Source organism: Sulfitobacter albidus, from assembly GCF_018200035.1.
GTDB classification, from domain to species: domain Bacteria; phylum Pseudomonadota; class Alphaproteobacteria; order Rhodobacterales; family Rhodobacteraceae; genus Sulfitobacter; species Sulfitobacter albidus.
In genome coordinates this window covers 182501-239584 of sequence record NZ_CP073581.1, presented here as the reverse complement: position 1 = coordinate 239584, position 57084 = coordinate 182501, and the positions used below count along the sequence as shown (strand labels likewise).

Here is a 57084-nt window from a genome sequence, read left to right as displayed (position 1 = left end):
GTTACGGGCCCCCGGGTGCGGCCAAAACTTCGTATGGTGCGGGCAATCAGACCAGGACTGCGCAGACCCCAGCCATCGGCGAGTGCACGTGCGATCAACAAAGGCGGCATTTCGGGATCTTCCTTTGGCGGTCGGGCGAAATGCATCTCGATCGCGTCGATCTGCACGGCGGTCGCTTCGAGGATGATAACATGCACGCCCGACAGATCGCCCCGGGCGCGCCATTCCTGCCCGGCGTGGGACGCGGAAAAGGCATCCTCGAGCATGAGATCGGACAAGAGCCAAAGTGATCCCGGCGTCAACGTATCGAGCCGGGTATCGCGCAGATAGCGCAACAGCCGCCCACTGCTGAGCGTCGGCTGTGTCCGGTCCAGATCGCCCACCACTGCGGCAACCGGCAATACCCGGTCGCGCGCCAGCCGCAGAACCTCGGCGTTGGCCGCGCCGCATTGGCGCGCGAATACCGAAAGTACCGAAGAAATCGGCAGATGCCCCGCAAGCGCACCATTCCAATCGGTCACAAGCGCGAGCGCCTGGGCGATCCTTGCATGCAGATCGGTCGCGCCGTGAAACGGCATCACGTCCGTCAGGTCGTTCACCTGTGCCCTTGGCAACTCAAAAACCCTCGCCAAAAAAGTGCGGTCATAACGTTCTGATAAACTATAGCGCATAGTCTGCGTGCACCACCAAGGTCGGAGGTAGCGAGAGTAGAGAGATGTTGCGTGAATAATACATTGATATGTCAATGTTTTCCGCCTGCATCAGCGAAGCCGTTGATATTTTCTGGTGTCAAATCAGGCAGTCGCGCCCCGCAACCGCCCAGAAATGGCCCCAAAGGCTCATCCATGTGGATGATGTGGATGTGTCAAATACTCGGTAATTTCTATTCATCGGCGGCACCCAGAACGGGAGCCAATCACCACAAAGCGGGCAGTTGGCTCCGCGCTACACAACGAAGGAAACGACATGACAAACAACCTGAAAAACGCATTTGCCCGTCTGCGCCGCGATGAAGAGGGCGCAACCCTCGTCGAATACGGCATCGCACTGGGCCTTGCGGTCACACTCGGCGCCGGTGCGCTGCTGACACTCAGCGGCGACGTGGGCGAAACAATGGGCAAAGCCTCTGGCGCTCTGGAAAAAATCGAAGAGCCCGCCGACGAGCCCACTAGCTAAGCGCTGCGAAGCTTTCTCAATGGGACCCGCCGCGCCACACCGGTGTGGCGGGTCTTTTCTTTCCTGCTGTTCATAAGGTTTCGCATGTTTCGCACCCTGTTCACCACATTCCGGCGCAGCCAGGACGGCAGCATGTTGGCCCTTTGGGCCGTTTCGCTGGTGGTGTTTCTCGGGCTGCTGGGCATGATCTTTGATCTTGGACGCCTCGGCACCACACAGGCAGAACTGCAATCCTACGCCGACAACGTGGCCCTCGCCGCCGCGGCGGAGCTCGACGCGCGCCCCGACGCGCTGTCCCGCGCGCAGACGGCGGCAACCTCGCTGATCCGCGACCAGCAGACATTCGGCGAAGGTGCGACCGCACTCACCGGCGTCGATGACGTCACCCTCACGTTTTACCGCCCCGACACCGACGGCAGCTTCACCCGTAGCGCGGCCCTTGAAACGACCAGCCCGTTCAACGCGCGCTATGTCGATGTCGCGGTTGCCCCGCGCAATGTCCCGCTGGGCCTTGGTGCGATCCTGACCAGTTTCCGTGGCGCCGAGATCAATACGCAGACCTCCGCCAGCGCCGCCGCAACCTTCGAGCAGGAGGCCTGCAATGTCGCCCCCGTGGCCGTATGCCTGCCTGCGCTAAGCCTGAATGCAGACGCCGCCATCGGCTCGACCCTTGAGCTTGAGGCAAGCGTGAACCTTGGCCAATTGCTGCCCGGCAACATCGGCGCCGTGAACACGCTCACGAATGCGCTCGACGGTCTGTCGATCTGCGCGGGTCTGCTGGGCGACCAACTGACCGCCTGCCTGATCGCCGCGCGCGAGCCAGAGACCGCGTGCAGCGGGCGCGGCGGGCTCGAAATCTCGCTCGGCGTAAACGGCAATGAGCTGATGGAATCGATCAATACGCGGTTCGGCGAAACCCTTGGCGTCGCCTCGACCCTGATCGGCGATGATTTTGCGGGCGCACCGAATATCCTGCAAGGCGTCATGAGCGGCAACATCTGCGAGGCGCTTCCGGGCGGGGACGACGCCGCCTTTCCCGGGGATGATTGCCTGCGGTTCGGCAGCTGCGACACCGTCGGCAACGGGAGCTGGCAGGTCGGTCGCGACATCTACGTGGATACCTACTACGACGGCGAGGATCCGTTTCCCGAGGCCGGCACCCGCTTTGAATTCTACCAGGCTGAAATCGCGGCCTCAGGTCAGCTCGGCGGCGTGCCCGAAGAGACCGGCGGCGGTGGTTTGCTGGGGGGATTGCTCGGGGGTGTCGGCGACATCGTCGGCGGGCTCACCGGTCAGATGTGTGCCCCGCAGGAAATAATCGACCCCACACGCCGCCTGATGGTCGTGGCCGGGATCGATTGCCTGAACGTTGACGTGCAGGCAGGCGTCAGCGCCCCCGTTGTGCAATATTTTGAGGCGTTCGCGCTTGGCCCCGCCCGCGACGGGACGCTGAATGTCGAGATCACCGCCTGCCTTGGCAATAATTGCACCAGCGGCGACGGCCGGGGCAATCTGGATACCGAAATCCGCGATATCGTGCGGTTGGTTGAATGAAACGCCGCCCCCTCATGCGCTTTTGCCGCGATCAGGACGGCGCAGCCCTTGTCGAATTCGGGCTGCTGTTCCCGATCTTCATGCTGATGCTCGGCATGACGGTTGAAGGAGCCCGCACCTATCTGGCCTATCAGACGACCGTGTCGGGCGTGCGCGATGCCACCCGTTTTATCAGCCGGGTGGCGGATGTGGATACCTGCACCACCGGCGCTGGCCTGTCGGGTTGGAACGACCGGCTTGCCCTCATCGTGGCCGCCGACGCCGGTGGCCGATCCCTGATGCCCGTAGCCGTACAGGTTGAGGACGTCACCGCGACGCTGAGTTGCCCGGCAAACGGCCTGCGCGGGGGTGCTACACCGCTTGCGACGGTCACGGCGACCCTGCGGATCCAGTACCCGTTCAGCGGTTTGATGCGGCTCGCCGGTGTCCGGACCGACACGCTGACCACGACGGTCAGCGATCAGACACGGATCCTGGGCTCATGATGCGCGCTTCCCTCTCCCCCTTGCGGTTGCGCATCAACCGTGCGCTGCGCGACGAGGATGGCGCAACGCTTGTCGAATTCGCCCTCGTGACGGCCCTGTTTCTGCTGATCCTTTTCACCCTGATCGATTTTGCGCGGTTGGGCTTTACCAATGTGCTCGCCGAAAAGGCGACCGAGCGGGCGGTCCGCATGGCCGTTGTGCGGCCCGCCGTCTGCGACGGCCTCCCGTTGGGCAACGCGCGCGGGATCATCGGTACGCTGTCGATTGACATCCCCAATGGGACGCGCTGCACCGAACGCGCCGGGCTGTGCCACACACCGGCCACGCAAACCTGCACTGGCGATCTGTCGCATCCCACGGTTGCCGCGATCTGGGCGCAGGTTGCCCCGTTGATGCCGACCAACGCGGGCCCCGAAAACCTCGCGTTCAGCTACAGCTTTGATCCCGCGCTCAACCGCGTGGGCGCTACCTACAACCCGATCGTCACCGTTGAAATCACCGATCTGACGTTCGACTTCATCTCGCCCCTCGGCGCGCTTGCCGCCGCCGCGGGCGCCTCCGGGCAACGCGATCTGGGGGAAAGCTTTGCCTTTTCCTCGATGAGCGCGTCGCTCCCCGCTGAAACCATTCGCTAAGGACACCCACAGATGACCCTTGCACATCACGATATCGAAGACCGCGTCGCCAAAGCCATCGACACGCCCGCCCCGCGCACGCAAGTCCTGTTGCTGACCGTCAGCGACGGTCTCGCCGACGCGCTTTACGCCGAGATGTGTCAGGATACGACCGTCGAGGGCCGGATGGAACGAGCGGCGTTTGCCGACGCGGCTGGTGATGCCGACCGTGACTGGTCAGACGTGGATTTGCTGGTCTTTGAAGCAAGCGCCACACCCCACCGCGATGCCGACGCCCTGCGCGCGCTGCAGGCCCGGCTGGGTGCGCCAATGCCCTGCGTCGCGGTTGCCACCAGGTCGATTGACCCGACCCACGCCGAAGCGCTGCGCACTGCCGGTGTTGCAGAGATCTTGCCGCTGAAAATCGCCCTTGAGGAGGATGCAGAACCGGAGGAAGACAACCTCTTTGCCGAAGAATCCGCCACTCCCAAGACGCGCCGTGGATGGCTGCCCGCCGACGCCGAGCGGCAGCACGCGCCGCGCGAACTGGAAGCGCCCACGCAACAGGAAGCACCCGCTCAACAGCAGGCGCCCGACTGCACCCCGCCGGAACACGCCGCAGCCGCGATGACCGGAGCAGATGCAGAAACGCCTGCGCCCCACGCGGACGAAAGCGAAACGGCAGACGACGATTTCGACGTCCTGATCGAAGAGCCGGCCCCAGAGCCCGAGCCGAAACGCCGCCGCACGGTTACACAGGGACAGTTGAGCATCGTAATGCGCTCCCGGGGTGGGGCCGGCGCCACCACACTGGCGGTAAACCTTGCCGTCGCCAGAGCGCAGTCGGCGCCCGATAGTACGGTCGCGCTGGTCGATCTGGACATTCAGAACGGCGCGATTGCCGTCGCGATGGATCTGCCCGACAGCGCCGCCGCAAGCGCCTGGATGCGCGGCCAGAAACGCCCCGGTCGCGCGTTCCTGGAGGAAGCGATGACACGTCACAGCTCGGGCGTCGATGTCATGACTGCGCCGGACGTCTTTGCCCCGCTCAGCGCGCTTGACGCGGAGGGGGTGGCCCTGCTGCTCGACGCGCTCAAGGCGCGCTACGATCACATCGTCCTCGACCTGCCGCCCGCCATCGCCGAATGGATCGATCCGGTGCTCGAACGCGCGGAGCGGGTGCTGATCGTCACCGACACCAGCCTGCCCGCGATCAAGCGCACACGCCGCCTGATCGATCTGATCGGCGAAGAACATATGACCCTGCCCGTTCAGGTCGTGGTCAATCAGGAACGCCGCCCCGTCATCATGCCAGCCGTTCTCAAGGAATGTGAGGCCATGCTGGGCCGCCCGCTGGAGCATTGGGTGCCATGCGACCAACGCGCCGCCCGCCGCGCCACCGATCTCGGTGTGCCGCTTCAGATCAGCGCAAAGCGTTCGCGCATGGCTCGCGCAATCGCAGTGCTCGGCAACGCCGTCTTTGTCGCGCCTGCCGCGTCGGCTTCCACGACCAATTCCAGAGCGAAAGGATAGACCATGTTTCGCGCTTTCAAAGAGGTCAAATCTGCCCCCGACCAGGCGGCCAACGCAGCCCCCGCGCCACGTCCGGCTCCGGCGCCCGCAAAACCACCTGCCGACTTCGCTCACGCAGCGCCGTCCATGGCAGCTGCCCTGAGCACGGCACGCGCCCCTGCATCGCCTGAGCCAGACACCCCAGCGGAGCCCGTATCCCCGCAGGATCCGAACCGCGCCCTGAAAACCGTCCTGCACGAGCTGGTACTCGACAAGCTGAACCTGACCCTGCTCGATCAGGTCAGCCGCGAGGATCTGCGCCGCGAGATTGCAGGGCTTGCCGCAGGACACCTGAAATCCAAGGGGCAGCTCATGCAAAAGGGCGCTTTCAACGCGCTGGTCGATGAGTTGCTTGACGAGGTGCTGGGCCTCGGCCCGCTTGAGCCGTTGTTGGCAGATCCCAGCATCAGCGACATCCTCGTGAACGGCACCGAAAAAGTATTCGTCGAGCGCGGTGGCCTTCTGGAGCGTACGAATGTCTCGTTTCAGGACGAACGCCACCTTTTGCGCATCATCGACAAGATCGTCTCGACCGTGGGCCGCCGCATTGATGAAAGCCAGCCCTGGGTCGATGCGCGCCTCGAGGACGGCAGCCGCGTGAACGCGATCATCCGCCCCTGCGCCATCGACGGGCCGTCCCTGTCGATCCGCAAATTCTCGAAAACGCCGCTGCGCATGGACAAGCTGATCGAGCATGGTGCGCTCAGCAAACCCGCCGCGCTGTTTCTCGAAGCGGCCGTGAAGGGACGCATGAATGTGCTGATCTCGGGCGGGACAGGCTCGGGCAAGACGACGATGCTGAACGCGCTGTCATCCTACATCGATCCGCGTCAGCGCATGGTCACGATCGAGGACGCCGCCGAGCTGCAATTGCAGCAAGAGCACGTCGTGCGCCTTGAGACCCGGCCCGCCAACGCCGAGGGCAAAGGCGCCATCGCCCAGCGCGATCTGCTGGTCAACGCCCTGCGCATGCGTCCCGACCGCATCATGGTCGGCGAGGTGCGCGGCGCCGAAGCGTTCGATATGTTGCAGGCGATGAACACCGGCCATGACGGATCCATGACGACGATCCACGCCAATACAGCGCGCGATGCTGTCAGTCGGCTCGAACAGATGGTGACGATGATCGGCAATGATTTCCCGATGCAGGCCGTGCGCTACCAGATTGCCGCGGGCTTGCAGCTGGTCTTGCAGCTCAACCGCCTCTCGGACGGCTCTCGCCGGGTGATGAGCATCTCGGAAATCGTGGGCCTTGAGGGGGATACGATCATGATGCAGGACATCTTTGTGTTCAAGAAGATGGGCGTCGACGCAGAGGGTCGTGTGCAGGGCCGCATGATGGCCACCGGTGTGCGCCCCGCCTGTTTCGAGGCGCTGATGGCCTCCGGCGTGCCGCTGGCACATGATGCGTTCGCCCCCGGCGATCCGGCGGTGATCTGATGGAGATTTCCGGCACCCCGATGATCGTGCTCGCAACGCTTGGATGCGCCCTGCTCGCCGCGCTGGCGCTGCGCATGATCTTCGCCCCTGAGGCGCGCGAGGAAAAGACGCGCAGCGCGCGCATCCGGGCCATGCGCCCCGAACGCGCGAGCGACACCGCGCATGCGCTGGTGAAATCGTCTGCGGCACCGATGCTGGGGCTGACGCTGCCGGTCGTGGGAAATCTGCCACTGCTGCTGCGCCGGGCCGACATGGAGGGACGCGAGTTCTCTTTGGGGTTGATCGTGCTAGCTGCCGGAACCCTGACCGGCGCGGGCATGTCCTTTTTCCTGGTACCGATTATTGCCTTTCCCGCCGGTCTTGCCCTTGCCGCCTTTCTTGCGTTCAAGGTGCTGAGCGCGCGCCACGAAAAGCGGATGACTGCCCTGACTCAGCAATTGCCAGATGCGCTGGACCTGATGATGCGCGGCCTGCGGGTGGGTCACCCGATCAATGCGACCATCGCCAACGTGGGCCGTACCATGGCCGATCCGGTCGGCGCGGAATTCCGCCAGCTTGCCGAGCAGATCGCACACGGCGACTACCTAACCGACGCATTCCGCGACTTTGCCGAGAGGACCGGTCAGGAAGATGTCGAATACCTGTCGGTCTCGATCTCGATCCAGCACGGCACCGGCGGCAATCTGGCAGAAATGCTGGGCACGCTGAGCAAGGTCGTGCGCGACCGCATCATCATGCGCCGCCGGATCAAGGCGATCTCCTCCGAGGGGCGCATCTCGGCCTACCTTTTGTCGGCATTGCCCGTCGTGATCTATGTTGCCACGTCGCTTACCGCGCCGGATTACTACAGTGACGTCAGTGACGATCCACTGTTCAAACCTATCGCCGTGGCCATCGTGGTTCTGGTGGTGGCGAATTTCCTCACGCTGCGCAAGCTCGTGAATTTCAAGGTCTGATTCCATGCTTGCAGCCCAGAACAAAATGGCCGTGACCGGCCTCGCCACCCCGGAAAACCTGCTGCTGTACTGCGCGGCCTTCGCGGCCATGCTGCTGCTGTTCGGGCTTGTCGGCCTGTTTGCGATGCGTGATCGCACCGCTGGCCGGGTGCGCGCTATGAGCCAATCAATGAACAGGCCCGCGCAGCCCGGCTCCGCACATCCCCCAAGCCTGACCAAAGGCGAAGAGCGTGCGCCAAGCGGGTGGAAAAAAGCCCTTATCCCCGAGGATCCTTCCGAGCGGATGCAGATCCGCTTCCAGCTGGGCAAGCTTGGGTTCGAGCGGCCGGATGTGGTCGAACTGTTCTTTCTGCTGCGTTTGTTCTTGTCGCTGATTACCCCGATCTCCGTGTTCGGGGCCGTGGCGCTGACCCGCGCGGGACTGTTGCCCGAAGGGCTGAGCGAGACAATCAATGACACCGCCCCGCTGCGCCTGTTGCAGATCGCCATGGTTGGCACGGCGGTCGGGTTCTACGGCCCCGGTTATTGGCTGAAATCACGCATCAAGGCGCGACAGGAAAAGATCCGCAATGCGTTTCCCAACGCGCTCGATCTTGTCCAGATCTCGGTTGAGGCGGGGTTGGGTTTTGACGCGGCAATCAATCGGGTGGGCCACGAGCTTGGCCGCGTCGCACCCGAGGTAGCCTATGAATTCCTGCTGTTGCAAATCGAGATCCAGGCCGGGCGCGACCGCGAAGCCGCCTTGTTTGACATGGCCGACCGCATGGGCATCGACGAGGCGAAATCCTTTGCACTGGTGATCGTGCAATCGCTGCAATTCGGCACAAGCCTGACGCAGGCGCTCAAGACCTACGCGGTCGAGATGCGTGAGATGCGCGAGCTGAATGCACAGGAACGCGCCAACGCGCTGCCGGTAAAGATGTCGGGTGTGATGTCGATGATGATGCTGCCCGCGCTGTTTCTGATCACGCTGACGCCGATCATTATCCGCTATACGGCGATCTACTGATCCTGCCCCGCCGGATCGGCGATCAACCGCAGCTTTTTGCGTGCGCGCATCTTTGACGGGGTGGCGCCGTATTCATCGCGCATCGCGCGCGCCAGCGCCCCTTGCGAACCAAAGCCCGTCGCCACGGCCACATCGATAAGCGGCACCAGCGTATCCTCGACCATGGCGCGCGCCCGACGGACGCGAAGCCGTTTGTAGAACCGCGCCGGCGTCTCGTCGAAAACTTCACGGAACACCCGTTCCAGATGCCGGGTCGACAGTCCAACCTCCCGCGTCAGCTCCGTCATGCTTAGCGGCTCTTCGAGGTGGGTTTCCATCAGCCTGATCGCGCGGGTAACGCGAGCGTCGAACAGGCTTGCGTTGTCGGCAATGTCGCGCGGTTGCTCTGCGTCGCTGCGCCGGATCGCGGGCAGCAGCAGGCGATTGCCCAGCTCGGCCACTTCGACAGGTGTGAGATGGGCCGAGATCAGACCGATCACCAACTCGGGAGTCGCGCCACCGCCCGCGGCGGTCGTCACCCCGTTGGACCGCTCGGAAAGCCGTGTGGTCAGAGTGGGATGATAGCCCTGCTCGCGCAGCATCGCCACGTCCCGCCAGTGGGTTGTCACAGCCCCCGGGGGCTCTCGGTGTTGCGGACAAAGGCGGTGGCGGCCTGGCTTAACAGCACCACGGGACGCCGCAGCCGCTGCATTGCACGCATCCGCCGGGCCCAGGCGCCAAAGGAGACATGCCCCCGCCCAGCACCACCATCACATCGCCAAAACCATGGTCGTCGATCGCCGGCGCCGCCCTGACCAGCACGTCGCCGATTCCCTGCACAAGCCCCGGCATGTCGCTGATGATCCGCGTCGCGAACCTGGGCGCGCCGACAACGTCATTTGCAATGCTCAGGGTGTGCGTGATGCCCGACATCTCGACCGCGTTAAAGCGGCGCTGAACGAACAGCTCAAACATCAGCGGGGCAGCATCGGGCAAGGGGGTTTCTCCTGCGGTGCGCGGCGGGGCCGTGAAAATTTCGCCCCGAATTTCACGAGGCCCCCTGCGTATAGCAGATTTTTCCGCTAGCGCTAGATCGCGCGGCCAAGCAGCATCAACGACAGAACCGTTACGCCCGCGCCGACTGCGAGCTCCAGCACCGGCATGACCCAGACCCAACCGGCAGCAGTGCGCAAAAGACCGCCCCGCAATCCGCTCGCGGCCAAGCCCACGGCCACTGTCACCGACGCGGTGCCCAGCGCCATCGCAATCGTGGCAGCGATCCCCATCACCGGTATGCCCATCTGCCAAGTGATGATCAGCACAAAGAGGGCTCCGGTACAGGGGCGAATGGCAATGCCTGCGATCACGGCCGCCGCTTCGCGCAGCGACTGCACATCGCTCACCTCGTCCAGTGATGGTCCGTGGCGGTGGCCGCAGCTGTCGCAGACCTCACCCGGACCATGATGGTGATCGTGACCCTGCCCGTGGCCATGGCCATGGCCATGCGAGTGGTGATGTGCGTGATCGTGGGTGTGCGCGTGTACCGCCGCCTTCTGCCGCCGGATCCCACGCAGACCTCGCCACACCAGAATGATCCCAAGGCCCGCAATCATCGCGTAACTCAGCGGCGCCAACGTATCTTCAGCGGCGCCGACCATGCGCTCACGGCCCAAGTCCAGCAACCACAGCCCGCCGAATGCCAGAACGATCGCGGTCAGCGCCTGCCCCAGGCTCGCCAGAACGGCGATCACCGACAACCGCACCATCGGTACGGCCCGCGCGATACCGTAGCCGCCGACCACGATCTTGCCATGTCCCGGCCCGACCGCGTGGAAAAACCCGTAGGCAAAGGCACCTCCCAGCAGCGCAAGCAGCGCACCGGGCTCTCCGCCGCGCAGCGCGCGCAGGGTCAGGGCCATGCCATTTTGAAACGACCGCTGCTGCTCGGCCGCCCAGGCAGAAAGCGTGTCGAAACCGCCACTGAACCACAGCGCAAGCAAACCGCCCCCCACGGCGAGAAGAGCGATCGCTATTGCACCGCGCATGTCACCGTGACCTCCGTTGCGAACCGCGCGCCGATATCGCCATACCCCTGCTCTTCGGCAAGGTCAGGATCCTCCGGTATCGCGGAAAGCTCGGCCTGCGTAAGCGCAAGCGCGGCTTCAAAATCCGGCACGTCGCGGGTGATCTCGCAGCCCTCGCGTCCGCTCACCGAAATCGGCAGGTCGACCTCATAAGCGGTGTAGAATGTGCCATCGTAGGGGCGCAGGACCAGCGGCGCATCAAGGACAGGCGCCCCGACCACGCGGCGCAGATGGGTCGTGGTGATCTGGCCCTCGTCAAAGGCTGCAGTCGCCGCGGACGGCCTGGAGAACGCAAGCCCGACCCCGCCCAGTTCGCCAACCAGATCGCCGTTATATCCTTCGATCCAGTTCATGTCGAACCCGGTCAACGTGGCGATTTCCGCATCCGTCAGCGTGCCGTCGTAATCGTCATCAAGGCCCATGTCCTCGGTAATCAGCAGCGAAAAAAGCGCGTCGTAGGTCCATGTCACGCGCACATGGGTCAGGCGGTTCTGGTCATCAACGATGATTTCCAGCCCCGTGTTCACAAAAATATGCGGGTGTGCGCCGAGCGGTGCGGCGCAAAACGCAAGGAATAGACCAAGGAGGTGTTTCATCGGATTAACCTAAGGCCGCGCGCGCGCCGGTTCAATCGCTCACCGCTAGATGGCGGCAGCGATCAGCCGACCCAGACGGGTAATCCCTTCGGCGATGGTGTCTGCATCCGTGCGGCTGAAGCTCAGGCGCAGCGTATTCTGCCCCGACCCATCCGCGTAAAACGCGTGCCCCGGCACGAAAGCGACGCGCTCGGTTTCCAGCGAGCGTTCGAGCAGGGCAACCGTCGCCACATGCGCGGGCAGCGTCAGCCAGATGAACATGCCCCCCTCGGGCCGGGTCCAGCTGACTCCCTCGGGCATATGCGCGTCGAGCGCCGCCAGCATCGCGTCGCGGCGGCTGCAGTAGGCGCTGCGGATCTTTTCGACATGCGCGTCAAATTCCGCACCGGCCACCTCCGCGATAGCCATCTGGTTGAGCGTCGCGGAATGCAGATCCCCCGCCTGTTTGAGCAGCACAAGCCGGTCGATCACCTCTCGCGCGGCGCAGACCCAGCCAACGCGCAGCCCCGGTGCCAGTGTTTTCGAGAACGATCCGCAATAGATCGTGCGGCAGGCGTCGATTTCCCCCCGCCGGGCGATTTCGCGGGCGAGCACGGGGGCAAGCGCCTCCCCGTCGTAGCGCAGGGATTGATAGGCGGCATCCTCGATCACCGCGATGTCGAGCGCCTCCGCCGTGTCAAGCAACCGCTCGCGCGCGGCGGCATCCAGCGTGCGCCCGGTGGGATTGGCAAAATCAACCGACAGATAGGCGAATTTCACCCGCCCGGGTTCGGCGCCTTCGGCATAGCTTTCCGGCGGCCGGTTCGTGTCTGGGTCAAAGCGGACGTAGCGCGGCTCATAGGCGTTGAAAGCACCCAACGCACCGAGATAGGTGGGCCAACCGACCAATGCCGTATCGCCGGGGCTCAGCATCAGCTTGCCCAGATAGTCGAGCGCTTGCTGCGACCCTGAGGTGATCAGGATATTGTCGCGCACACAGGGCACGCCCAGCCGTCCCATCTCGCCCACGATCCAATCGCGAAGGGGTGCGTATCCTTCGGAGACGGAGTATTGCAGCGCCTCTCCCGCTTTGGGGCCCGACAGCGCGCCGCTCATCGCGTCGGAGAACGCCTGCGCTGGAAACAGGTCCGGGTCGGGGATCCCGCCCGCAAAGGAAATGATATCAGGCTGGTCGAGGAGTTTGAGCAACTCGCGGATTTCGCTCGCGCTCATGCGCTGCGTGCGCGTCGCCAGAATCTGTTGCCAATCCATGTCGCCCCTCCCGTTGGTCAGCGTATCTGACCTAACTCAGCGCCATGGGTCAACACCTATGTCCTAACGGGCAGCCGTCATCGTTCCAGATACCCCAGCAGGCGGTTCTCCACCGCCCGCAATCCCGAGCGTCCGGCGTCAAAGCCTTCGAGCGCGTCTGCCCCGGCCAGATCCACCACATCGGGGTGGATATAGCTGTTGCGCGCGATCGTGGCTGTGTTGCTCAGGCGCTCCGCCGCGGCCTCGGCCATGTCCTTGATCGTGGCGCCACCGCGTTCGGCCACGCCAAAGGCGGCAACGGTGCCGGTCCATGTGCGAAACGTCTTGGCCGTGATGGTGCTCTCCTCGCTCCCCGCAGCCTCCGCGATGTATGCGTTGAGCGCCTGCGCGCTCAGCGTATGCACCGCGCCGCCGTCTGACCAGGTCAACAGTTCGGCACCGGGCAGATCGCCCACGCGGTGCAAGACCTTTGCCAGCGTCCGGTCGCGCAGGCTACGGCGTACTTTCTTGCCACCCTTGGCGGTATAGCGCAGGCGAATGGTGTTCCCTTCCAGCGACACGTGACGACGCCGCAGGGTCAGGGCACCATAGCTGCCGTTCTCTCGGGTGTAATCGGGATCACCGACGCGGATGGCACTGCGGTCGATGAGGGTGACCGCGGCAGCGAGGGCAAATGCCTTCTCCCCCGGCTCTTCCTTCAGGTCGCGCGCCACACGGGCACGCAGCCGCGGCAGATGCATGCCAAAATCGCTCAACCCGTCGAATTTGGTGCGCGCCTGCGCCTCGGCCCATGCCTCGTGATAGCGATACTGCTTGCGCGACCGTGCGTCGCGCCCCGTCGCCTGGAGATGCCCGTTTTCGAGCGGCGACATCCAGACGTCCTCATAGGCTGGAGGCACCGCCAGTGCCTCCAGCCGCTTGCGCTCTGGTCCACGGGCGATGGTCGTCCCGTCGGGCGCCACATAGGTGAAACCGCGCCCGCGGCGGCGCCGGGCAATGCCGGGCCTGTCATCGCTGTAGTAGACCAGATCGACGTTCACGCCGCGCGCACCTCCGACGACAGCTTGAGCACCTCATCCCCGTCCTCCTGTTCGATGAACAATGCCGGATCGTCGTCGGATCCGTCGCGGGTCACTTCACTGCCCTTGATCTTACGGGTGATTTTTTGGGTGTAGGTCTTTTGCACCTCGCCTGTGCCGGTGCCGTTGCCCCAATCCCATTCCACCTTGTCGCCTACGTTGTAATCGGCCATGGCCATACTCCTTTTCGGTCCTGCCAAGCAAACCACCCCGAACCGCGTTCGGTTCCCCCCGTTGTGCGCGTGAGGTCAAGCAGGTACACCCCCAGCGACCGCGTTCAAATCACAGGTGCCCCATGTCCAGCCCGCTCCCGATCAAAATCGCCCCCTCCATCCTCGCCGCTGATTTTGCGAATTTCGGCGCCGAATGTGCCGCGGTCGAGGCACAGGGCGCCGATTGGATCCACGTCGATGTGATGGACGGGCATTTCGTGCCCAACATCACCTTCGGCGCCGCGACCTGTGCGGCGATCCGCCCGCATATCAAGGGCGTGATGGACGTGCATCTGATGATCTCGCCCGTCGATGCCTATATCGAGGATTTCGCAAAGGCCGGCGCCGATGTCATCACCGCCCATATCGAGGCCGGGCCGCATATCCACCGCACCCTGCAAGCGATTCGCGGGGCCGGCGCCAAGGCGGGCGTCGCGCTGAACCCCGGCACACCTGCGCAGGCGGTAGCCGAGCTGCTGGACCTGACCGATCTGATTTGCGTGATGACCGTGAACCCCGGCTTTGGCGGACAGAAATTCATCGACATGAGCGCAAAGATCCGCACCTTGCGTGACATGATCGGCGACCGCCCCATCCACATCGAAATCGACGGTGGTGTGGACCCGACCACCGCCCCCATCGTCGCCGAGGCAGGCGCCGATGTTCTGGTTGCGGGTTCTGCGGTTTTCCGGGGCGGAACGGTCAGCGATCCCGCGCCCTATGGCGCCAACATTCGCGCCATTCGCGCCGCCGCCGAGGGTGTGTGGACCTGAGCGACCCCAATCGCGGCTCAGGGCAGCTCGTCTGCGAAAGCCTCGATCATCTTGTGCTTGAGCAGCTTGCCGGTAGGCGCGGCAGGCAGGCTTGTGGCCAAAACGATATGCTTGGGTCTTTTGTAGGCCGCCAGCCGCTCTTTCACGAAGGCGCGCAGATCGTCCAGCTGCGGCGCGTCCCCCTCGGCGACTTGCACAAAGGCCAGCACCTCTTCGTCCCCGTCCTTGGTGCGCCCGACCACCGCAGACTGGATCACCTGCGGATGATCGTTCAGCGCCGCCTCCACTTCCGGTGGGTAGACGTTGAAACCGCCGTGGATAATCAACTCTTTTGACCGCCCGAGGATGTGCAGATTGCCATTCTCGTCGATCTTGCCCAGATCGCCCGTGCGCAGCCAGCCGTCGGCGCCCAGCGCCTTGGCGGTCTCGGCCTCGTTGCGGAAATAGCCCTTCATCACGTGGGGCCCGCGCACCAGCACCTCGCCCTCCGCCACGCCGTCGCCACCGGGGGCGGTGGCGTCGATGCTCAGCTCGGTGCCCGGCGTCGCAGGGCCGACCGAGATATCGGGCGAGCCGATGGGATTGCGCGTGGCCGACGCGCCACTCGTCGTCTCGGTCATGCCGAACCCATTTTGCAACGGCAGCTCGTAAAACCCTTCCGCCTTGCGCTTCCACGCCGGGTCCAGCGGCGCACCGCCCGATGAGACATAGCGCAGCGCGGGCGCGTTCAGCGTCGCAAGGCCCATTTCCTTGACGTACTGCATGACCAGCGCGTGCATCTGCGGCACCGCCGGGATCACCGTGACCCCACCCATCGCGGCATCGTAGAGTTTTTGCGCCGAGAAGCGCGCCTCCATCATCAGATGCGCCCCCGACAGGACACAGCCCGTCAGCACCGACACCAGTCCGAACACGTGACTGATCGGCAGCGCGCAATACACGATGTCCTCGGGCGATAATGCGCGCAATTCGCTGGACGCGGCACCGCCAAAGATCATGTTGGAATGGCGCAGCATCACCCCCTTGGGATCGCCGGTCGTGCCGGTTGTATAGAGCAGCACCGCCACGTCCTCCAGCCCGGCCTCGGGATCGGACGCGCGCTTATGCAGGGCAATCGTGCCGAACGCGCCGGTCACTTCCTTCCCGCCAAGTGCCGCGACGTGCCTTGCCGCATCGGGGGAGGCATCGACGGTGCCTACGACCACGGCGGGCGTGGCATGGCGGATCACGCGCGCCACCTCGCCCTCGGTCTGGCGGGCGTTGAAGGGGATGGCGACGGCCCCGATCTGCCACGCGCCAAACAGAACCGCCGCTGCGGTCGCGCAATTCTCGACCAGCACCAGCACGCGGTCGTTCTCAACAACGCCCGCGCCCGTCAGCACCTGCGCCATTTCATCGGCGGCCCGGTTCAGATCAGCGTAGCTCCACGCGGCGCCCGTGCTGTCGCTGATAGCGGGAGCGTCGGGGCTGCGCGCAACGGTCGCGGCAAGCATGTCTGGCAAACGATCGGTCATGGTATTTCCTTTTCAGCCGTAATTCGGCGGGCGTTTTTCGAGGAACGCGGCGATACCTTCGCCCGCTTCGGGCGCGCCGGTGGCAAAGCCCATCGCGTCGCGTTCGGTATCAAGCTGCTGTGCCTCGGTCTGGTCGTAGGCGGCGGCAACCATGCCGCGGATCATGCCCTGCGCCACGCGCGGCCCCGCCGCCAGCCGGTCGGCATAGCCGCGTGCGACGTCCATCGTGCCGCCCACATCCGTGAGCGCGTTCACCACGCCCAGATCGAACATCTTTTCGGCAAAGACGGTCTGGCCCAGCAGACACATCTCCATCGACAGCTGACGCGGCACGGCGCGCGCCAGATGGGCGGTCAGCCCGCCGTCGGGCACGAGGCCGGCCTTGACGTAGGCGGCGACAAATTTGGCGCCCTTGGCGGCCACGACGATGTCACAGGCCAGTGCAAAGCTGAGCCCGGCGCCCGCAGCCCCCCCTTCGACCGCGGCGATGATCGGCACCGGACAATTGCGCATTGCGCGCACGACGTCGTGGAGCTTTTCGATGCCGGCGCGGCGGTCTGCCTCTTCCATGCCCTGCCGCGCGATGAGAACGGTCAAATCTCCCCCGGCACAGAAAAACGGCCCCTCGGAGGTCAGGATGATCGCGCGGATGCGCGGATCAGAGGCGCGTTCACAGGCGTCGAGGATGGTCGCATACAGCTCCGGCGACAGCGCGCCACGCTTTTCGGTATTCCCGTTCCAGATAATCAGGCGATCACCCGCATCCTCAAGCCGTGCACTCATGTCAGTTTCTCCTGCGGGACGCGCTTGAACACGCCGGTTGATTTCGCGACGAGCGTTCCGTCCTCGTGGCGCAGTTCTGCGTCGATGAAAAGGATGCTGCGGCCGCCGCCGGTGATCGTTCCGGTGGCCGTCATACGCCCCGGACGGCCCGAGCCGACAAATTGCGTATTCATTGAAACGGTCAGGAACGGGGCGGTGCCGGTCGCATCCACGGTCAGCGATCCGGTGGTGCCGCTGGCATTGTCCAGCAGCGTCACCGCGATCCCGCCGTGCAGCGCGCCGTGGCGGTTGAGGTGCTGCGGACCCACGTCGAGCCAGCAGCGCCCGTGCGCCGGATCGGACACGTCAACGACGTATCCGACCAGCGTTTGCGTACCCGTCTCATCGCGGATGAGGTGGGCCTCGTCAGGCAGCGGAGAGCGCAATGAATCGCTCCAGATGATGATCGACATCGCCAAAACGGTGGTCGGCCATGACGATACGCTTGGCGATATGCGCAAGCTCGTATTCCTGCGTCATCGCGATACCACCGTGCAGCTGGATCGATTCCTCGCCCACCAGACGGCCCACGCGGCCGATCAGGTTCTTGGTGGCCGAGATGTTCAGCTCGCGTTCCTTGCGGTCCGCGTGCAGGTGCCCTGCGGCGAGGATCACGGCAGACCGGGCCTGCTCCATCTCGATCAACAGATCGGAGAAGCGATGCGCCAGCGCCTGAAAGGTCGCGATGGGACGGCCGAATTGCTTGCGTTGCAGCATGTAGTCCTTGGTCAGCGTGCAGGCGGTTTCCATCGCGCCCAGCGTCTCGGCGGTGGAGGCGACATTGGCGTAGGCCGTGCGCGTCTCGATCGCGTCGAACGCCTTGCCGGCCGCGCCCAGACGGGCGGAGGCGGGCACGGTCACGTCATCGAAGGTCACCTCAGCCGCGCGCCCCCCGGCCAGCAGGGCATAACCCTGAACGGTCAGCCCCTTGGCGTCCTTGGGCACGAGGAACAGCGAAATCCCCTCGGCGTCCCACTGATCGCCGCTTTCGCGGGCCGAGACGACCAGATGATCGGCATTCTCGGCGTTGACCACGACCGATTTGCGGCCCGAAATCACGATCTCATCGCCCTTTTCGGTGGCGGAGGTGTTCACGCGGGTCAGATCATAGCGGCTGTTGGCCTCGCCATGGGCGAAGGCCAGTTGCACCGTGCCGCCGATGATCTCTTCGATCAGGCCAAGTTGGTCATCGGTGCCCAGATCGGCCACCAGCCCTCCGGCCAGCACTGCCGTATCCAGGAACGGCTCAACCACGCCCGCGCGGCCCAGCTCTTCGAACACCACAGCGATGTCGAACCCCTTGCCGCCAAAGCCGCCCTGCTCTTCGGTAAAGAGCGCGCCAATGACGCCAAGCTCGGCCAGCTCGTTCCAGATGTCCGCACTCATGCCGGTATCGGAGGCGAGGATCTTGTTGCGGGTTTCGGTATCGTAGCGGTCGCGCAGGAAACGCCGCAGCGTATCCTGCAACATTTGCCGTTCTTCTGTCAGATCAAAATTCATGGATCAGCTTCCCATCGTTACTTTGGCAATGATGCCGCGCTGGATCTCGTTGGACCCCCCAAAGATCGACAGCTTGCGATTGTTGAAATACTTGGCAGCGACGGGCCCTGCGCCAAACGGATCGGGCAGCACTTCGTTCGTGCCCTCGACCGCCTCTGACGAAAACGGCATGGCGAACACCCCCGCCGCACGGCGCGCGAGATCGTTGATTTCCTGCCGGATGATCGTGCCCTTGACCTTGAGCATAGAGGATTCCACCCCCGGCGCGGTGCCTGCGGCGGCTTTGGAGACGATGCGCATGTTGGTCGTGCTCATCGCCATCAGGTCGATTTCCACCTGTGCGACACGCGCGGCGAAATGCGGGTTTTCGATCAGCGGTTTGCCGTTAGCCATCTCCTGACGCGCCAGACGCTTGACCGCCTTCAGCCCGGCCTGAGAAAAACCAACGCCCGCGATGTTGGTGCGCTCGTGCGTCAGCAGATATTTGGCGTAGGTCCAGCCCTTGTTCTCTTCACCAACAAGGTTTTCCACAGGCACTTCGCAATCGGTAAACCAAACCTCGTTCACCTCATGAGTGCCGTCGAGCAGGATGATCGGGCGCACTTCGACGCCGGGCGTTTCCATGTCGATCAGCAGGAAGGAGATGCCTTCCTGACTTTTTACGGTCTTGTCGGTGCGCACGAGGCAGAAGATCATGTTGGCGTGCTGGCCCAGCGTGGTCCATGTCTTTTGACCATTCACGACGTAATGCGTGCCCGCGTCATTCAGCACCGCCTCGCATTTGAGCGAGGCAAGGTCAGATCCCGCGCCCGGCTCTGAGTACCCCTGACACCACCAGTCGTCACCGTTGAGGATGCGCGGCAGCCAATAGTCCTGCTGCTCCTTGGAGCCGAATTTTTGCAACACGGGCGCCAGCATCCCCAGACCAAAGGGCACGATGCGCGGGGCCGAAGCCGCGGCGGCCTCTTCCTCAAAGATGTGCTTTTGCACGGCGTTCCATTCGGCCCCGCCGAATTTCTTGGGCCAGTTCGGCGCCAGCCAGCCCTTTTCGTTGAGCGTCGCGTGCCAGCCTTCCATATCCGCCTTGGTCAGCTCTCCATCGCCTTTGACCTTGGCCTTGAGGTCGGGGGTGACTTTCTCGGCCAGAAACGCGCGCACTTCGTCGCGGAAGGCTTTTTCTTCGTCGGAATAGCTCAGGTCCATTGGATGTTCCTTTCAGGTGCGCGCGGCTCAGCCTGCGCGGTTCAAATCATCAAAGCTGCGGCCCTCGGCCACCAGCTGTTTCAGTAAGGGCGCGGGCTGCCAGAACCACGCGTCCTCCTTGGCAAAGCGCTCGATATCGGCCAGCACGCTGTCCAGCCCGGCGATATCGGCCCATTTCATCGGCCCGCCCCAGTAGCGCGGGAAACCGTAGCCAAAGAGCAGCGTCATATCGACGTCCAGCGGACGTTTCGCGATACCCTCTTCGACCACGCGGGCGCCTTCGTTCACCATGGCACACATGTAGCGTCTGACAATCTCGGCATCGGTGAAATCACGCGGCGTAATTCCCAGATCGCGCTGTTCTGCCGCAACCAATTCCGCGATTTTCGGGTTCGGCGTGCCGCCGCGCTTGCCCGCCTCATAGATGTAGTAGCCCTCGCCGGTTTTCTGGCCGAAATGCCCCTGCTCGCACAGGCGGTCGATATAGGTCGGCACGCGCTCTTCGGGGTGACGGTCGGGCGCCTTGCGCTTGCGTGTGGCCCAGCCGATGTCGAGGCCCGCCAGATCGGCCACCGCAAACGGCCCCATGGCAAAGCCGAAATCGGTCAGAGCCTTGTCGATCTGGTAGGGCGATGCCCCATCCAGCACCATGTGGTCCGCCGCCGTGCGGTAAACCGCAAGGATACGGTTGCCGATGAACCCATCGCAGACCCCTGCACGGACCGAGATCTTGCCCAGCATCTTGCCAAGCGCAAAGCCGGTCGCGACCACGTCCGGCGCGGTGGCATCGGCCACAACCACTTCGAGCAGTTTCATCACATGCGCGGGGGAAAAGAAATGCAGCCCGATCACATCATCGGGGCGTTTGGTGCTTGCCGCGATTTCGTTGACGTCCAGATAAGAGGTGTTGGTCGCCAGCACGCAGCCCGGTTTGCACACCGCGTCAAGCTTGCCGAACACCTGTTTCTTGACGTCCATATCCTCGAACACCGCCTCGACCACCAGATCGACATCGCTGAGAGTGTCGTAGTTTGTGGCCACCGTCAGTGCCTGCGTGGTCAGCGCGTCGAACTGCGCCTGAGTGATCTTGCCGCGTTTCAACGCGCCTTGCAGGTTGCCGGTGATCCGGTCGCGCGCGGCCTCGACGGCCTCTTCGGTCATCTCGATCAGGGTGACGTTCAGCCGGGCCAACAGCGCGGCGGTGGCGATGCCCGCCCCCATGGTACCGCCGCCAATCACGCCGATGGATTGCAGCGCGCGCGGCTCAACGCCCTTAAGCTCGGGCAGGTTGCTCACCGCACGCTCGTTGAAGAACGCGTGGATCAGCCCCTTGCGCTGGTCGGTGCCCATCAGCTCCATGAACAGATCCCGCTCGCGGGTCATGCCGTCGTCGAACGAAAGCTCTGAGGCGGCCTGTACCGCGCGCACGGCTGTGGCCGGGCTGATTTGCCCACGACCCTTTTTCAGCACCGCGTCATAGGTTGCATCCCAATCGATCGCCTCGGCCGGGGGCATGGCGGAGACGGGGCGCGGGCCTGCGCCCTTGCTCAACAGATCCTGCGCGTAGGCGATGCCGATCTCCTGGCTGTCACCGTCCTCGATCCGGTCGATGATGCCCAGCTCCAGCGCCTCGGGCGCCTTGATGTGGCGGCCCGTCGTGATCGCCTCCACCGCCTTTTCGGCACCGGTCAGACGGGGCAGGCGTTGCGTGCCACCGGCACCGGGGATCAGACCCAGATGCACCTCGGGCAGGCCCACACGGGCGGAGGGCTGCGCCACGCGGTAGTGACAGCCCAGCGCCACCTCAAGCCCGCCACCCAGCGATACGCCGTGCATCGCGGCGACGACCAATTTTGGCGACGCCTCGATCCGAGTGCAAAGCTCTGGCAGATGCGGCTGCATCGGCGGCTTGCCGAATTCCGAGATGTCGGCGCCCGCGATAAACGCGCGCCCCCCGCCGCAGATGACGATGGCGGCCACGTCCGCGTCCGCTTCGGCCCGGTCCATGCCGTCAGACAGGCCCTGACGCACGGCCTGGCTCAGCGCGTTGACGGGCGGGTTATCGATGCGCAGGACAGCGATGGCGCCGTGGGTGGAGTAGGTAACGGGGGTGGTCATAAATGGTCTCCGATAAGTCTATCCGCGCCGGGCCAGCGCGGGGGCGCGGCCGGTGCGATGTTCAAGCGCCTGCACGAGCTTGTGCAAGGCAGGGCCGACCTCGTCAGCCATACGGCTGCGCGGCAGATCGGCGGGCAAGGCGCCACAGGTAAAGGCGACGCTTTCGCCGAATTCACTGGCGTAATAGGGCACACTCACGGCATTGACGGTCGAGGCATAGCGTGTCTCCTCTGGTGCGATGGCAAAGCCGCGCCCGACAAGCTGGCTGTAGCCCTCTTGGCGGAATGCGCGCATCGCGTCGCCAGGCTCCATCGCTTCGAACCGTTCCCCATCCAGCGCGGCCAGAAAGGCCATGCCGGAGGACGAACTGGCCAATGGGATGCGGTGCCCCGGCTCCAGCCAGATGGTCGTGGCCGTGGCCGGGCGCCACGTGCGCACCAGCATCATGCGCTCGCCGTCGCGTACAGCGATCAGCGCGAGCGTGCCGGTCTCGTCCGCCAGCTGCTGCATCGGCTCATCGACCATGTCGACAAAGCTGACCGCCTGATTGGCGACCGATCCCAGCACGATGGCGGCGGGCCCAAGGCGAAACCGATCATTACGCCCGCCGTGGCTGAGATAACCCAGCTCACACAGGGTATAAGTCAGGCGGCTGATCGTGGGTTTGGGCAGGCCCGTCCTCTCGGCAATCTGCGCGTGCGTGAGGCCGTTGTCACTGGCGCGAAAGGCGCGCAGCACGCCCAGCCCCCGCGCCAGCGTATTGGCGAATTTGCGGTCTGTGCTTTGGTCCGTCATCGCGCCGCCATCGGTATCAGCAATGAAATCGCCGGAAAGGCCATGATCAGCAGCAGCACGATCACATCGACCGACAGGAACCGCGTAATCCCCGCAAAGATCTTGTCGATGGGCGCCTCACGCCCGACCACATTGGCGATGACAAAGACGTTGAGGCCGACGGGCGGTGTAATCAGCCCGATCTCAAGCAGTTTGATGACCACCACACCGAACCAGATCAGGTTCAGATCGTAGCTTTCCACCAGCGGGATCATCAGTGGCAGCGTCAGCACCATGATCCCGATGGGATCGAGGAACATGCCCAGCAGCAGATAGATCACCGCGATGCAGAGCATCAGCAAAACGACGCTCAGCTGTGCGTCAGTCACGGCCTGCACGATCACCGGGGCCACGCCAGTCAGCGCGATAAAGGCCACGAAGATCTTGGCGCAGGCGGCGATGATGAAGATGGCCGAGGTCTGCACACAGGTTTCTTTGACCGCGTCCCACAGATCGGGCAACGTCAGCTTGCGCTGCGCAAAACCGATCAATGTGGCGGCGGTGACACAGACGGCGGCGGCTTCGGTCGCGGTAAAGATACCGCCGTAGATGCCGCCGATGATGACGACAAACAGCAACACGGCGGGCCAGCTTTCGTAGGCCGCACGCCAGCGTTCGGACGCGGAATAGGTGATGTCATTCACCGGGGCGACCTCGGGGCGTCGATTGACCCAGACGGCGATCACAAGGATGAAGCCCGCCAGCGTCAGCAGCCCCGGCAGAATCCCCGCGAGAAACAGCGAGGAAATCGAGGTTTCGGTAAAGATGCCGTAGATGATGAACAAAACCGACGGCGGAATCAGCGAGCCCAGCGTGCCACCCGCCGCCACCGATGCCGTGGCAAGGCGCGGATCATAGCCCATGCGCAGCATTTCGGGCGTGCAGATCTTGCCCATGGTCGAAGCACAGGCAATCGACGAGCCGGTGATCGCGGAGAACCCGCCACACCCCATGACAGAGGCCATCGCGACCCCGCCCGGCAGGCGCGTGAGCCAGACCTTGGCCGCGTGATAAATCTTGGTCGTAATCTCGGCCTTGTAGGCGATATGCCCCAGCGCCACAAAAAGCGGGATCATCGACAGCTCGTAGCTGTGCACAAGGTCGTAGGAATTCGAGAACACCATAGACGACGTCGGCTTGATCGCGCGCTCGGGCGCCCAATCGCCGGTGCGGGTGGCGTAGATGAAGAACGCGCCGGTCGTGGCGACCGAAGCAAGGGTAAAGGCGATGGGAATACGCATCGCCAGCATGAAGATGACGGTGCCAAAGGCAATCAGGCCAATTGTTGCGGGATCCATGTTATTGGCCCTCTTTCATCAGATCGCCGGCGTGTTGCTGTTCGTCCGAGACGATCCCGCCGCGGCTGACCACGATGAGGTCACGCACAAAAAGCTCCGCCAGACGCAACCACGCTGCGCCCAGGCCCAGCACGAAAAACAGATTGCCCGGCCATTTCGGCAGATCAAGATCACCGGCAAAGAACGATCCCCGCTCGATCACCTTGATCAGCTCAAGGCACCCTTTGTAGAACAATGGCGCCAGGGCCATCATACCCACGAGGCTGCCCAGAACGATCAGCCAACTGCGGGCGCGGTCGGGGAAGCGGTCCGTCAGGAACGCGACCGAGACATGCGCACGCTGCGCCGTGGCGGCCCCCAGCGGCAGCAGGATCGCGGCGACCATAAGCTCGCGCACCATGATGACGGCGTCGGGGATGAAGGTGTTGAACACCGCGCGGGCGATCACATTAGAGGTGATCAACACGCCAAGCAGGATCACGGCAATGGCGCCCAGCGCCAGCAGGATCTTTTCGAGGGGTACCAGCACGGTCCCGACCTCCTGAAAATGAGAAAGGGGGGCCCAGCGCGCAATCGGGGCGCAGGGCGGGTGTGCCCCCGGGATCACCCCGGAGGCATCGCGGCAAGGCCGCTTAGTTCGTCGCGGCTTCCCACGGGTAGCCGTTGGTGTCGCGCTCTTCGGTCCATTTGGCGATCAGACCGCGATACTCGTCCAGCAGCGCCTGACCTTCAAGGCCCGCACCATCGGCGGTCTCGACCCACTCGGCGAGGAATTTCTCCCCTGCGGAGACAAGCTTGGCGCGCTCTTCTTCGGGCAACTCGATGATCTCGACGCCCTGTTCCTTCATCTCGGCAATCGCCGCGTCGTTGGCGGCTGTGATCAGGCGACCGAATTCGTCGGCCATATCCATGCCCGTCTGATCAATCACTGCGCGCTGTTCATCGCTCAACCCTTCGTAGGCGTCGAGGTTCATGAAGATCCCCAGGCCGCCGACCTGACCCCAGTTGAGCAGCGTGTAGCTGTCCATCACCTCGGCCTGCTTCAGCGCCGCAACGGCATAGCTGTAACCCTGCGAGCAATCGATCAGCCCGGTGTCGAGGCCCTGATAGGCGTCATAAATCGACATGGAGACAAGGTTTGCGCCCTCTTCGCCCATGACCTTGCCGTAGGCGCCCACGCCACGCACCTTTTTGCCCGCGATGTCTGCGGCGGTACGGATCTCGGTGCCTTTGCAGCCGATGTTCACCTGGCTGGTGGTCCAGGTGCCAATGTACTTCAGATCCCGATCGGCGAGATTGTTCTGGATCGCCTCGGACGTGCGCATCAGCTCATCCGTGGCGCGCATGCCGACCCACGCATCGGGGTTGTTGAGCGGCAGATCGGCAATGCCGTAGGTGACCATGTCCTGCGGGTAGTAGACCGCAATAACGGAGCCCATGTCGGCCACGCCGTCGGCGATCGACTGCATCGCGGCCTTCGCCTTGAACAGCGCGCCGCCCCACTGGATGTCGATCTTGATATCGCCGCCAGAGCGTTCCGCGACCTGATCCGCGTACCACTGCAACGCCTCGGCGCGCGCGCCACGGTTCGGGCCTGCCTCACCGTGGATCAGAGTAGTTTCCGCGATGCCGGCGGATGCCATCACGGACATGGCCGCGGCGAGGGTGGTCATTTTCAGAAAATTCATGTGATCTCCTCCCGAGAGATGTTTTGCATAGTAAAACTTAGTTTCACCTGTTGATGCCGGAAGCTAGGTCGCTTTGCGAAACAACGCAAGCAAAAGTTGCGCGCGGCCGTTCGGCCAGAGGAGAAGCGCCGGGCAGACATTGCAAGCATCTGATCAGACGTAATATTAATGTTTCTGCTTCAAACGGCTGCGCAGCCCTACCGCCAGAGGTTGATCTGCCAACGATTCTTCCGGCGCGGCGGAGATATCGGAGACGGCGGGACGCTGCGCACTGGACGGCGCCGCGTGGATCGGGTTCACTCACGGCAGAATCCTGGGGACAACATGCCAATACTGGACGTCAAATCGCTGAGCATCGGCTTTGGCACTGCACCCGCTGTGGTGGACGGGGTGAGCTTCTCTGTCGATCGCGGACAGACACTTGCTCTGGTTGGCGAAAGCGGTTCGGGCAAGACCTTGTCGTGCCGGGCCGGGCTGCGCCTGCTGCCGGCGGCGGCCCGCATCCTAGGCGGAACGGTGCAGTACCAACACGACGGGCAGACAATCGACGTGCTGACGGCCCCCGAACGGCAGTTGCGCCACCTGCGCGGCAACCGCATGTCGATGATCTTTCAGGAACCGATGCGCGCGCTGTCGCCCCTGCACCGCCTTGGCGATCAGGTGTCCGAAGTTCTGCACCTGCATCAGGATATCTCGGCCGCGGAAGCCAAGAAACGCGTTCTGGCGCAGTTCGAGCGTGTTGGCTTTGTCGATCCTGAGCGCGCTTGGCGCAGCTACCCGTTCGAGATGTCGGGCGGGATGCGCCAGCGCGCGATGATCGCCATGGCCATGGTCAGCAATCCCGATCTGCTCATCGCGGATGAGCCGACGACGGCGCTGGACGTGACGACACAGGCGCAGGTGCTGGGGCTGATCAAGGATCTGCAGAAGGAAACCGGCATGGCCGTGATCCTCGTGACCCATGATCTGGGCGTGGTGGCGAATATGGCCGACACGGTCGTGGTGATGAACCGGGGCCGCGTGATGGAGGCAGGAGCCGCCCGCGACGTGCTCGGCGCCCCCGCACATGGCTACACCAAAAAGCTGTTCGCCGCCGCCCCGGTCATCCCCGAAGTGGCGGGCCCCGTCCCGCCCCCGCCCGGTGATGACATCATCCTCGACATTCGCGGCGTGACCAAGAGTTTCACGATGAAGGCCGGTGGCTGGCGGGCGCCCGTCACCATCACCGCCTGCCGCGACGTCGATCTGCGCCTGCCGCGTGGCAAAACGCTGGCCGTGGTCGGCGAGAGCGGCTCTGGCAAGACGACGTGCGCGCGCGTAGCCCTTGGCGCCACGCTGCCCGATCCCGGTGGCGAGGTTCTGTTTCGCCCTGCACCGGGCGCCGATCCCATCTGCGTGCACGACATGAGCGCGCGCGTGCGCCGCCGCTTCCAGCGCGAGGCGCAGATGGTGTTTCAGGATCCCTATTCATCGCTGAGCCCGCGGATGCGCGTGCAGGACGCGCTGACCGAACCGATGGAGATCCACGGCCTTGGCAATCGGCGCGCGCGGCGCGACAAGGCGGCCGAGATGATCCGCATGGTCGGCCTCAGCCCCGATATGTTGCCGCGCTATCCGCATGCGTTTTCGGGCGGGCAGCGCCAGCGCCTGTCGATTGCCCGCGCGCTGACGCTCGACCCCAAGCTGCTGGTCTGCGATGAGCCGACCAGCGCGCTGGATGTGTCCGTGCAGGATCAGATCCTCGGCCTGCTGGAAGAAATCCGCGACCGCGCGGGCCTAAGCTATCTCTTTATCAGCCACGATCTGGCGGTCGTCTCGCGCATCGCGGACGAAGTCGCGGTGATGCGCGCAGGCGTGATCGTCGAGCAGGCCCCGCCCGAGACACTGTTTCACAACCCGCAACACCCCTATACCCGCGCGCTGATCGCCGCCCAGCCAGAGCCGGACATCACCCGGCCCATCGATCTGGATCTGGTGGCCAAGGGCGCGGGAAAGCCGCAAAGCTGGCCGGAGATGTTCCGTTTCGAGGGCGACAGCGCCCCGGCCCTGCGCGAACTTGAACCCGGACACAAGGTACGCTGCCATGCTTGAACGTTTCACACTCGCGCTCGCCGCGCTGCTGCTGGGCGCGGCCACGCTCACCGCCCAGCCAGCGGTGCAGGAATCGTCCTTCTGGGCCGAGGAGGTCAACAACGGCGATCTGCCCCCCGCCGCCGAGCGGATCCCCGATGACCCCCTGATCGTCGATCTTGAGGCGAAGGGCCGTACACTGGGCGTTCAGGGCGGCACGATCCGCACGCTGGTCTCGCGCACCAAGGACATTCGCCAGATGGTCGTCTACGGCTACGCCCGCCTTGTCGGCTATGGAGAAGATTACGCCCTGCGCCCCGATATCCTGCGCGATGTCACCGTCGAGGACGAGCGCAAATTCACCCTGCACCTGCGTCGCGGACATCGCTGGTCTGACGGGGCGCCGTTCACCTCGGCGGATTTTGAATATTGGTGGAAAAACGTGGTCGGCAACGCCGAGCTGACGCCCTCGGGCCCGCCGGAGTGGATGATCGTTGACGGCAAACTGGGCACGGTGAGCTTTCCCGATGCGCACACGGTCGTGTTCGAATGGGAAAGCGCCAATCCCGGCTTCCTGCCGCTGCTGGCCCAGGCGCGCCCGCCGTTCATCTACCGACCCGCACATTACCTCAAACAATTCCACCTCGATTTCACGGACCCCGACGCGCTGGCGCCCCTGATCCTTGAGGCGCGCGTGAAAAGCTGGGCCGCGCTGCACAACAAGGTCGACAACATGTACAAGTTCGACAACCCGGACTTGCCCACACTGCAACCCTGGCTGAACGCCACGGGCGGCAATACCTCGCGCAATGTATTCGTACGCAACCCCTATTATCACCGCATGGATACGGCGGGCACGCATCTGCCCTATGTCGATGTCGTCGTGATGACGGTGGTGGGCAGCGGCCTGATCGCGGCGAAATCCAACGCGGGCGAGGTTGAGCTTCAGGCGCGCGGCCTTGATTTCCGCAACGTGGCGATCCTGAAGAAGGGCGAGAGCGAGGGCGGCAATTACCGCACGCTGCTTTGGGGCAATGGTACGGCCAGCCAGATCGCGATCTACCCCAATCTCAACTTTGCCGATCCGGTCTGGCGCGAGGTGATGCGCGACGTGCGTTTCCGCCGCGCGCTGAGCCTTGGCATCGACCGGCGCATGATCAACCGCGCGCTGTATTTCGGCCTCGCCAACGAAGGCGGGATGAGCGCACTGCCACAAAGCCCGCTGCATGATCCCAAGGATCTGCACGCCTGGAGCGATCTGAACCTCGACCGCGCCAACGCCCTGCTGGACGACATGGGCCTGACGGAGCGAAACTCGGCAGGCCTGCGCCTGCTGCCCGACGGACGTCCCATGGAATTTGTGGTCGAGACCGCGGGCGAGCGTCAGGAAGAAGAGAACGCGCTGGCGATCATCACCGACACATGGCGCGATCTGGGCATCCGGCTGGTGATGCGCCCGCTGGATCGCGACATCCTGCGCAACCGCGTGTACGCGGGCCTGTCGATGGCTGCGGTCTGGTACGGCTGGGACAACGGGCTGCCCCGCCCCGAAACGGATCCGCAATTCGCGGCCCCCACCCAGCAGGAGTTTTTCGCCTGGCCCAAGTGGGGACAGTATTACCAGACGATGGGTGATCTGGGCGAAGAGCCCGATGATCCGCACGCCCAGCGCCTGCTCAAGCTCAATTGGGAATGGTCGCACACCGACGATACCAGCAAACGCGCCAACATCTGGGAAGAGATCCTCGATATCCACGCCGATCAGCAATACGCCATCGGCGTGCTGAACGGCGCGCCGCAACCCGTCGTCGTCTCGCGCCGTCTGCGCAATGTCCCCGAGGAAGCGATCTGGGCCTACGATCCCGGCGCGCATTTCGGTGTGCACCGCCCCGACGAGTTCTACTTCGAAGATCCGCTGCAACAGGCCGCCGCCGAATGATGTTCCTGCGCTACGCCATCTCGCGCCTTGCGACGATGCTGCTGACGTTGTGGATCGTGTCGATCCTCGTGTTCGTCATCATCAACCTGCCACCCGGCGATTACCTGAGCAATCAGATCGCCGAATTGCGCGCGACCGGACAGGCCGAAGGCGTGGCCAAGGCGGAATTCCTGCGACGTGAATACGCGCTCGACCGTCCCATCTGGGAGCAATATCTGATCTGGGTGGGCTTCGCTCCCGGTCCACAGGGATTTTCGGGCCTCATTCAGGGCAATTTCGGCTGGTCGTTCGAATTCGACCGCCCCGTGGGCGAGATCGTGGGCGACGCACTGTGGCTGACGGTGTTGATCAACCTGGCTGCGGTCCTTTTTGTCTACATGGTGGCCTTGCCACTTGGGGTGCTCGCGGCGGCCAAATCGGAAACCTGGGTCGATTACACCTCCGGCTTCATTGGCTATCTGGGGCTGGCCACGCCAAATTTCCTGCTGGCGCTGATGCTGTTCTACTACGGGCAAAAGTATTTCGACCTGCCGATCGGCGGGCTGATGGCGCCCGAATTCGAGGGCCAGCCAATGAGCTGGGACAAGGTCAAATCTATCCTCATCCACATGATCGTGCCCACGTTTGTGATCGGCACCTCCGGGGCTGCGGCAATGATGCAGCGGCTGCGCGCCAACATGCTCGACGAGCTGAGCAAACCCTACGTAGAGACAGCCATCGCCAAGGGCATGAAGCCGTCGAAAATGCTGCGCAAATATCCGCTGCGTATGGCGTTCAATCCCTTTGTTGCCGATATCGGCAATCTGCTGCCCGCGATGGTGTCCGGCTCGGTTCTGGTGTCGGTGGTGCTGGGCTTGCAGACCATCGGGCCCTACCTGCTGACCGCGCTGAAATCGCAGGACCAGTTTCTGGCCGCCTTCGTGCTGATGTTCGTGGCCCTGCTGACGCTGATCGGCACGATGATCTCTGACATGCTGCTGGTCCTGCTCGATCCCCGCATCCGCATGGGGGGCAAGAAGGCATGAGCGTGCAGCCCGACAACCGCTTCGTCGATACCGCCCCTTGGGGCGAGGACGAAAACCTCTCCGCGCCCGAGCGGGCGGAATTCGACGCGCCCAGCTATATCCTGATCTGGCGCAAGTTCCGGCGTCACAAGCTGGGGCTGATCTCGGGGCTGTTCCTGCTGATCTGCTATCTGATCCTGCCGATTGCGGGCTTTATCTCCCCCTATACCCCAAACGAGCGCAGCGCGGATCACCTGTATCACCCTCCGCAGGAGATCAACCTTTGGCACGAGGGTAAATTCATCGGCCCCTACGTCTATGCCACCACGGCGGTGGCCGATCTGGAAAACTACCGCTGGCGCTATACCGAAGACCCCAGCACGCCGATGCCGCTGGAGTTCTTTTGCGAGGGAGAGACCTATCGCCTCTTTGGCCTGATCCCGTCTGACACGCATCTTTTCTGCGCACCGCAGGGCGCGACAGTGTTCCTCTGGGGATCCGACCGATTGGGCCGCGATGTCTTCAGCCGGATCCTCTACGGCGCGCAGCTGTCGATGACCGTGGGGCTGATCGGGATCACGGTCAGCTTTGTGCTGGGGATCTTCTTTGGCGCGGTCGCGGGCTATTTCGGCGGGCGCACGGATTGGACGATCAACCGCGCGATCGAGATCCTGCGCTCGCTGCCCGAATTGCCCCTGTGGTTGGCGCTGTCGGCGGCCGTGCCGTCGAACTGGGGGCCGGTGGCGGTGTTCTTCATCATCTCGATCATCCTCGGCATCCTCGACTGGCCGGGCCTCGCGCGCGCCGTGCGGGCCAAATTCCTCAGCCTGCGCGAAGAGGAATACGTGCGCGCCGCCGAGATGATGGGCGCCAAGCCCGGCCGCGTGATCCGTCGCCACCTGCTGCCGAACTTCATGAGCCATCTGATCGCGAGCGCCACGCTGTCGATCCCCGCCATGATCCTCGGTGAGACGGCGCTCAGCTTTCTCGGCCTTGGCCTGCGCGCGCCTGCGGTCAGTTGGGGGGTCATGCTGAACGACGCGCAGAACCTCGCCAGTATCGAGATCTATCCCTGGACGGCGATCCCGATGCTGCCGATCATCGTTGTGGTGCTGGCGTTCAACTTCCTGGGCGACGGGCTGCGCGCCTCGCTGGATCCCTACCGAAGCTGACCGCCCCGCTTCATTGTGCCGAAAATACGCCGGAGAGCGCGAGAGGCAGCGACTCTCGCACGTCCGTGCAGCGCACGGACGTCAGTGATCCCCGTCGTACCATTCGGCGATCTTGACCTCGGTATCCGTGCCCACCATCCGGGCAAAGCTTTCGGGATCCTGCGTGCCGCCGTCGCGCCCGCGGAAGTGGTAGGGGTAGACATAGGTCGGTTTGAACTCCGCCACGGCAGAAGCCGCCGCGCGCGCGTCCATGGTGAACGGCAGGTTCATGCAGACAAACGCCAGATCGATATTCTGCAACGCCCGCATCTCCGGCGTGTCCTCGGTATCACCGGAGATATACATGCGGAAGCCCTCAAAGCTCAGCACATAACCGTTGTCGCGGCCCTCAGGGTGAAAGTTCAGGCGCTCCTCAGTCGTGTTGTACGCCGGGATCGCCTCGATCGAGACATCGCCAAACCCGCCGGAATCGCCATTGGCCATCTCTGTCGCCTTCGCCTGCATCGCCTCAGGCAGCATCGCAAAGACCGCCGGGTTCGCGACGATCTGCGTCTGCTCGACCACGATCCCGTCGAGCGTGGGCTGATCGTAGTGATCGCCGTGCTCGTGGGTGATCAGCACCATATCCGGTGGGGGAAAGCCGCCGTATTTATCCGACCCGCCCACCGGATCGACATAGATCACCCCTGCGGGCGTCTGCGCCACGAACGACGCGTGGCTGACCGGCGCAATCGACAGCGCACCCGCAGGCGTATCAAAGCTGTCCAGCGCATGGCCATCGGCCAGTGCCGCATAGGGGAGGATCGTAACGGCACCTGCTGCGGCAGTTCCCCCCAGAATAAATCCTCGGCGGTTTGGTATGCGTAAATCCGACATCTCTCTCTCCTCCATGGGTTTCACCCCCAAGAGGTAGCTGCCAGCCGGTGGGTTTCAATCACAACGCCGCGCGGTCAGCGATCATCCGCGCTGTCATCGCCCCACCCCGGCGCCATATCATCCTCCTGGAGAGAGGCATGGGCGGCGGCGGCCACCTCGCGACGTTGTTCGGGCGTCAGATCGGATACCTTGCCGTCGGCGAGCCGTACGGTGACCTCGCGGTGGGCAAATTTGATGTCGTTTTCCTCGAAAAGCGTGCGGATCTCTTCGTAGACGCGTTTGCGTGCAATCCACTGGTCCCCAGGCTTGGTCATGAACTTCACCCGGATGATCATCGCGCTATCCTGCATTTCGATCACACCCTGTGATTTCAGCGGCTGAATGAAATCGTCCCCGATCACCGGATCGTCAAGCAGGCGCTGGCCGAGTTTCTTGATCAGCTTGCGCACCTTTTCCACGTCGGTGTCATAGGTTACGCGCAGCGGCAGCTTCATCATCACCCAGTCGCGGCTGTAATTGGTCATCACCTGAAGCTGACCAAAGGGGATCGTGTGCAGTGCGCCCAGATGGTGGCGTAGCTGCATCGAGCGGACCGAGATCTTTTCGACCGTGCCCTTTACACCGCCCACATCGAGATACTCCCCCTTGCGGAAGGCATCGTCGAACAGAAAAAACGCGCCCGCGAATATGTCCTGCACGAGCGCCTGACTGCCAAAACCGATGGCGATGCCGACGATGCCGGCGCCGGCGAACAGGGGGCCCACGTTGATGCCCATCTCCATCAGCGCGATCAGACCGATCGAGACGACGACAACGATCAGCACGACATTGCGGAACAGGGGCAGCAGCGTGGCAAGCCGTGTGGCGGAGCTGCCGCCACCCTCATCGCCCAGTTCACCTTCCTCCTCATCCCCGACTTCTTCGGCGATCTTGTTGTCGATCCAGATGCGAAATACGTGATAAACGATGTACCCGAGAAAGATGATCACAAGGATGTCGAGGAACCGGCCGGTCGTGCTTTCGACCATGCGCGCCCCTTCGGTATCCCAGATGTAGAAAAACGCGTAGGCCCCCGCGACAAAGGCCAGGATCCCCGCGACCCGACGCGCAAGCGCCTCGAAACTGTTGAGCTCATGCGCGTGGGTTTCGAGCAGCGCGTCATCCCCAAGATCAAGCGTTTGATCCGCGTCGCGCGCGGGCTCGATGCGCGCAGCCAACGGACCGGCGGGGCTGTCGGCCTCCAGCGCGCTGTCTTCCTCGGGCTCTGGTTCGTCCTGCTCCGCCCCTTGCAGGCGCAGGGCTTCGGCATGACGCTCTGCCTCCTCGGCGGCTTCGATTTCGGCCTGGCGGGCGCGGATGGCGCGCAGCAGGCGCGCCCGGGCAAACCCGCGTTCGATCACGTAGTTGACCAAACCGTAGACGACGATGATCGAGACAAGGATGATATAGGCGCCGGCGACCAGCGGGATCTCCTCCCCCTGCTCCAGCACAAGGCCAGCCGTCAGGTCGACCCAGGCGTACAGCAGATAGACAATCGCAAAAGGCGCCCAGGCACGGGTGACAAATCGCAACGGCCAGCCGGATTCTGCGGGCTCCTTGCCGCCGCGCAGGGCGGTGTTGATCGCCCGGCGATTGACAAGGATACCCACGATGTTCAGCAGAACGATGATCGCCGACAGCAACGACGACATGAAAGCGTAGACATCGTAATTGAGCCCCAGCTCACGGATCCAGACTGTGAACAGCGTCGCGCAAAACCCCAGGCTACCCACGACCCAGAACCAGCGGTGCAGCCGCTTTGCCTCACGGTCGGTGAGCGCGGGAATGCGGTATTGGGTGAGAAACGGCGAGAAAATCATCCGCCAAAGACCAGCAATGACACGCGACAGGAAATAGGCGAGATTTATAAGTGTAATCGTGAACTGTGCGGCGCTGTCCGTGATCGGATCAAAGATCAGCGCCCCCAGCAGATAGGCCACCGCCATCGACACGAGGATCCCAAACACTCCCATGACAAACCGGAATGCCAGAAACGGCATTTTTTCGGTATAGCCCTGTGGATTTTCCATGATCCGGCTGACGACAAGCCCACGCATCAGCCGCTTACCAAAGATCTGCCGCTCGACGATGACCCCCGCCCCGAACAGCAACAGCGAATAGCCCAATATCTCGGCGTAGAGCATCAAGGTGCCGTCGGGCGACGCCGCGCGCAGGATAAAGATCACCTCTTGGATGGAGGCGGGCAGATTGCGCAACCGCTCGAACAGCGCGTCGCGCACGGCATCGGCCTGCTCTTGCACCTTCATCAGGTTCGAGCCGCCCGCCACGGGGACAGCCGCCGGTTCCACCGTCGGTGCACCGGTCTCGACAAGGCGCCCGTCGCTGTCGATCACGACCACACTGAGCCCCGCCGCCGCCGCCGCACGCACCGCGGCGGCCAGATCGCTGTCGCTTTGTCCCTCCGCGGGCTCGCCCAGAACCGAACCGAGCCCCTGCGCCTGCCCGCCTGTAGCGGTGGCAAATGCCGCAAAAAGAGCGAACAGAATCCCCACGATCATCCGGCTGAAATTCATTGCTTTGGCCCTCCGACGGCGGCACGTATCACACGGTTGTGACGCTAGGGGCGCACGCGCGCCATTGCAATCATCCTGACCGTGATCATCTGCAAGGGCATAGCCGACACATGCAGCTTTTGCATGCGCGCAAAAGCTGTGCCATAGCGTCCCGCGGGTGTCGGCGCGCGCGCCCGGAAACACGGCCGATAGCCCGAAGGGATGACACGATGACCACAGCCGCCCCCCTGCCCCCCATTGCCGTGCTTGGCCAGGGCTACGTTGGCCTGCCGCTGACGCTGGCGTTGGCCCGCGCCGGTTTCGATGTCACCGGCTTTGATATCCACGCGCCCGTAATCGACGCGCTGCGCGCCGGGCACGATCCCAGTGGCGAAATTGCGGATGCCCGTGTCGTCGACACGCGCGCGCGGTTCAGCCACGACAGCGCGGACCTCGCGGCGGCAGAGGTCTACATCATCGCTGTCCCGACCCCGATCACCGATGCCAAAGCGCCCGATCTGGGTCCGATCCTGGGCGCTTGCGCGTCGATTGCGCCGCACCTCACGCCCGGCAATCTGGTGATCCTCGAAAGCACCGTCTACCCCGGCGTGACCGAAGACGTCTGCGGCCCCGCGCTGGCAGCGGGCAGCGGCCTGATACCGGGCCGCGAGATCAAGCTCGCCTACAGCCCCGAGCGGGTGAACCCCGGCGACGCCGAACATTCGCTGGAAAACGTGATCAAGATCATTGCCGCGCAGGACGACGAAACGCTTGCAAGGGTCAAGGCGATCTATGCGCCGGTGGTCAAGGCCGGGCTGCACAGCGCGCCCTCCATCGCCACGGCCGAGGCGGCCAAGGTGATCGAGAACACGCAGCGCGACCTCAACATCGCGCTGGTCAATGAATTCGCACTTATCTTTGACCGGCTGGGCCTCGATACGCTGGACGTGCTGGAGGCGGCGGGGACCAAATGGAACTTTCTGCCGTTCAAGCCGGGCCTCGTTGGCGGGCACTGCATCGGGGTTGATCCCTATTATCTGACGTATCGCGCGGCGCAGCTGGGCTATCACCCCGAGGTAATCCTCGCCGGGCGCCGCATCAACGATCATATGGGCGCGCATATCGCCCAAAAGCTGGTCAAGACGATGCTCGCGCGCGACACGCCCGTGCGCGGCGCGCGGGTGCTGATCCTGGGCTACACGTTCAAGGAAAACTGTGCAGATACGCGCAATACCCGCGTGGCCGACATCGTGGCGGAGCTGGCCGAATACGGCGTGACCCCCGTAGTGCACGACCCATGGGTCGGGGTCGAAACCCTGCGGGATACGCACGGGCTGACCGCGACCGAAACACTCGAACAGGACGCCTATGACGCCATCATCGTGGCCGTCGGCCATAGCGCGTTCACCGAACTTGGGCCGGAGGCGATCCGGGGCTTTGGCAAACCGGGCGCGTTGGTCTATGACATCAAGGGAATACTCGGCAAATCAGGCGGCGACCTGAGGCTGTAGAATGCGAAGCGAGTGACTATGCAAGACCAGCCCGGCACGCCGCGCCCCCCGCGCGTGATGTTCTACAGCCACGACACCTTTGGCCTGGGCCATCTGCGACGATCACGCGCGCTGGCCGCGGCCCTCACCGAAGGGACCGAGGGTGCGTCGGCGATCATCCTGACAGGCTCTCCCGTCGCGGGGCGTTTCACCTTTCCCGAACGGGTCGATCACATCCGCCTGCCCGGTGTGACCAAACTGCCCGATGGCTCCTACATCAGCTCGACCCTTGGCCTCGATATCGAGGAAACCACACGCTTGCGCGCCGGTCTGATCCAGTCGGCGGTCGAGCAGTATCAACCCAATCTGCTGATCGTCGATAAAGAACCCGCCGGATTTCGCGGAGAGCTTTTGCACACGCTCGAATGGCTGCAGGAGAATTCGCAGTGCCGCGTGGTGCTGGGCCTGCGCGATGTGCTTGACGATCCGGCCACGCTTGCTGTCGAATGGGAACGCAAGGGCGCCGTACGCGCGGCCGAAGCCTTCTACGATGAGTTCTGGGTCTACGGACTTGAGAATGTCTATGATCCAACCGAGGGGCTCGCCTTTTCCGCGCAGACCCGCGCGCGCATCCACTATACCGGCTATCTGCGCCGTGCGACCGTCACCGCCGACGACGTGCCCGAAACGCCGTATATCCTCATCACCCCCGGCGGCGGCGGCGACGGGGCCGCGATGGTCAGCCAGGTGCTCTCCGCCTACGAGGCCGATCCGGATCTCAAACCCGACGCCCTGCTTGTCTACGGTCCGTTTTTGTCGGGTGAGGTGCGTGAGGCTCTGGACGTGCGGGTGGCGGCCCTGAACGGGCGCGTCACCGCCACCGGGTTCGAAAGCCGTATCGAGGCGCTGTATGCCGGGGCGCAGGGGGTCGTGTGCATGGGCGGCTACAACACCTTCTGCGAAGTGCTCAGTTTCGACAAACGCGCGGTGATCGTGCCGCGCACCTCTCCGCGGCTTGAGCAATACATCCGCGCCAGCCGCGCGCAGGAGCTGGGTCTGGTGCGCATGTTGGCCCCCGGAGAGGTCGGCGACGAGACCGCCGCGATGATCGCCGCGATTCGGGGCCTACCCAACCAACGCCGCCCCTCCGAGGCTGGCGCCGACGGGCTGCTCGACGGGCTTGACGTGGTGCGCGCCCGTGCCGCCGCCCTGCTGTCAAAGGACACCGCATGAGCCATCCGCCCTTCGCCTTTCTCGTCAAGGGCTGGCCGCGCCTCAGCGAGACCTTCATCGCGCAGGAGCTTGTCGCCCTCGAAGAGGCCGGGATAGATTTCACCGTCTGGTCCTTGCGTCATCCAACCGACAAAAAGACGCATCCGCTGCACGACCGCCTGCGTGCCGAGGTGCGCTATCTGCCGGAATACCTGCGCGACGAGCCACGCCGCGTGCATACCGCAATGGGCGCCGCACTGGATCTGCCCGGATTTGATGCTGCCGCCGAAATCTACGCCCGCGATGTGGAGCGTGACGACACCCCCAACCGCCGCCGCCGTTGGGGGCAGGCGTGCGTGCTGGCCCATGAAGCGGGACCGGAGCTGGAAGCGCTCTACGCCCATTTCCTGCACACGCCTTCGTCGGTGGCCCGCTACGCGGCAATCCTGCGCGGACTACCGTGGTCGTTTTCGGCCCACGCGAAGGATATCTGGACCTCTCCCGGGTGGGAGCTGCGCGAAAAGCTGAGCGCCGACAGTTTCGGCGCGGGGTTCGGCGCGACCTGCACGGGCTTCGGCGCAGAGTATTTGCAAGGGCTGGCCGACCGGCGCGACCGGGTCGATCTGGTCTATCACGGGCTTGATCTCAGCCGCTTTCCCGACGCCCCCGATCGCGCGATGCGCGACGCCGGGTCGCCGCTGCGGATGATGTCTGTCGGGCGGTTGGTCGAGAAAAAGGGCTTTGACACGCTTATCGACGCGCTTGCATTGCTCCCCGCCGATCTGGCCTGGACGTGGGAGCATATCGGCGGTGGCCCACTGGATGGCTCGCTGCGCGCACGGGCCGAGACGGCGGGCGTCGCCGACCGCATCACCTGGCGCGGTGCCTGTGACCAGCCCGAAGTCATCGCCGCCATGCGCGCGGCGGACCTGTTTGTGCTGCCCTCACGGATCGCGGCGGACGGGGACCGCGACGGGCTGCCCAACGTATTGATGGAGGCGGCCAGCCAGCGCTTGCCGATCCTTGCCACACCGGTCTCTGCCATACCCGAGTTCATCACCGATGGCACCCACGGCCTGTTGGCCGAAGACAGCGCACGGGCGTTTGCCGACGCCATGACGCGCATCGCGCGCGATCCCGCGCTTGGCCCCCGGCTTGCGCAGGCCGCGCACGCCCGGCTGCACGCAGAGTTCACCATGGCGCCCGGCATCCGCCACCTTGCCAAGCGGTTGCGCGGGCTGACGGCAGCCTGATGCGGCTGGCCTTCTACGCCCCGATGAAGCCGCCGACCCATCCGGTCCCCTCGGGCGATCGCACGATGGCGCGGGCCCTCATGCGTGCGTTTGAGACTGCGGGAGCCACCGTGACCCTCGCCCATGATCTACGGGTGCGCGACGGGCGCGGCGACGATGCGGTGCAGCGTGATCTGATGGCGCGGGCCGAGGCGCTTGTGCCCGATCTCGTCAGCCGCGGGCGGCAAGCCGGTTGGCAGGCATGGATCACCTATCATTCGTATTACAAGGCGCCCGATCTGCCGGGGGCGGCCGTTGCCCGCGCGCTCGGCATTCCCTATTTGCTGATCGAGGCCACCCGCGCCCGCAAACGGCTTGGCGGCCCGTGGGACCGTTTCGCGCGCGCCGCCGAAGCAGCCTGCGATGCGGCAGACACTGTTTTCTACCTCACGCACCGGGACCGTGACGCCCTTGCCGCCTATGGTCCCGCAACGCAGCGCCTGATCCACCTTCCGCCGTTCCTGCCGCGCAGCGATCTGCCGCCGCTGGCCAAGGGCCAAAACCTGCTGGCCGTCGGCATGATGCGCGAGGCGGCCAAGCTTCCATCATACGAATTGATTGCCCGGACCCTGCAGAAGGTGCCCGACGCGCCCGATCTCGATATCGCGGGCGACGGTCCGGCACGCGACGCGGTCGCGCGGGCGATGGTCCCCTTGCACGGTCGCGTGCACTGGCTTGGCGGACTGGACAAGGATGCGCTGTCCCACACCTATGCCCGCGCCCGCGCCCTGATCTGGCCCGGCGTCGATGAGGCATTCGGCATGACCTATCTGGAGGCACAGGCCCACGGTCTGCCGGTGATTGCGCAGGACCGTCCGGGGGTGCGCGATGTGCTCTATCCCGGCGATTACCCGGCGCCGGAGGACGGGGCGGACGGCCTTGCTGCACATTTGCGCGCCACGCTGGCGCACCCGCCTGACCCGCACGCAATCCGCGCATGGATCACCAAGAACCACCTGCTCCCCGCCGCCAGCGCGACATTGGCGCAGGGGCTGTCCGATCTCGGGGTATCGCCATGATCCGCCTTGCCCTTCTGCGCCACGGCCATACCGCGTGGAACCGTGCGGGCCGCGTGCAGGGCCGCAGCGACATCCCGCTCGATGCGGTGGCGCGTGCGGATTTATCCAGGCTGCGGATACCCGCGCCCTGGACCGACACCGATCTTGTCTCAAGCCCGCTGTCGCGCGCGGTCGAAACCGCAATGCTTGTCGCGGGCCGCGCTCCGCGCCCGGTCGCCGCGCTGACAGAGATGAACTGGGGCGACTGGGAAGGGCGCGAGGCCGCTGCCCTGCGCGCGGATCCGGCCTGCGATCATCGCGATATCGAGGATTGGAGCTGGCACTACCGCCCGCCCGGCGGCGAAAGCCCCGCCGAGGTGCGCGCGCGGGTGCTCGCCTGGCGCGACGCGCTTACGCGCGATACACTTGCGGTGTGCCATATCGGCGTAATGCGTGTTCTGCTCGCTGACGGCACGGGCTGGGATTTCAGCGGCCCCGCCCCATTCGCCGTTAAACGCAACCGTCTGTTCGTGCTGGAACGGACCGCAGCGGGCTGGCGCCACCTGCCCGACACGCCCCGGCTGGAGGATCGGCCCGAATGAAGATCATGATTGTCGTCACCCATCTGCTTGGCACCGGCCATCTGGCGCGCGCGCTGAACCTTGGCCGCGCCTTTGCCGCTGCTGGCGACCGCGTTCAGGTTGTCAGCGGCGGTGGTCCGGTGCCGCATTTCGACACCAGCGGTTCAGAATTGATCCAGCTGCCACCAGTGCAATCCAACGGCACCGCCTTCACCCAATTGCTGACCCCGGATGGCCCCGCGGACACGGCCTATCTCGCGCAGCGGGCCGTAGCCCTGCGCGAAGCCTTTGACACATTCGCGCCAGATGTCCTGATGACCGAACTCTTTCCCTTCGGTCGCCGCATCCTGCGGCAGGAATACTTTGACCTGCTGCGCCACGCGCGCACGCTAAAGACGCCGCCGCTGATCCTCGGATCGATCCGCGATATCCTTGCACCGCCCAGCAAACCCTCCAAGGCCGCCTTCGCCGATGAGACGGTGCGCGACTATTACGATGCTGTGCTGGTGCATTCGGACCCGGCGCTCACGACCCTCGATCTCAGTTGGCCGGTCAGCGACACGCTCGCCCCCTTCCTGCGCTACACGGGCTTTGTCGCCCCGCCTGCGGCCACGCCGCATCCGATGGGTCTGGGGGCGGGCGAGGTGCTGGTGAGCGCGGGTGGCGGTGATCTGGGCGATGAGGTTTACGAAACCGCGCTGGCCGCAGCCGACGGTGATTCCCGCAACTGGCGCCTGCTGGTGGGGGCGGCACTGCGAATGCGGCCAAGATCACGAAATGGCAAAGGCGCGCGCCCGCCAATGTGACCGTCGAAACCGCCCGACCCGACTTTCGCGCCATGCTGCCCCACGCCGCCGCGTCGGTGTCGCTGTGCGGCTACAACACCGCCCTTGACGTGTTGCAGGCCGGGGTGCCTGCGGTGTTCATCCCCTATGACCGGGGGCCGAAGTCGAACAGGGGATCCGCGCGCATGCGCTCTCGGTGCGCGGTGGCATCACCACACTTGATTGGGACGCGCTGAGTGCCGACAGTCTGACGGCAGCGCTGGCGCAGGTCACGGCACTGCCCCGCCCGACCCCGGTGCGCGACACGATGCACGGCGCCACGCGCACGGCCGAGATCGTGCATGAGATGCGAGCCGCGCGGTGAGCGTCTGGTCCCCGCTGCGCGCCACCCTGCGCGAGATGCGCAGGCAAGGCTGCGCGCTGCCGATCTGGTGGCGCGACGATGATGCCGTTGCCGCAACGCCCGCGCTTGAGCGTCTGACCCGGCTGTCGGTGCGGCTCCGCGTGCCGGTCCATCTCGCGGTGATCCCCGGTGCGCTTGAGGGCTCACTTGCGCCATTCATTGCGGACACGCCCGCGCTGGTCCCGGTGGTGCACGGGTGGCGCCATGTCAATCACGCACCCGAGGGCGCGAAAAAAGCCGAGTTCGGTCACCCGCGTGCGGCAGCCCCGGAAGAACTGGAAGCGGGGCTTGCCACGTTGCGCGCAGCCTTCGGCACCCGCACGATGCCGATGTTTGTGCCCCCTTGGAACCGGCTCACCCCATCGTTGATGCCCGATATCGCAACGGCGGGATATGCAGCGGTCTCAACCTACGGCCCCCGCGAGACATCCCCGCCCGCGCCCGGGATCACACAGATCAACACCCACATCGATCCTATCGACTGGCGCGGCACCCGCGGTTTGGTGGATCAGACCACACTCGTCGCCCGGCTGACGGCCACGGTGCGCGCGCGCCTGACCAAACAGGCAGACGCCACCGAACCGCTTGGCCTGCTGACACATCATTTGGTGCACACACCGGAGGTTTGGGATTTTGCGGAACGGTGTCTTGCCGAACTCCTGGACGGCGGCGCGGAGGTGGCACGAGTCATCTGACGGAACCCTTGGCGCCATTGCGGGTTAGTCGGGTGAACAAAAGGAGATCATCCATGTCCGACCCAAAACAGAACCCCACGGATAACGCCATCAAGGACCCCGAAGACTGGGTTACCGGGGACGAGCCCATGACCGGTGCGCAAGCGAGCTACCTCAAGACGCTCTGCGAGCAAAAGGGGGAGGAGTATCAAGACGGGCTGACGAAGGCACAGGCAAGCGAGCGGATTGAGGCGTTGAAGGAGTAAGGGTAGCTTTTGCGGCTGCCCGCCAAACCGGTGGTTGCAGGGAGAGACCGTGGACCCGGCGGCCTCCCCGTGCGGAGCAGCGAAAACGTGTTCTCATGCTGCGCGAACACGCCGCAGACGGCGTGCCTGCGTTAATTGCCTCGCGCATCGTCGATACGCCGCAATTTTCGATTATTTCGCGATGGGTTTTCATATCGCCGCCGTAGTTGCGAATTCTGAATCGCGCCTTCAGTCGGCCAATACCACGCGCGCGCGCAAGCCCCCATGTGGAGGTCTTACCGCCCGCCCTTCAAACGTTTCAGGCTGAGCAGCACTCAGCCATCCATTTTCAGCGCCGAAATAAACGCTTCCTGCGGAATGTCCACTTTCCCAAACTGGCGCATCTTCTTTTTACCGGCCTTCTGCTTGTCCAGCAGCTTGCGTTTGCGCGTCGCATCCCCGCCGTAGCATTTGGCCGTCACATCCTTGCGCATCGCTGAAAGCGTCTCGCGCGCGATGACCTTACCGCCGATTGCCGCTTGGATCGGGATTTTGAACATGTGGCGGGGAATGAGATCCTTGAGCTTTTCGACCATTGCACGGCCCCGGCCCTCGGCGCGGTCCCGGTGCACCATTGTGCTCAGCGCATCGACGGGTTCATCGTTCACGAGGATGCTCATCTTGACCAGATTATCCGTGCGGTAGCCGATCATCTGGTAGTCAAACGACGCATAGCCTTTCGTCACCGATTTCAGCCGGTCGTAGAAATCAAACACCACTTCATTGAGCGGCAGATCGTATACCACCATTGCGCGGGAGCCCGCGTAGGTGAGGTCTTCCTGAATGCCGCGACGGTCCTGGCACAGCTTCAGCACGTCACCGAGGTAATCGTCGGGCACGAGGATTGTCGCCTTGATCCGCGGCTCTTCAAGGTGATCGACCAGCGTCAGGTCCGGCATGTCTGCGGGGTTGTGCAGCTCGATCATCTCACCGTCGCGCATGTGCACGTGATAAATCACCGAGGGCGCGGTGGTGATCAGATCAATGTCATACTCCCGCTCGATCCGGTCGCGGATCACTTCCAGGTGCAACAGACCCAGGAAACCACAGCGGAAGCCGAAGCCGAGCGCCGCTGACGTCTCCATCTCGTAGCTGAAGCTTGCGTCGTTGAGCGCGAGCTTTTCGATGGCATCGCGCAGATCCTCGAATTCGGCTGAATCGACGGGGAAGAGACCACAGAAAACCACCGGCTGCGACGGTTTGAAGCCCGGCAGCGCGTCCTCGGTGCCCTTTTTTTCGGTCGTGATCGTATCACCGACGCGGGTGTCGCGCACCTGCTTGATGGACGCGGTGAGAAACCCGATTTCGCCGGGGCCAAGAACGTCGATCTCGGTCATTGCGGGGCGGAAGACACCGATACGGTCGACGTGATGTGTCGATCCGTTTGACAGCATCTTGATCCGGTCACCCTTTTTCAGCTGACCATCCATGATCCGCACCAGAACGATAACACCAAGGTAGCTGTCGTACCAGCTGTCCACCAGCATTGCCTTCAGCGGCGCATCCTGCGTGCCCTTGGGTGCGGGCAGGTTGTGCACGATACTCTCCAGCGTCTCCACGATGCCTTGGCCAGTCTTGGCCGACACCCGAATGGCCCCGGAGGCGTCGATGCCGATCACATCCTCGATCTGCTCCGCCACGCGGTCACAGTCGGAGGCAGGCAGGTCGATCTTGTTCAGGACCGGCACGATCTCATGGTCGGCGTCGATGGCGTGATACACGTTGGCCAGCGTCTGCGCCTCGACGCCCTGGGTGCTGTCCACCACCAGCAAAGAGCCTTCGACCGCGCGCATCGAGCGGGAGACCTCATAGGCGAAATCGACGTGGCCGGGGGTGTCGATCAGGTTGAGGACGTAATCCTCACCGTTCTTGGCGGTGTAATTGATCCGAACGGTCTGCGCCTTGATCGTGATGCCGCGCTCGCGCTCGATATCCATACTGTCGAGCATTTGCTCTTTCATCTCGCGCAGGCTGACCGTGTTCGTCTCTTGGATGAGACGATCGGCAAGGGTGGATTTCCCGTGGTCGATGTGGGCCACGATCGAGAAATTGCGGATGTGTGAAAGCGGTGTCATGGCCCTGATATGATGGGCTTTGCGGGGGCGGTCAATGGGGATGATGCCGCAGGCGACAGGGGCAGGATTGTGTGGCGAACGCCGCTCGGGTCCCGCTGGCCCGGAAGGGGGTCCCGTGCGGGTCGTCCTCCCACCCTGCGGCACGATGTCCCCGTTTTCAACATTTGCCGATGGCACTGGATTCGGGCATACTGGAAGCAGAGCAGAAACGCGCCGCACAAATGGGGCCAACCCCAATCGCGGACAGATCGAGGGCAGATTGATGAAAACGATGGCATATGCGCTGGTCGCGGTGACCACACTGGCCGCCTGCGGCGGCGGAAACGCAAGCTTGTCAACGCGGGGGACCCTGGCGCCGACACAGCTGTACGCGACGGGCCCGATCCAGCGCGCCTGCCTCGCCGAGGGGCGCCGGGCCGCAACCAACGCGCGTTGTGGCTGCATTCAGGCGGTCGCGGATCGTGAGCTGTCGAGTGCGGAGCAACGGCGCGGGGTCAAAGCCTTCAAGGATCCGCACAAACTGCAGGTCTGGCGGCAGTCCGACCGCGCGTCTGACAATGCGTTCTGGTCCACGTGGAAAGCCTTTGGGCAGAGCGCCGCCGCAATTTGCAGCAACGGCTAGAGCGCGCGGATCCAGAATTGTAGCGGCTTGGCGCTTTCTTGCGCCTCTTCGTGATCCTTCCACGCAAATTTCGCGATGACACCCGGCAGGGGCGCATAGCCGCGGGCGCGCCAGAACGGATCGAGCGCGCGGGCGTCCGCAGGGCGGGCCGGATGATCCTGCGCGCGGATCACCGCACAGAACGCGCAATAGGCAAACCCGGCCGCCCGCGCGTGGGCTTCGCGCAGATCAAAGAAACGGTGCCCCACGCCCTGACCCCGGTACGCGGGCAACAGCACACTTTCCGCACAATAGAATACCTCATCCAACGCAAACTCGGTGTCGTTGAACGCGCGGGCAAAGTCATCGGCGTGCTGTGTCAGCGGGCTGCCGGTGCTGGCGCCGACCAGACGCTTTCCATCGAAGGCGCCCACCACGATCGCATCGCGCGCATGCCGGTAGGTCTCAAGATACCGCGCCTCATAGGCAAGATCCCCGTCGTAGAGATACGGCCAATCGGCAAAGACCTCGATCCGCAGCCGCGCCACATCCTGCAACGCCGAGGCCAGCGCGTCGCCGTGCAAGACCCGCACCGCAAGCGTCACGCGGAGACCTGCGCGGTCCAGTCCCCGAGGTTGTAGTAGGTCGTCACGCGCGTGATCTTGCCGCCCGCAAGGGAGAAGAATGATCCGGCAGGCAGGCAGTATGTCTGGCCCCGCGCCTCCGGCAGACCGTCATCGGTTGCGAGATATGTACCGTTGATGGTGTATTCCGCCGCCGCCCGCGTGCCGCCCTCCGCCTCAAAGATCACCAGATCGGTCAGCTCCTCCCGGTAGCAGCGCGTCATGTGGGCACAGAAGGCGGCAAAGGCCTCCTTTCCCACGCGCACCTGTCCTTCGTTCACGTGGTGCGCCACGTCGGGGGCAAGGCAATCGAGCATGGCCTGCGTATCGCCCCGGTTGAAAGCCTCAAAATAACGTATGATTTCATCGATCATGGGCTGCTCTCAAATCTGCGGCTGGGTCGGGGCGCCAAAGCGGTCGGTAATGCGCCCGATGATCTGGTCGCGGGCCGCACGGAACTGCGTCAGCTTGGCATCGCGCGTCTCCCCCAGCCCTGTGGGATCAAGGATCGGCCAATATTCCACGTCGAGATGAAACACCCGCGTCAATTCCAGCGCGCGGCGTTGCGAGGCGGGGGAAAGTGCGATCACCAGATCAAAGGAGCTCAGATCATCGCCCCATTGCTCCATCTCGTCAAAACTGCGTGAGCGGTGGCGCGACAGCTCCACGTCCATTTCCTGGCACACGGCGATGGAGAAGCCGTCGATTTCAAGGTCATTCTTCACGCCGACGGATTGCACGTATGTATCCATCCCGTAGAGCTTTTTCATGATGCCCTCGGCCATCGGAGAGCGCACGGCGTTGTGATCGCAACAAAACAGAACCGATCCGGGCAGGTCCTGCGTCACCCCTCAGCCCCCGAAATGCAAAACGCAGATAAGAGTGAAAAGGCGCCGCGCGGTGTCGATGTCGATCTCTGCCTTGCCTTCAAGCCGCTCCTGCAACACCCGGCTGCCTTCCATGTGGATGCCACGACGGGCCATGTCGATCGTCTCGATCTGCGCGGGGGGGAGTTTCTTGACCGCGTCGAAATACGACTCGCAGATCTGGAAATAATCCTTCACCACCTGCCGGAAGGGGCCGAGCGACAGGTGGAACTCCGCCGCCTTCTGCGCATCTTCGGTGGCGACGTCGAACACCAGCCGCTTGTCGCGGATCGACAGGCCCAGATGATAGGGGCCGGGCGGTGCGCTGCGCTCCTCGCGGGTGGGCAGCACAAATGTGTTGTCCTCCAGCAGGTCGAACATGGCGACGCGGCGCTCCTGCTCGATCTCGGGCGTGGGCGGCGGCAGATTGGCATCATCGAGCACGATGTTGGTAATGCGGGTCATGGTGTCGGCTCCGGGCCGGGGTGGATTTCATGACCTGTCTACCGCATGCCGCAGCGCGGCGCTAGTCGTTGAGGGTGCGCAGACGCGCCGTCACGGACAGGCCATGCGCCTCAAGGCTTTCGGACTGGGCCAGCGTTTCGGCGGCGGGCCCGATGGCGCGCAGGGCGGCGGGGGTCATGCGTGCAAGCGTTGTGCGTTTCATGAAATCCAGCGTCGACAGCCCCGAGGAGAACCGCGCCGATCGCGCCGTCGGCAGCACGTGGTTCGGTCCACCGACGTAATCGCCGATGGCTTCCGGCGTCCACTGTCCGAGAAAGATCGCCCCGGCATGGGTGATGCGCGCGCTCAGCGCGTCTGGGTCGGCCACGCACAGCTCCAGATGCTCGGGCGCAATCCGGTCGCTCAGTGCGGCGGCGGTGGTCAGATCCGGCACCGTGATGATCGCGCCAAAATCGCGCCAGCTTGCGCCCGCAATGGCGCGCCGTTGCAGCGTTTCGAGACGTTTATCCACTGCCTGCGCCACGGCCTTGCCGAATGCTGCATCGGTGGTGATCAGGATCGACTGCGCGCTCTCGTCGTGTTCGGCCTGGCTCAGCAGGTCCAGCGCGATCCAATCGGGATCGTTCTCGGCGTCGGCAATCACGAGGATCTCGGAGGGGCCCGCGATCATGTCGATGCCGACCTTGCCGAACACCCGCCGTTTGGCTGCCGCGACATAGGCGTTGCCGGGGCCCGTGATCTTGTCGACCGGCGCGATGCTCTCAGTCCCGTAGGCAAGTGCTGCGACTGCCTGCGCCCCACCGATACGGTAGATTTCATCCACACCGGAGATTTGCGCGGCCAGCAATACCAGCGGGTTGAGCACACCATCCGGCGTCGGCACCACCATCGCAAGCCGCCCCACGCCCGCCACCTTGGCCGGGATTGCGTTCATCAGCACCGAGGAAGGATAGCTTGCCAACCCACCGGGCACGTAGAGCCCGGCGGCAGAAACAGCCGTCCACCGCCACCCCAGCGTTGCGCCCTCCGCGTCGGTCCATTCGGCGTCTTCGGGCAGCTGGCGTTCGTGATAGGCGCGGATACGCGCCGCCGCCTGCTCGAGCGCCGCGCGCTCCGCCGCCGGTACCGCCGCGACCGCCGCGGCGATCTCCTCGGATGAAATCGCCAGCGTTTCGGGTGTGATCCTGTCGAACCGCGCGGTGTAGTCGATTACCGCAGCATCCCCGCGCGCGCGCACATCCGCGATGATCGCGGCAACGGTATCGTCCACATCGGGGCTGTCCTCACGCTTGGCGCCCAGTAGCGTGGTGAACCCCTGCTCGAACTCAGGGTCGGTGGCATCGAGGAAAACGGGCATGTCGGCTCCTTCAGGGATTGCGTCAGGAGGTAGCGGGGTTTGCGCGCAGGCTCAAGCCATCGCAGCTGCGTCGAGGGGGCGCAGCATGAACAGATCATCCTGATAGCTGTCTACCAGCCGCACCGAACGGGGCAGACGCCCCCATACCGTGAACCCTTCGCGTTCGTAAAAGCGGATCGCGCGGGTGTTGTCAGCGGCCACGCACAGCTCAAGCTGAACGAAGCCCTGCGCGCTGGCTACCTGTATCACATGGGCCAACAGCGCGCGCGCCCCCGGTCCGCCGTGAAACGCAGGCCGCACGTAGAATGCATTGAGTGTCACGCGGTGTGCGGTGGCAGGGGCCGGTTCGGGATCCAGCGCGGCCGTTCCCGCCGCTGCCCCTTCGAGGAAAAGCCCGAAAACCTGCCGCGCCTCCAGCATCCGGACACGGTCGGCATCGCTGCGTTTCTCTTCCTCCGCAAGTGTCGTCAGGAAATTCGCGGGAAAAATTCGCAGCGCCTCGAGGCGCAGATCCCGCCACAGGGCTACATCCGCGCCGGTGAGGCGGCGGATCTCACACGTCATGCCGGGGTCGTTTGCCCGAAGGAGCCACGTAGGGCTTGGTCACGTCGCGCAGGTTCACCTCCAACGCCTCGACGCTCAGGCGGATCGCGCCGTCCCCGGCAAGTGTCAGCGTAACATGGCCCGAAGGCGCGTCGGTTTCGCTGAATGCGACCGCGAGCAGCGACAGGATCGTGTCGGCATCCCCCTTTGGGACCCCTTGCGACGCGACCCCCTGCACGTTTTCGATCGTCAGCACGGATTGCACCCGCTCCGGCGCATGGCGGTCCGTTCCTGCATCTTCCCAGCGCATCCGGTTGACCAGCAGCGCAAAGCGCCGCTCACCCGGCAGCCACCGCATTTCGGATGCCGGAAACACGGCGTCCTGTGCCAGCGACGACAGGATTTGCAGATCCTCGGCGTCCAGTGCGCCAAGGTTCAGCGGCGCCTCTGCCCCGTCTTCAAACCGTGCGTCATCACTCATGCGCCCTTGATCCTCTCGATGTTGGCGCCCACGCCGCGCAGCTTGGCCACGACGTGCTCATACCCACGATCCAGATGGTACACGCGCGAGACCTTTGTCTCTCCCCGCGCGGCCATGCCCGCCAGGATCAACGACACCGAGGCGCGCAGATCCGTCGCCATCACCGGCGCGCCCTTGAGCTGATCAACACCGGTCACCACGGCCCGGCCACCTTGCACGTCGATGTCGGCGCCCATTCGGATCAACTCGGGCGCGTGCATGAAACGATTCTCGAAAATCTTTTCTTCAAGCGTCGAGGTGCCCGTCGCCGTGCACATCAACGCCATCATCTGCGCCTGCAAATCGGTGGGAAACCCGGGGAAGGGTTCAGTCGTCACATCCACCGCGCGCACGCGATCCTCGCGGCGGCGTACCTTCAGGCCCTTTTCCGTTTCGGTCACGTCGATTCCCGCCGCATCCAGCTTTTCGCAGAAGGCCCCCACCAGCTCGATCCGGCCGCCGAGGCATTCCACCTCTCCGCCACAGATGGCGGGCGCCAGCATATAGGTGCCCAATTCGATCCTGTCCGTCACGACGGGATGGGTCGCGGCACCCAGCCGGTCAACCCCCTGGATGGTGATGGACGACGTGCCATCACCCTCGATCTGGGCACCCATGGCGCGCAGGCAGCGCGCCAGATCCACGATCTCCGGCTCGCGCGCGGCGTTGTTGATGATGGTCGTCCCCTTGGCCAGCGTCGCTGCCATCATGATGTTTTCGGTCGCCCCGACGGAGGCAAAGGGGAAGTCGATCACCGCCCCCTTGAGCCGCCCGCCCGCCGCCTTGGCGTAAAGATACCCGTCGCGCAGATCAATCTCGGCCCCCATCAGGGTCAGACCATCGGTATGGATGTCCATCGGCCGTGCGCCAATCGCACAGCCCCCGGGCAGCGAAACCTCGGCATAACCCTCACGCGCCAGAAGTGGCCCCAACACCAGATTGGAGGCGCGCATCTTGCGCACGATGTCATACTCTGCACGGGTATTGATCGCGCCATGGGTCGACATGGCCAGCACGCGCCCCTCCTGCAGCGAGGTCACCTCGGCGCCCAGCGACTGCAAAAGCTGCGTCATCGTACGGATGTCCGACAGGCGCGGCGCGTTGGTCAGGGTCAGCGGCTCTTCACTCAAAAGAGTGGCGGGCATCAGTGTCAAACATGCGTTCTTTGCGCCCGCGATCGGAATTTGCCCGCTCAGCGAGCCGCCACCGCGTACCAGAATTTCGTCCATGCTCAGTCTTCCTTTTTGGGTGCCTGCTGCACCGTACCTGTATCGCCCTGCGCCTCGCGCGCCCGCGCCTGTGCCTTGCGTCGTCCCATATTGGCCTTGAGCGCCTGTTTCAACCGCGCCTCCCGCTCGGCAGCGGCCGATTGCTTGGACCTTGTGTTTGCGGATTCACCGGTGTCTTTCTGCGTCATGGGACGTGTCTACCGCAGCGCCGATACCGGGTCCAGTTTGCTTCGGAAAATAGGCTTGCGCGACGGGATCAGAGGGGCTAATCACCCCGCACGGCGCTGCTGTAGCTCAGAGGTAGAGCACTCCCTTGGTAAGGGAGAGGTCGAGAGTTCGATTCTCTCCAGCAGCACCAGATTTCCCCGCAATCATGTGCCCGTGGTGCCCCTGACAGGTGCGATTGGTTTTCTTGCTGACTCTGATCGGGGAAACGATTGGGGGCGGGCGTGCTGTTCTTGTCCCTGCGAATTCGTGTAGCACGTCAAACGTTCCGCCAAGCAGGCTCTGCCCGAAACCGACCCAGCAGACGGAAACAGGGGTCGGCGCTAGCTGCTTGTCAAACACACTCGGGCAGCGTCAATTTCGCACCGATATTCTTCCGTTCGCAAGTGTCAGAGAGGTGGTTCGGTTTGTTTGAACAGTTTGGAGCCACTCCGTAGGTGGATTTCCCGCTCGATTATGCCGCCCCCGGGATTGGTGCCGACGGGTTGAGATATGCCTTATCGGGTGTTTTCCCGTCCAGCGATGAATGCGGTCTCCACGTGTTGTAGAACTTCAGATATCGGCGCAGGCTTTCCCGAGCCTTCGACACGCTGTCATAGGCGCGCAGATAGACCTCCTCATATTTGATCGTTCGCCACAGACGTTCGACGAAGACGTTGTCCCGCCATGCGCCCTTGCCATCCATGCTGATCTGGATGTCCGCCTCTTTCAGCGTCTTGATAAAGTCGATGGATGTGAACTGGCTGCCCTGATCCGTGTTCATGATCTCGGGCTTGCCATGGTGGCGCATCGCCTCTTTCAGAGCTTCTATGCACGGGCCGGTTTCCAGCGTTGTCGATAGTCGCCAGGCCAGGACTTTTCGGCTGAACCAGTCCAGCACGGCAACCAGATAGACGAATCCGCGCGCCATTGGGATGTAGGTGATATCCATGGCCCAAACCTGGTTCAGGCGGGTCACAGCCAGCTTTCTCAGCAGATAGGGATATACCTTGTGACCCGGTGCCGGTTTCGACGTGTTTGGCCTGCGATAGAGCGCCTGAATGCCCATGCGCTTCATGCAGGTGGCCACATGCAATCGTCCGGCGGTGAAGCCTTCCTGGCGCAAGAAACCCTTCATCATGCGGCTGCCCGCGAACGGATACTCCATGTGCAACTCGTCGATCCGACGCATCAGCTTCAGATCGCCCGCGCCGACCGGGCGCGGCTCATAGTATAAGCTCCCCCGGCTGATCCCGAGCAGATCGGCCTGGCGGGCCAGGCTCAGCTTGTGGTCGCGATCCGTCATTTCTTTGCGCTCGGCAACAGACCGGCCTTGTCGAGCGCTCCTTCCAAAAAATATTCTCCAGCGTCAACTGGCCAATCTTCGCGTGCAACGATTTCACATCGATCTCAGGTTCTTTTGACGCCTTCGGCTTGTCATCAAAGACATCTGTCACGCCGTCGAGAAGCTGATCCTTCCACTGCTTGATCTGGTTGGGATGCACATCGAACTGCGTTGCCAATTCGCTCATCGTCTTATCGCCCTTCAACGCCGCTAACGCGACTCTCGCCTTGAATGCAGGGCTGTGGTTCCGTCTTGGGCGTCTTGCCATCTTCGCTCTTTCGTCCCGGCACGCTGCCGGATCAGGAGCGGAAAATCCACCTAGCTCAACTGTTCAGATTTCTCGGGCCACCTCTGAAAGCCCGCTTCCGGCGTTTGTCGCTCACCTTCAGAACGATGCGTTTTGCATAAGTTTTTCGATCTGCAAAAGCGTTCTGAACGAACTCGATGGCTTGAAAAATCGCCCCAAAGACCTGGTTCGGATGTGTCAATGCGCATATTCCCAGCAAAAAGGACAGATCCTCGGGTCAAGTGCCGGTTTCGACGTATTCGGCCAAGACACCCTCCCGCTTCATGCAAGTCGCCCTATGCGGCCATTCGCCGATGAAGCCTTCGTGCCGCAAGAGACTCTCCAACATCCGGCTACCCTAAAGGGTTACGCGCGACAGCATCCCGAGAGGGGTGAGGTGCCCCTAGTTTCCTATCCACACGCGCTCCAATTAATGGTATCCAACACCCCAGCTCGGCCTTCCGGGCTGAAGGCATTGAACACACACCGTATACGGTGCCTGCTCCCGGCTTCAGCCGCAGCCGACATGAAGTCGAGCGATCATCTCTGGCATAGGCCTTGGTGGGTGCCCTTAGCAAATCGTTCCCGACCGCCATGTTTGCGGACGGTTCACACTGCTTCTCGGGGGCGCCGGTACAGCTTCTTCCAGTTCCCCTACGACCACTCACGCTTTAGCGGGTCACCGACGCCGATAGCCGGTTTAAGCTCAAGGGCTTTGCCGTAAGACCACGTTATCAGCGTATTTTCAAAATGAGCGTACCCACGCGGTTCGTTCTGTTTGAGCTGATGTTATCGTATAGAGAGATACTGTGGGATCTTATTAGGTTTGGCGATGACCTACTCTCCCACGTCTTAAGACGCAGTACCATTGGCGCAGTAGCACTTAACTGCCGGGTTCGGGATGGGACCGGGTGTTTTGCTTACGCTATGATCACCAAACCAAATAAAATCCCCCATGTGCTGTTTGAGGTCCCTGTTTTGGGGTTTCAAACAGCGTGTGTTGTCCAAGCCGAGTACGGCTAATTGTGTGTGTATGCTTTTGATGCGTGACAGGGAGACAAGTCTCTCTGTTACTGGATCAAATCAAGCCTATCGAGCCATTAGTACCAGTCAACTGAACACATTACTGTGCTTACATCTCTGGCCTATCGACGAGGTGGTCTACCTCGGCTCTCAGGGATACCTTGTTTTGAGGGGGGCTTCCCGCTTAGATGCCTTCAGCGGTTATCCTTTCCGATCATAGCTACCCTGCACTGCTGCTGGCGCAACAACAGGTCCACCAGTGGATCGTTCACCCCGGTCCTCTCGTACTAGGGGCAACTCCTCTCAAGTATCCTACACCCACGGAAGATAGGGACCGAACTGTCTCACGACGTTCTAAACCCAGCTCACGTACCTCTTTAAACGGCGAACAGCCGTACCCTTGGGACCTGCTCCAGCCCCAGGATGAGATGAGCCGACATCGAGGTGCCAAACACTGCCGTCGATATGGACTCTTGGGCAGTATCAGCCTGTTATCCCCGGCGTACCTTTTATCCGTTGAGCGATGGCCCTTCCACTCGGGACCACCGGATCACTATGGCCGTCTTTCGACTCTGCTCGACTTGTCAGTCTCGCAGTCAGGCTGGCTTCTGCCATTGCACTCAACGAGCGATTTCCGACCGCTCTGAGCCAACCTTCGCGCGCCTCCGTTACGATTTAGGAGGCGACCGCCCCAGTCAAACTACCCACCACACAGGGTCCCGGATCCGGATAACGGACCGCGGTTAGACATCAAGCAGAACAAGGGTGGTATCTCAAGGGAGGCTCCACAGGGACTGGCGTCCCTGCTTCAAAGCCCACCACCTATCCTGCACATGTTCGGCCTAATGCCAGTGTGAAGTTGTAGTAAAGGTGCACGGGGTCTTTCCGTCTAACCGCGGGTAACCTGCATCTTGACAGGTAATTCAATTTCGCTGAGTCGATGTTGGAGACAGCGGGGAAGTCGTTACGCCATTCGTGCAGGTCGGAACTTACCCGACAAGGAATTTCGCTACCTTAGGACCGTTATAGTTACGGCCGCCGTTTACCTGGGCTTCAATTCAAGGCTCTCACCTCTCCTTTTAACCTTCAGGCACCGGGCAGGCGTCAGACCCTATACGTCGTCTTGCGACTTCGCAGAGCCCTGTGTTTTTAATAAACAGTCGCCACCCCCTGGTTTGTGCCCCCAGCCCCTAGTTGCCTAGGAACCGGGCCTCCTTCTCGCGAACTTACGGAGGTATTTTGCCGAGTTCCTTCAACATCGTTCTCTCAAGCGCCTTGGTATTCTCTACCAGTCCACCTGTGTCGGTTTAGGGTACGATCTTATGATGGAGCTATTTCCAGGAACCAATTAGCGGCCCATCCAATCCGATAAGGATGAACAACCTTCATGATCCGTCACTTCCATCTGGCCCAGGAATATTAACCTGGTTCCCATCGACTACGCCTTTCGGCCTCGCCTTAGGGGTCGGCTTACCCTGCTCAGATTAGCTTTAAGCAGGAACCCTTGGACTTTCGGCGAGAGTGTCTCTCACACTCTTTGTCGCTACTCATGTCATCATTCTCACTAGTGATCTCTCCACGGGATCCCTCACAGGCCCGCTTCACAGAAAGCTCCGCGTGTCCAACTCACCCCGAAGGATGATAAGGACACATGGAACTATGTCACACTACGCTCTGCTACCATGCAATAAATGCATCCTAAGCTTCGGCTCATGGCTTGAGCCCCGTTACATCTTCGCCGCAGGACAACTTATTTAGACCAGTGAGCTGTTACGCTATCTTTAAAGGATGGCTGCTTCTAAGCCAACCTCCTGGTTGTTTTGGTCGTCCCACCTGCTTTCCCACTTAGCCATGAATTAGGGGCCTTAGCTGTAGGTCAGGGTTGTTTCCCTCTTCACGACGGACGTTAGCATTCGCCGTGTGTCTGCCGACTAGTACTCCTCGGTATTCGGAGTTTGGTTAGGATCAGTAAGCCTGTGGGGCCCCATTACCCATCCAGTGCTCTACCCCCGAGGGTATTCGGTCGACGCTCTACCTAAATAGATTTCGCAGAGAACCAGCTATCTCCGAGTTTGATTGGCCTTTCACCCCTAGGCACAGCTCATCCCGATCTTTTTCAACAGATGTGGGTTCGGTCCTCCAGTACGTGTTACCGTACCTTCAACCTGGCCATGCCTAGATCACTCGGTTTCGGGTCTGATCCCACAAACTCAATCGCCCTATTAAGACTCGCTTTCGCTGCGCCTACACCTAACGGCTTAAGCTTGCTTGTGAGACCAAGTCGATGACCCATTATACAAAAGGTACGCTGTCACCCCGCAAGGGGGCTCCAACTGATTGTAGGCGTTCGGTTTCAGGTACTGTTTCACTCCCCTCGTCGGGGTGCTTTTCACCTTTCCCTCACGGTACTGGTTCACTATCGGTCAGTAAGGAGTACTTAGCCTTCGAAGGTGGTCCTCCGATCTTCAGACAGAATTTCACGTGTTCCGCCCTACTTAATACGTCTGATCATGCTTCTTATACGGGACTGTCACCCACTCTGGTTGCGCATTCCAACGCATTCTAACCACACTCACAGCTCGGCTGGTCCCCGTTCGCTCGCCGCTACTAGGGGAGTATCAATTGATTTCCTTTCCTCCGGGTACTTAGATGTTTCAGTTCCCCGGGTTTGCTTTTCTAAACCTATGTATTCAGTCTAGAAATACCTGTTTCACTGCATTATTCGTCGCCGCCTAGACGGCTAAAATAACACAGTATCAGGTGGGTTGCCCCATTCAGAGATCCATGGATCAAGGCCTATTCTCGGCTCCCCATGGCTTATCGCAGAGTATCACGTC

Annotated in this window: 54 protein-coding genes, 1 tRNA gene and 2 rRNA genes (2 of these 57 only partly in view); 24 read left to right on the top strand and 33 right to left on the bottom strand. The window is 63.2% G+C overall.

Annotated features, from left to right (window positions below; translation table 11 throughout):
* On the bottom strand, positions 1-599 hold the 5' portion of the coding sequence (locus tag KDD17_RS01175) for a helix-turn-helix transcriptional regulator (RefSeq protein ID WP_212704906.1). 238 nt of this gene lie to the left of the window's left edge; 599 of the gene's 837 nt are visible here — the first part of the coding sequence; its start codon is at positions 597-599; its stop codon lies beyond the left edge, outside the window.
* Positions 600-966: 367 nt separating this feature from the next.
* Here KDD17_RS01175 and KDD17_RS01170 point away from each other — a divergent pair, with 367 nt between their 5' ends.
* The 8 genes from KDD17_RS01170 (at position 967) to KDD17_RS01135 (ending at position 8806) form a co-directional block, all read left to right on the top strand.
* Positions 967-1176: a Flp family type IVb pilin gene (locus tag KDD17_RS01170; RefSeq protein ID WP_212704905.1), complete on the top strand. Its 210-nt coding sequence runs from the start codon at positions 967-969 to the stop codon at positions 1174-1176.
* 84 nt (positions 1177-1260) lie between these two features.
* On the top strand, positions 1261-2730 hold the full coding sequence (locus KDD17_RS01165) for a pilus assembly protein TadG-related protein (protein ID WP_212704904.1): 1470 nt from the start codon (positions 1261-1263) through the stop codon (positions 2728-2730).
* Positions 2727-3215, top strand: coding sequence for a TadE/TadG family type IV pilus assembly protein (locus KDD17_RS01160; RefSeq protein WP_212704903.1), 489 nt, complete (start codon positions 2727-2729; stop codon positions 3213-3215). Before KDD17_RS01165 ends, KDD17_RS01160 begins: the two co-directional genes overlap by 4 nt.
* Complete coding sequence (locus KDD17_RS01155) at positions 3212-3850, top strand: TadE/TadG family type IV pilus assembly protein (protein ID WP_254796847.1); 639 nt, start codon at positions 3212-3214, stop codon at positions 3848-3850. The genes KDD17_RS01160 and KDD17_RS01155 overlap by 4 nt, the downstream gene beginning before the upstream one ends.
* A 12-nt stretch (positions 3851-3862) precedes the next feature.
* A complete protein-coding gene (locus tag KDD17_RS01150; protein WP_212704902.1) occupies positions 3863-5362 on the top strand; it encodes a CpaE/TadZ family protein in 1500 nt (499 codons plus the stop codon).
* Between the two features lie 3 nt (positions 5363-5365).
* Positions 5366-6841: a TadA family conjugal transfer-associated ATPase gene (locus KDD17_RS01145; RefSeq protein ID WP_431358135.1), complete on the top strand. Its 1476-nt coding sequence runs from the start codon at positions 5366-5368 to the stop codon at positions 6839-6841.
* A complete protein-coding gene (locus KDD17_RS01140) occupies positions 6841-7797 on the top strand; it encodes a type II secretion system F family protein (protein WP_212704900.1) in 957 nt (318 codons plus the stop codon). Before KDD17_RS01145 ends, KDD17_RS01140 begins: the two co-directional genes overlap by 1 nt.
* Positions 7798-7801: 4 nt before the next feature.
* On the top strand, positions 7802-8806 hold the full coding sequence (locus KDD17_RS01135) for a type II secretion system F family protein (RefSeq protein ID WP_212704899.1): 1005 nt from the start codon (positions 7802-7804) through the stop codon (positions 8804-8806).
* On the opposite strand, the gene KDD17_RS01130 is transcribed toward KDD17_RS01135, so the two are convergent.
* The 7 genes from KDD17_RS01130 to KDD17_RS01100 all read right to left on the bottom strand — a co-directional run bounded on the left by KDD17_RS01130 (position 8800) and on the right by KDD17_RS01100 (position 13968).
* The gene (locus tag KDD17_RS01130) at positions 8800-9414 is read right to left on the bottom strand and encodes a helix-turn-helix domain-containing protein (protein ID WP_212704898.1); all 615 of its coding nucleotides are present in this window, start codon (positions 9412-9414) and stop codon (positions 8800-8802) included. The two genes, KDD17_RS01135 and KDD17_RS01130, sit on opposite strands and share 7 nt — an antisense overlap.
* Positions 9415-9463: 49 nt before the next feature.
* Entirely contained in the window at positions 9464-9760 is a 297-nt protein-coding gene (locus KDD17_RS01125; protein ID WP_212704897.1) for a helix-turn-helix domain-containing protein, read from the bottom strand.
* Positions 9761-9873: 113 nt separating this feature from the next.
* Positions 9874-10830, bottom strand: a complete 957-nt coding sequence (locus KDD17_RS01120) for a nickel/cobalt transporter (RefSeq protein ID WP_212704896.1) — start codon at positions 10828-10830, stop codon at positions 9874-9876.
* A complete protein-coding gene (locus KDD17_RS01115) occupies positions 10815-11465 on the bottom strand; it encodes a DUF1007 family protein (protein WP_212704895.1) in 651 nt (216 codons plus the stop codon). The genes KDD17_RS01120 and KDD17_RS01115 overlap by 16 nt, the downstream gene beginning before the upstream one ends.
* A gap of 45 nt (positions 11466-11510) precedes the next feature.
* On the bottom strand, positions 11511-12716 hold the full coding sequence (locus tag KDD17_RS01110) for an aminotransferase-like domain-containing protein (protein WP_212704894.1): 1206 nt from the start codon (positions 12714-12716) through the stop codon (positions 11511-11513).
* 77 nt (positions 12717-12793) lie between these two features.
* The gene (locus tag KDD17_RS01105) at positions 12794-13756 is read right to left on the bottom strand and encodes a DNA topoisomerase IB (RefSeq protein ID WP_212704893.1); all 963 of its coding nucleotides are present in this window, start codon (positions 13754-13756) and stop codon (positions 12794-12796) included.
* The gene (locus tag KDD17_RS01100; RefSeq protein WP_212704892.1) at positions 13753-13968 is read right to left on the bottom strand and encodes a hypervirulence associated TUDOR domain-containing protein; all 216 of its coding nucleotides are present in this window, start codon (positions 13966-13968) and stop codon (positions 13753-13755) included. The genes KDD17_RS01105 and KDD17_RS01100 overlap by 4 nt, the downstream gene beginning before the upstream one ends.
* Before the next feature lie 122 nt (positions 13969-14090).
* Here KDD17_RS01100 and rpe point away from each other — a divergent pair, with 122 nt between their 5' ends.
* The gene (gene rpe / locus KDD17_RS01095; protein ID WP_212704891.1) at positions 14091-14780 is read left to right on the top strand and encodes a ribulose-phosphate 3-epimerase; all 690 of its coding nucleotides are present in this window, start codon (positions 14091-14093) and stop codon (positions 14778-14780) included.
* A 17-nt stretch (positions 14781-14797) separates the two neighbouring features.
* On the opposite strand, the gene KDD17_RS01090 is transcribed toward rpe, so the two are convergent.
* The 10 genes from KDD17_RS01090 to KDD17_RS01045 all read right to left on the bottom strand — a co-directional run bounded on the left by KDD17_RS01090 (position 14798) and on the right by KDD17_RS01045 (position 25757).
* Positions 14798-16294 (bottom strand): class I adenylate-forming enzyme family protein, encoded by a 1497-nt coding sequence (locus tag KDD17_RS01090; RefSeq protein WP_212704890.1) that lies wholly within the window; start codon positions 16292-16294, stop codon positions 14798-14800.
* 12 nt (positions 16295-16306) lie between these two features.
* Entirely contained in the window at positions 16307-17077 is a 771-nt protein-coding gene (locus KDD17_RS01085; RefSeq protein WP_212704889.1) for an oxepin-CoA hydrolase, alternative type, read from the bottom strand.
* Positions 17074-17529: a PaaI family thioesterase gene (locus KDD17_RS01080; RefSeq protein ID WP_212704888.1), complete on the bottom strand. Its 456-nt coding sequence runs from the start codon at positions 17527-17529 to the stop codon at positions 17074-17076. Before KDD17_RS01080 ends, KDD17_RS01085 begins: the two co-directional genes overlap by 4 nt.
* A complete protein-coding gene (locus tag KDD17_RS01075) occupies positions 17483-18616 on the bottom strand; it encodes an acyl-CoA dehydrogenase family protein (RefSeq protein ID WP_212704887.1) in 1134 nt (377 codons plus the stop codon). Before KDD17_RS01075 ends, KDD17_RS01080 begins: the two co-directional genes overlap by 47 nt.
* A gap of 3 nt (positions 18617-18619) precedes the next feature.
* Positions 18620-19819 carry an acyl-CoA dehydrogenase family protein gene (locus tag KDD17_RS01070; protein WP_212704886.1) on the bottom strand — a complete coding sequence of 400 codons (1200 nt, stop codon included), beginning with the start codon at positions 19817-19819 and terminating at the stop codon, positions 18620-18622.
* Between the two features lie 27 nt (positions 19820-19846).
* Positions 19847-21937 carry a 3-hydroxyacyl-CoA dehydrogenase NAD-binding domain-containing protein gene (locus KDD17_RS01065; protein WP_212704885.1) on the bottom strand — a complete coding sequence of 697 codons (2091 nt, stop codon included), beginning with the start codon at positions 21935-21937 and terminating at the stop codon, positions 19847-19849.
* Between the two features lie 18 nt (positions 21938-21955).
* A complete protein-coding gene (locus KDD17_RS01060) occupies positions 21956-22732 on the bottom strand; it encodes an IclR family transcriptional regulator (protein WP_212704884.1) in 777 nt (258 codons plus the stop codon).
* The gene (locus KDD17_RS01055) at positions 22729-24069 is read right to left on the bottom strand and encodes a TRAP transporter large permease (RefSeq protein ID WP_212704883.1); all 1341 of its coding nucleotides are present in this window, start codon (positions 24067-24069) and stop codon (positions 22729-22731) included. Before KDD17_RS01055 ends, KDD17_RS01060 begins: the two co-directional genes overlap by 4 nt.
* A gap of 1 nt (position 24070) precedes the next feature.
* Complete coding sequence (locus tag KDD17_RS01050) at positions 24071-24598, bottom strand: TRAP transporter small permease (protein WP_212704882.1); 528 nt, start codon at positions 24596-24598, stop codon at positions 24071-24073.
* A gap of 103 nt (positions 24599-24701) precedes the next feature.
* Positions 24702-25757 (bottom strand): C4-dicarboxylate TRAP transporter substrate-binding protein, encoded by a 1056-nt coding sequence (locus KDD17_RS01045; protein WP_254796846.1) that lies wholly within the window; start codon positions 25755-25757, stop codon positions 24702-24704.
* 324 nt (positions 25758-26081) lie between these two features.
* Here KDD17_RS01045 and KDD17_RS01040 point away from each other — a divergent pair, with 324 nt between their 5' ends.
* Genes KDD17_RS01040 through KDD17_RS01025 form a run of 4 tightly spaced genes read left to right on the top strand, consistent with a single transcriptional unit; the run spans position 26082 to position 31942 of the window.
* Positions 26082-27848, top strand: a complete 1767-nt coding sequence (locus KDD17_RS01040; RefSeq protein WP_212704881.1) for an ABC transporter ATP-binding protein — start codon at positions 26082-26084, stop codon at positions 27846-27848.
* Positions 27841-29766, top strand: coding sequence for an ABC transporter substrate-binding protein (locus KDD17_RS01035; RefSeq protein ID WP_212704880.1), 1926 nt, complete (start codon positions 27841-27843; stop codon positions 29764-29766). Before KDD17_RS01040 ends, KDD17_RS01035 begins: the two co-directional genes overlap by 8 nt.
* A complete protein-coding gene (locus KDD17_RS01030; protein ID WP_212704879.1) occupies positions 29763-30791 on the top strand; it encodes an ABC transporter permease in 1029 nt (342 codons plus the stop codon). The genes KDD17_RS01035 and KDD17_RS01030 overlap by 4 nt, the downstream gene beginning before the upstream one ends.
* Entirely contained in the window at positions 30788-31942 is a 1155-nt protein-coding gene (locus tag KDD17_RS01025) for an ABC transporter permease (protein WP_212704878.1), read from the top strand. Before KDD17_RS01030 ends, KDD17_RS01025 begins: the two co-directional genes overlap by 4 nt.
* Before the next feature lie 81 nt (positions 31943-32023).
* Here the strand turns inward: KDD17_RS01025 and KDD17_RS01020 are convergent, their stop codons facing one another.
* Positions 32024-32818: an MBL fold metallo-hydrolase gene (locus tag KDD17_RS01020; protein ID WP_212704877.1), complete on the bottom strand. Its 795-nt coding sequence runs from the start codon at positions 32816-32818 to the stop codon at positions 32024-32026.
* Positions 32819-32892: 74 nt separating this feature from the next.
* Positions 32893-35391: a mechanosensitive ion channel family protein gene (locus tag KDD17_RS01015; protein ID WP_254796845.1), complete on the bottom strand. Its 2499-nt coding sequence runs from the start codon at positions 35389-35391 to the stop codon at positions 32893-32895.
* Between the two features lie 209 nt (positions 35392-35600).
* Between KDD17_RS01015 and KDD17_RS01010 the strand changes: the two genes are divergently transcribed.
* From KDD17_RS01010 to KDD17_RS00975, 9 genes are all read left to right on the top strand, one after another.
* Complete coding sequence (locus KDD17_RS01010; protein ID WP_212704876.1) at positions 35601-36881, top strand: nucleotide sugar dehydrogenase; 1281 nt, start codon at positions 35601-35603, stop codon at positions 36879-36881.
* Positions 36882-36899: 18 nt separating this feature from the next.
* Entirely contained in the window at positions 36900-38093 is a 1194-nt protein-coding gene (locus KDD17_RS01005) for a glycosyltransferase family protein (RefSeq protein ID WP_212704875.1), read from the top strand.
* A complete protein-coding gene (locus KDD17_RS01000) occupies positions 38090-39325 on the top strand; it encodes a glycosyltransferase family 4 protein (protein WP_212704874.1) in 1236 nt (411 codons plus the stop codon). The genes KDD17_RS01005 and KDD17_RS01000 overlap by 4 nt, the downstream gene beginning before the upstream one ends.
* Positions 39325-40383 (top strand): glycosyltransferase family 4 protein, encoded by a 1059-nt coding sequence (locus KDD17_RS00995; protein ID WP_254796844.1) that lies wholly within the window; start codon positions 39325-39327, stop codon positions 40381-40383. Before KDD17_RS01000 ends, KDD17_RS00995 begins: the two co-directional genes overlap by 1 nt.
* On the top strand, positions 40380-40964 hold the full coding sequence (locus KDD17_RS00990; RefSeq protein ID WP_212704873.1) for a histidine phosphatase family protein: 585 nt from the start codon (positions 40380-40382) through the stop codon (positions 40962-40964). The genes KDD17_RS00995 and KDD17_RS00990 overlap by 4 nt, the downstream gene beginning before the upstream one ends.
* Positions 40961-41749, top strand: coding sequence for a glycosyltransferase family protein (locus KDD17_RS00985; protein WP_254796843.1), 789 nt, complete (start codon positions 40961-40963; stop codon positions 41747-41749). The genes KDD17_RS00990 and KDD17_RS00985 overlap by 4 nt, the downstream gene beginning before the upstream one ends.
* A 175-nt stretch (positions 41750-41924) precedes the next feature.
* Entirely contained in the window at positions 41925-42092 is a 168-nt protein-coding gene (locus tag KDD17_RS18660; RefSeq protein ID WP_254796842.1) for a hypothetical protein, read from the top strand.
* Positions 42089-42826, top strand: coding sequence for a polysaccharide deacetylase family protein (locus tag KDD17_RS00980; RefSeq protein WP_212704872.1), 738 nt, complete (start codon positions 42089-42091; stop codon positions 42824-42826). The genes KDD17_RS18660 and KDD17_RS00980 overlap by 4 nt, the downstream gene beginning before the upstream one ends.
* Before the next feature lie 53 nt (positions 42827-42879).
* A complete protein-coding gene (locus tag KDD17_RS00975) occupies positions 42880-43071 on the top strand; it encodes a DUF3072 domain-containing protein (protein WP_212704871.1) in 192 nt (63 codons plus the stop codon).
* 314 nt (positions 43072-43385) lie between these two features.
* Here the strand turns inward: KDD17_RS00975 and lepA are convergent, their stop codons facing one another.
* Positions 43386-45185: a translation elongation factor 4 gene (lepA, locus tag KDD17_RS00970; protein WP_212704870.1), complete on the bottom strand. Its 1800-nt coding sequence runs from the start codon at positions 45183-45185 to the stop codon at positions 43386-43388.
* Between the two features lie 262 nt (positions 45186-45447).
* Here lepA and KDD17_RS00965 point away from each other — a divergent pair, with 262 nt between their 5' ends.
* Positions 45448-45807, top strand: coding sequence for a hypothetical protein (locus KDD17_RS00965; protein WP_254796841.1), 360 nt, complete (start codon positions 45448-45450; stop codon positions 45805-45807).
* Here the strand turns inward: KDD17_RS00965 and KDD17_RS00960 are convergent.
* The 9 genes from KDD17_RS00960 to KDD17_RS00920 form a co-directional block, all read right to left on the bottom strand.
* On the bottom strand, positions 45804-46391 hold the full coding sequence (locus KDD17_RS00960) for a GNAT family N-acetyltransferase (RefSeq protein WP_212704869.1): 588 nt from the start codon (positions 46389-46391) through the stop codon (positions 45804-45806). The two genes, KDD17_RS00965 and KDD17_RS00960, sit on opposite strands and share 4 nt — an antisense overlap.
* Positions 46388-46783, bottom strand: a complete 396-nt coding sequence (locus KDD17_RS00955) for a ketosteroid isomerase-related protein (protein WP_212704868.1) — start codon at positions 46781-46783, stop codon at positions 46388-46390. Before KDD17_RS00955 ends, KDD17_RS00960 begins: the two co-directional genes overlap by 4 nt.
* A 9-nt stretch (positions 46784-46792) precedes the next feature.
* On the bottom strand, positions 46793-47257 hold the full coding sequence (locus KDD17_RS00950) for an arsenate-mycothiol transferase ArsC (RefSeq protein WP_212704867.1): 465 nt from the start codon (positions 47255-47257) through the stop codon (positions 46793-46795).
* Between the two features lie 3 nt (positions 47258-47260).
* On the bottom strand, positions 47261-47740 hold the full coding sequence (locus tag KDD17_RS00945) for a UPF0262 family protein (RefSeq protein WP_212704866.1): 480 nt from the start codon (positions 47738-47740) through the stop codon (positions 47261-47263).
* A 61-nt stretch (positions 47741-47801) separates the two neighbouring features.
* Positions 47802-49097, bottom strand: a complete 1296-nt coding sequence (hisD, locus tag KDD17_RS00940) for a histidinol dehydrogenase (protein WP_212704865.1) — start codon at positions 49095-49097, stop codon at positions 47802-47804.
* Positions 49098-49148: 51 nt separating this feature from the next.
* Positions 49149-49661, bottom strand: coding sequence for a GNAT family N-acetyltransferase (locus KDD17_RS00935; RefSeq protein ID WP_212704864.1), 513 nt, complete (start codon positions 49659-49661; stop codon positions 49149-49151).
* Complete coding sequence (locus KDD17_RS00930; RefSeq protein ID WP_212704863.1) at positions 49651-50121, bottom strand: DUF2948 family protein; 471 nt, start codon at positions 50119-50121, stop codon at positions 49651-49653. The genes KDD17_RS00935 and KDD17_RS00930 overlap by 11 nt, the downstream gene beginning before the upstream one ends.
* Positions 50118-51389 carry a UDP-N-acetylglucosamine 1-carboxyvinyltransferase gene (murA, locus tag KDD17_RS00925; RefSeq protein WP_212704862.1) on the bottom strand — a complete coding sequence of 424 codons (1272 nt, stop codon included), beginning with the start codon at positions 51387-51389 and terminating at the stop codon, positions 50118-50120. The genes KDD17_RS00930 and murA overlap by 4 nt, the downstream gene beginning before the upstream one ends.
* 2 nt (positions 51390-51391) lie before the next feature.
* Positions 51392-51577: a hypothetical protein gene (locus KDD17_RS00920; RefSeq protein WP_212704861.1), complete on the bottom strand. Its 186-nt coding sequence runs from the start codon at positions 51575-51577 to the stop codon at positions 51392-51394.
* Between the two features lie 95 nt (positions 51578-51672).
* Between KDD17_RS00920 and KDD17_RS00915 the strand changes: the two genes are divergently transcribed.
* Positions 51673-51747: transfer RNA gene (locus KDD17_RS00915), tRNA-Thr, on the top strand.
* Positions 51748-52068: 321 nt separating this feature from the next.
* On the opposite strand, the gene KDD17_RS00910 is transcribed toward KDD17_RS00915, so the two are convergent.
* The 3 genes from KDD17_RS00910 to KDD17_RS00895 form a co-directional block, all read right to left on the bottom strand.
* Positions 52069-53206 (bottom strand): IS3 family transposase gene (locus KDD17_RS00910; RefSeq protein WP_212704860.1). Its coding sequence is split into 2 segments (ribosomal slippage): positions 52069-52951 and positions 52950-53206, totalling 1140 coding nucleotides; the frame shifts between segments, so codons are not numbered across the junction.
* A gap of 842 nt (positions 53207-54048) precedes the next feature.
* Positions 54049-54163, bottom strand: a 5S ribosomal RNA gene (gene rrf, locus KDD17_RS00905).
* A gap of 140 nt (positions 54164-54303) precedes the next feature.
* Positions 54304-57084 (bottom strand): 23S ribosomal RNA (locus KDD17_RS00895); it runs 55 nt beyond the window's last position.

Excerpts from the sequence above, each read along its gene's own strand:
- rpe (WP_212704891.1), top strand. The coding sequence starts at position 14,091 with ATGTCCAGCCCGCTCCCGATCAAAATCGCCCCCTCCATCCTCGCCGCT.
- KDD17_RS01085 (WP_212704889.1), bottom strand. The coding sequence starts at position 17,077 with ATGAGTGCACGGCTTGAGGATGCGGGTGATCGCCTGATTATCTGGAAC.
- KDD17_RS01055 (WP_212704883.1), bottom strand. The coding sequence starts at position 24,069 with ATGGATCCCGCAACAATTGGCCTGATTGCCTTTGGCACCGTCATCTTC.
- KDD17_RS01165 (WP_212704904.1), top strand. The coding sequence starts at position 1,261 with ATGTTTCGCACCCTGTTCACCACATTCCGGCGCAGCCAGGACGGCAGC.
- KDD17_RS00990 (WP_212704873.1), top strand. The coding sequence starts at position 40,380 with ATGATCCGCCTTGCCCTTCTGCGCCACGGCCATACCGCGTGGAACCGT.
- KDD17_RS00955 (WP_212704868.1), bottom strand. The coding sequence starts at position 46,783 with ATGATCGATGAAATCATACGTTATTTTGAGGCTTTCAACCGGGGCGAT.
- KDD17_RS01155 (WP_254796847.1), top strand. The coding sequence starts at position 3,212 with ATGATGCGCGCTTCCCTCTCCCCCTTGCGGTTGCGCATCAACCGTGCG.
- KDD17_RS01070 (WP_212704886.1), bottom strand. The coding sequence starts at position 19,819 with ATGGACCTGAGCTATTCCGACGAAGAAAAAGCCTTCCGCGACGAAGTG.
- KDD17_RS01020 (WP_212704877.1), bottom strand. The coding sequence starts at position 32,818 with ATGTCGGATTTACGCATACCAAACCGCCGAGGATTTATTCTGGGGGGA.
- murA (WP_212704862.1), bottom strand. The coding sequence starts at position 51,389 with ATGGACGAAATTCTGGTACGCGGTGGCGGCTCGCTGAGCGGGCAAATT.
- KDD17_RS00975 (WP_212704871.1), top strand. The coding sequence starts at position 42,880 with ATGTCCGACCCAAAACAGAACCCCACGGATAACGCCATCAAGGACCCC.
- KDD17_RS01120 (WP_212704896.1), bottom strand. The coding sequence starts at position 10,830 with ATGCGCGGTGCAATAGCGATCGCTCTTCTCGCCGTGGGGGGCGGTTTG.
- KDD17_RS01065 (WP_212704885.1), bottom strand. The coding sequence starts at position 21,937 with ATGACCACCCCCGTTACCTACTCCACCCACGGCGCCATCGCTGTCCTG.
- hisD (WP_212704865.1), bottom strand. The coding sequence starts at position 49,097 with ATGCCCGTTTTCCTCGATGCCACCGACCCTGAGTTCGAGCAGGGGTTC.
- KDD17_RS01090 (WP_212704890.1), bottom strand. The coding sequence starts at position 16,294 with ATGACCGATCGTTTGCCAGACATGCTTGCCGCGACCGTTGCGCGCAGC.
- KDD17_RS00965 (WP_254796841.1), top strand. The coding sequence starts at position 45,448 with ATGAAAACGATGGCATATGCGCTGGTCGCGGTGACCACACTGGCCGCC.
- KDD17_RS01100 (WP_212704892.1), bottom strand. The coding sequence starts at position 13,968 with ATGGCCGATTACAACGTAGGCGACAAGGTGGAATGGGATTGGGGCAAC.
- KDD17_RS01015 (WP_254796845.1), bottom strand. The coding sequence starts at position 35,391 with ATGAATTTCAGCCGGATGATCGTGGGGATTCTGTTCGCTCTTTTTGCG.
- KDD17_RS01140 (WP_212704900.1), top strand. The coding sequence starts at position 6,841 with ATGGAGATTTCCGGCACCCCGATGATCGTGCTCGCAACGCTTGGATGC.
- KDD17_RS01125 (WP_212704897.1), bottom strand. The coding sequence starts at position 9,760 with ATGTTTGAGCTGTTCGTTCAGCGCCGCTTTAACGCGGTCGAGATGTCG.
- KDD17_RS01060 (WP_212704884.1), bottom strand. The coding sequence starts at position 22,732 with ATGACGGACCAAAGCACAGACCGCAAATTCGCCAATACGCTGGCGCGG.
- KDD17_RS01030 (WP_212704879.1), top strand. The coding sequence starts at position 29,763 with ATGATGTTCCTGCGCTACGCCATCTCGCGCCTTGCGACGATGCTGCTG.
- KDD17_RS01150 (WP_212704902.1), top strand. The coding sequence starts at position 3,863 with ATGACCCTTGCACATCACGATATCGAAGACCGCGTCGCCAAAGCCATC.
- KDD17_RS01045 (WP_254796846.1), bottom strand. The coding sequence starts at position 25,757 with ATGAATTTTCTGAAAATGACCACCCTCGCCGCGGCCATGTCCGTGATG.
- KDD17_RS01115 (WP_212704895.1), bottom strand. The coding sequence starts at position 11,465 with ATGAAACACCTCCTTGGTCTATTCCTTGCGTTTTGCGCCGCACCGCTC.
- KDD17_RS01005 (WP_212704875.1), top strand. The coding sequence starts at position 36,900 with ATGCAAGACCAGCCCGGCACGCCGCGCCCCCCGCGCGTGATGTTCTAC.
- KDD17_RS00930 (WP_212704863.1), bottom strand. The coding sequence starts at position 50,121 with ATGAGTGATGACGCACGGTTTGAAGACGGGGCAGAGGCGCCGCTGAAC.
- KDD17_RS01000 (WP_212704874.1), top strand. The coding sequence starts at position 38,090 with ATGAGCCATCCGCCCTTCGCCTTTCTCGTCAAGGGCTGGCCGCGCCTC.
- KDD17_RS00920 (WP_212704861.1), bottom strand. The coding sequence starts at position 51,577 with ATGACGCAGAAAGACACCGGTGAATCCGCAAACACAAGGTCCAAGCAA.
- KDD17_RS00995 (WP_254796844.1), top strand. The coding sequence starts at position 39,325 with ATGCGGCTGGCCTTCTACGCCCCGATGAAGCCGCCGACCCATCCGGTC.
- KDD17_RS01170 (WP_212704905.1), top strand. The coding sequence starts at position 967 with ATGACAAACAACCTGAAAAACGCATTTGCCCGTCTGCGCCGCGATGAA.
- KDD17_RS01035 (WP_212704880.1), top strand. The coding sequence starts at position 27,841 with ATGCTTGAACGTTTCACACTCGCGCTCGCCGCGCTGCTGCTGGGCGCG.
- KDD17_RS01110 (WP_212704894.1), bottom strand. The coding sequence starts at position 12,716 with ATGGATTGGCAACAGATTCTGGCGACGCGCACGCAGCGCATGAGCGCG.
- KDD17_RS00945 (WP_212704866.1), bottom strand. The coding sequence starts at position 47,740 with ATGACCCGCATTACCAACATCGTGCTCGATGATGCCAATCTGCCGCCG.
- KDD17_RS01010 (WP_212704876.1), top strand. The coding sequence starts at position 35,601 with ATGACCACAGCCGCCCCCCTGCCCCCCATTGCCGTGCTTGGCCAGGGC.
- KDD17_RS01040 (WP_212704881.1), top strand. The coding sequence starts at position 26,082 with ATGCCAATACTGGACGTCAAATCGCTGAGCATCGGCTTTGGCACTGCA.
- KDD17_RS01075 (WP_212704887.1), bottom strand. The coding sequence starts at position 18,616 with ATGAATTTTGATCTGACAGAAGAACGGCAAATGTTGCAGGATACGCTG.
- KDD17_RS00935 (WP_212704864.1), bottom strand. The coding sequence starts at position 49,661 with ATGACGTGTGAGATCCGCCGCCTCACCGGCGCGGATGTAGCCCTGTGG.
- KDD17_RS01025 (WP_212704878.1), top strand. The coding sequence starts at position 30,788 with ATGAGCGTGCAGCCCGACAACCGCTTCGTCGATACCGCCCCTTGGGGC.
- KDD17_RS01145 (WP_431358135.1), top strand. The coding sequence starts at position 5,366 with ATGTTTCGCGCTTTCAAAGAGGTCAAATCTGCCCCCGACCAGGCGGCC.
- KDD17_RS00985 (WP_254796843.1), top strand. The coding sequence starts at position 40,961 with ATGAAGATCATGATTGTCGTCACCCATCTGCTTGGCACCGGCCATCTG.
- KDD17_RS01080 (WP_212704888.1), bottom strand. The coding sequence starts at position 17,529 with ATGTCGATCATCATCTGGAGCGATTCATTGCGCTCTCCGCTGCCTGAC.
- lepA (WP_212704870.1), bottom strand. The coding sequence starts at position 45,185 with ATGACACCGCTTTCACACATCCGCAATTTCTCGATCGTGGCCCACATC.
- KDD17_RS01135 (WP_212704899.1), top strand. The coding sequence starts at position 7,802 with ATGCTTGCAGCCCAGAACAAAATGGCCGTGACCGGCCTCGCCACCCCG.
- KDD17_RS01160 (WP_212704903.1), top strand. The coding sequence starts at position 2,727 with ATGAAACGCCGCCCCCTCATGCGCTTTTGCCGCGATCAGGACGGCGCA.